This window comes from Shewanella sp. MBTL60-007 (assembly GCF_019654915.1).
Classification (GTDB): domain Bacteria; phylum Pseudomonadota; class Gammaproteobacteria; order Enterobacterales; family Shewanellaceae; genus Shewanella.
Window position 1 is genome coordinate 1 of the sequence record NZ_BPET01000037.1, and the last position, 56,972, is coordinate 56,972.

The following is a 56,972-nucleotide window of genomic DNA, read 5'->3' on the forward strand; positions in this document are numbered from 1 at the left end:
ACCCCCTAATATTGCGGGGAGAGTCACGTTTTGTGTTGAGTTTTGCATGATATTTAATTTATCTATGTTGCTAAATTATTAACAGTTGCTAAGTCTATTTAGCAAAAACAATTTTGAAACAAACTTTGCGATGTTTTTTTTTAGTTTGTATAGTGCCCTGTGAAGAAGGTGTTAGTGTTAAAACAATTAAAAATAAGATTATCTAATTATAAAAACTAACGATAAAAACAGAAGGCTCACTAAATTCGAAGAGTCAATTAATCAGGGATAAAAAATGCGAATTCATTCAATACTAACTAAAAAGCATTTGTTAGCCATTGGCTTAGGCTTAGCTGTGGCGGGTTGCCAGTCACAACCAAAGGTAGAAGAATCTGCGGCTGCCGTTACGAGTAATGCTAGTGGTGTGGTTGAAACGATCCATGGCGTAGAGGTTGCTGATCCATATCGCTATCTAGAGGTTGAGTCCAAACAGACCCATAAATGGGTTAGTGAACAACAAAAAGCGGGCCATGCCTATTTGGCTAATATTGAAAACAAGCAAGCCATTGTTGATCGAATCACTGAGCTTTGGAATTTTGAAAAAATTTCAGCACCGTTCGAGAAGGGGGACAATACCTTCTATTACCGTAACGATGGCTTGCAAGCGCAATCCGTGCTTTACGTTAAGAGTGGCGATGGTGAGGCAAGAGTCGCTCTCGATCCTAATAGTTTTTCTGATGATGGAACCGTGGCTTTGTCAGGCGTGTCGGTCAGTGATGATGGTAAAACCTTGGCTTATGGGATCTCTAAGTCAGGCTCAGACTGGCAAGCATGGCACTTTATCGATGTCGCTACTGGTAAGAAGTTAGCCGATGAGCTTGACTGGATAAAATTCTCTAGCGCGGTTTGGAATCACGATAACACTGGCGTCTACTATGCACGTTATGATGCGCCGGAAGGCGGCAACGCTCTAGCCGATGTTAACTTTAATCAAAAAGTGTATTTTCATAAGATCGGCAGCGCGCAGAGTGACGATACTTTAGTTTATGAAAGACCGCAGAATAAAGATTGGGGTTTTGGTATCGAAGTCTCGGAGAAGGGTGACTACTTGTTGCTGTATATTTCTCAAGGCACTGACAGTCGGAACCGTTTCTTTTATAAGTCATTGACTGATCCACAAGCCCAAGTGGTCGAACTAATCCCTAACCTTGAAGCTGAGTACAATTTTATCGGCAACGATGGCTCCGTTTTTTATTTTAAAACCGACTATAACGCGCCCAACGGTAAGGTGATTGCGGTTGATGTCAATAATAGTGGTAAAGATAATTGGAAGACGATTGTTCCTGAGCTTAAAGATCCAATTAGTAACATCGCTATCGTTAACGATCATATTGTGGTGAGCTATCTGCATGATGTATTAGGTAAACTGACAATTTACAATATGAACGGCGATAAGCGTCAAGATGTGACGTTACCAGGTAAAGGCAAGATTGCAGGTCCTTACGGTAAACGCAGCAAAGACTATTTCTACTATGTTTATAATAGTTATGTGCAGCCACAAACGACCTATAAGTTTGACTTTAAAACCGGTGAGTCGAGTATTTACTCAAAGCCTGAAGTTTCATTTAACCCAAGTGATTACACCTCGGAACAGGTCTTCTATACCAGTAAAGATGGTACAAAAGTGCCTATGATGATCTCTTATAAGAAAGGGATGAAAAAAGATGGTCAAAACCCAACTCTGCTATATGCCTACGGAGGTTTTGCCATTTCTATGACGCCGCGTTTTAGCCCTGCCAACATTGCATGGATGGATATGGGAGGGGTCTATGCTGTGCCAAACCTACGTGGTGGCGCCGAGTACGGTGAAAGCTGGCACCAAGCGGGGATGTTTGATAAGAAGCAAAATGTGTTTGATGACTATTATGCAGCAGCGGAATACTTAATCGATCAAGATTATACCAACTCATCAAAACTTGGAGCTTATGGTCGCAGTAATGGCGGTTTATTAATGGGAGCAACATTAACGCAACGACCTGAGTTGTTTGCCGCTGTTTTGCCTGCTGTTGGCGTTTTAGATATGTTGCGCTTTCAGAAATTTACCATCGGTTGGGCATGGACTAGTGAATATGGCAGCGCTGATAACGCCGAGCAGTTCCCTGCACTCTATGCTTATTCGCCATATCACAATGTAAAAGCTCAGGCCTATCCTGCGACTATGGTGATGACCGCCGATCATGATGACCGTGTTGTGCCACTGCATAGCTTTAAGTTTGGTGCCATGATGCAGGAAAAGCAGCAAGGCGATGCCCCTGTAATTATGCGAATTGAGTCAAAAGCGGGTCATGGTGCGGGTAAGCCAACTTCAATGAAGATTGATGAGTTTGCCGATATCTACAGCTTTCTATGGCATAACTTTGGACTACAGATCCCGGCCAAAATTACTGAGTAAATAAAATATGTCAATTTAAAAAGGGGAGCCTCGGCTTCCCTTTTTTGTTTCTCTAGCTAATTTGAGCTTATGCTTTCCACATGAATTATGGCCTTGGATATATATGCAACTAAGATGAAAGTCGATTAACAAAATTTTATGAAGAAGCGCATTGCTTATCACATATCGCGATTCACAATTGCATACCTACTAGGTATAGTAGGCCTCTATTTTATCTCATCAATTGGCAGTTGCTGTTTATGTTTCGTTGGCCTATTTCGGTTTACTATGAAGACACAGACGCGGGTGGTGTTGTTTATCACTCAAATTACTTAAAGTTTTTTGAGCGCGCACGAACCGAGTGGCTGCGTGCTATGGAGATCAGTCAAACAGCCTTATTAGCCCAAGACACTGCGTTTGTAGTTAAACGTGCAGAATTGGATTTTTGTAAGGCTGCACGCTTTGAACAGAACCTTATTGTAGAAACTAAGGTCATAGAACTTAAGAAGGCCTCATTGGTATTTGAGCAACGTTTAATCGATGAACAAGGTGTGGTGTATTGTGAGGCTGACATTGTTGTTGCCTGTGTTGCACTATCACGTATGAGACCCAAAGCCATTCCCCAACATATTGCGCAGGAGTTTAAAGGTGGAAGCTGATATTTCTTTTATTGGATTATTTTTACAAGCAAGCCTATTAGTTAAGTTAGTCATGCTGACATTATTAGGCTTGTCGATTGCTTCTTGGGCGGTGATTATTCAGCGTCGCCGATTGTTAACAGCTGCAAAGAAAGAAGCGCTCAAGTTTGAAGATAAGTTTTGGTCGGGTGTTGACTTGAACAAGCTTTATCAAGAATTGTCAGCTAGACAAGACAGCAATTCAGGCCTGTCATCTCTATTTGTTACCGGCTTTAAAGAGTATGCGCGTTTAAGTAAGTTAAATGGCCGTGTACCTGAGGCGGTTATGGATGGTAGTTACCGTGCGATGCGTGTTTCTTTGTCGCGTGAGTTAGAAAAACTTGAAACTCATCTACCTTTATTAGCGACTATCGGCTCTACCAGTCCATACATTGGTCTATTTGGTACTGTCTGGGGGATCATGAACTCCTTTATCGCACTAGGTGCGGTGGAAAACGCCACGCTAGCGATGGTTGCACCTGGTATTGCAGAAGCTTTGATCGCAACCGCTATGGGTCTATTTGCTGCTATCCCAGCTGTTATCGCTTATAACCGTTTCTCTACACAAGTTGAAAAGATTGAAATGTCTTATGCCAACTTTATGGAAGAGTTTTCAAGCATTTTGCACCGTCAAGCTTACAGCGAGAAGGAACAGGCATAATGCATCAAGGCTACCAGAGGAAGCGCCGTCGTCCGGTTGCTGAGATTAACGTGGTGCCCTATATCGATGTGATGTTGGTACTACTGATTATTTTTATGGTAACGGCACCGATTGTCACTCAAGGGGTGAAAGTCGATCTACCTCAAGGGGCTGCGGAGACTCTGCCTGCCGATAGTAAGCCACCAGTTGTCGCATCGATTGATGCAATGGGTGAGTATTATTTAGATGTGGGCAGCTCAAGCAGCAAAGAAGCCTTAGAGTTAGATGAAGTGGCTGTACGTGTGGGGGCGATTATTCAATTAGAGCCAGAGCGTCCGGTTGTTGTTAAAGCCGACCGCTCCATTCCCTATGAAAAAGTGATCCAACTGATGGTGACGTTGCAAGGAGCAGGCGTACCTTCGGTTGGATTAATGACAGATTCGCCGGAGGACAACTAAGTGGCGGCTAAATCTGATTTAACGCTTCCAGTTGTTATTTCAGCTGGAATTCATATTGGCGTGATAGTTATTCTTGCCTTAGGTGTGGATTTTTCTGAAAAGCCTAAACCACAGCCTCAAGCCAGTGCGCCAGCGGTTCAAGCGGTCGTGGTCGATCAGAAAAAAGTGGCTGAACATGTCGAGAAGCTAAAAGCTGAAAAACGTGAAGCTGAACGCAAAGAGAAAGCTCGCCAAGATGAGGCCGACAGAAAAGTACGTGAAGCGCGAAAAGAGCGTGAGCGCGAACAGGCTCGAATCAAAAAACTTGAGCAAGAACGCAAGCAAAAAGAGATTGAAACGAAACGTGCGGCTGATGAGGCAAAAGCTGCTCAGTTGAAGCAGAAGCAGGAAAGAGAGAAAGCGGCGAAAGCAGAAGCGGAGCGAAAGCAGAAAGAGAAGGAGCGTAAAGCTTCTGAAGAAGCAGCGAGAAAGGCCGAAGAGAAACGTAAAGCTGAAGAAGCGGCTGCTAAGAAAGCAGAAGAGGAGCGTAAACGCAAAGCGGAAGCAGAACGTAAACGTAAAGCGGAAGAGCAAGCAAGGCGCGAGCAAGAGCAGATGATGCAAGAGGCTCTGGCAGCTGAACAAGCGGCACTGTCTCAAACCCGTAATAAGCAGGTTATGACGGAGGTGCAGCGTTATACCTCTATGATCCGCGCGACAATTCAGCGAAATCTAGTGGTTGACGAGTCGATGCGAGGTAAGAGCTGTAGGGTCTTCATTCGCTTGGCTAATGATGGTTTTGTGACTGCAAGTCAAACACTCGACGGCGATAGTGTTGTTTGTCGAGCCACAAAGGCTGCGATTAATAAGGCGGGAAGGTTACCGGTTTCGAGTGAACCAGATGTCTATAACAAGCTGAAAGAAATTAATTTAACAGTTCAACCTGAGTTTGACTAAAGGAGTCTTATGAAGAATTTGGGGAAGTGGTTGCTGACGGGCCTACTTATTTGCAGTATGCCTGTAAAGGCCGCATTAGATATTATTATCACAGAAGGGGTTGATGCGGCGAGACCCATCGCTGTTATTCCGTTTGTTTGGCAAGGTACAGGCCCTATGCCGTCACAGATCTCAGATGTGGTGATGTCGGACTTAGCGCGAAGCGGGACCTTCAGTCCTGCCGATGAACTGAGTTTGCCACAGCGGGGCATTAGTACTTTGGCTCAGTTTAATGCCTCTGCTTGGATGGCACAGCCTGCTGAAGCCGTGGTAATGGGCTCTGTTAAGCCTTATGGTGGTGATAAGTATTTGGTCAGTTTTGAACTGATCGACTTAGTTAAAGCGCAGCTTCAGTCTGACTTATCTGCGAAAGACTTAGTGATAGATAGTCGTGAAACCGTAATAACTGCCGCACAGTTTCGTCAATATGGTCATCGTATTAGCGATATAGTTTATGAGAAGCTAACCGGTATTCGTGGAGCATTCTTGACTCGTATCGCTTATGTTGTTGTCAATCATGGAGAGAAGTCTCCTTATAAGTTGATGATTGCTGATTATGATGGTTATAACGAGCAGATGTTGTTACGCTCTCCAGAGCCATTGATGTCACCTTCTTGGTCGCCCGACGGGCAGCGTCTTGCGTATGTAAGTTTTGAGAACCGCAAAGCTGAGGTGTTTGTACAAAATATCTACACTCAACAGCGAACCAAAGTGACGAGCTTTAATGGTATTAATGGCGCACCCGTTTTTTCACCTGATGGTAAGAAACTGGCATTAACACTTTCAAAAGATGGCCAGCCTGAAGTATATGTGGTCGACATTGCAACAAAGGCACTTAAGCGAGTGACCAATCATTACGCGATTGATACTGAGCCGTCTTGGTTCCCTGATGGAAAATCACTACTTATTACTTCTGAACGTGGTGGGCGTCCGCAACTGTATCGGGTTTTCTTAGATTCGGGTAAGATTTCTCGTTTAACGTTTGAAGGTGAGTGGAACCTAGGTGGCTCGATTTCACCGGATGGCCGCAGCATTATTTTTGTAAACCGTACTAATGGTAAATTTAATATCGCTCGTATGGATTTAGAAACTCGATTCATGCAAGTGTTAACTAGCACTCGTCTAGATGAATCACCAAGCGTGGCGCCAAATGGCACCATGGTTATTTATGGAACAACTTACCAAGGCAAACAAGTGCTGGCGGCAGTTTCTATGGATGGACGTTTTAAAGCAAGATTGCCAGTCGGTCAGGGTGAAGTTAAATCACCGTCTTGGTCACCATTTCTCTAACTATAAAGATTAAGGATTTAAAAAATGGATCTGAATAAGCTATTTAAAGCCATGTTAGTCGTACTTCCTATTATGGCTATCAGTGCATGTAGCTCTACTTCTGAGTCAGAAACTGATGCAACAAGCTCAACTGAGTCTTCTTCATCGAGTGAATATGCTAACAATGGTGTTGAAACTGGTGGAGTTGCACCTGTATTGACTCCAGAAGAACAGCAGCGCCTTAAGTACCAAGAGTTGAGAAAAGAGCACATAATCTATTTTGACTTTGACCGCAGTTCAGTTTCTCAGCAGTTTGCTGAGGTATTGAATGCACATGGCGATTACTTGGTAGAGCATCCAAATGTACGAGTGATGATTGAAGGCCATGCGGATGAACGCGGCACCCCAGAATATAATATCGCACTAGGTGAGCGTCGTGCTAAAGCTGTTGCTAAATATTTGCAAGGCATGGGTGTTCAGCCAAGCCAAATGAGTATTGTGAGTTATGGTGAAGAGAAGCCGATGGATTTCTCTCGCTCGGATGAAGGTTTTGCGAAAAACCGTCGTGCAGTACTTGTTTATTAATTTTACAGGTAAAAGGTTTACCTTATGAAACATGCCGTATTATCAGCGGCAATCATCCTAGTTGCAGGTTCTGCTTATGCAGCGCCTGCTCCGGTTGAGGATATTGCTGGTGGCTCTACCGATGATAGAGTTGCTCGTTTAGAACGAGTTATTAAAGCTAAACAACAAACTGAGTTTCAAATGCAGCAGCGTTTAGAAACACTTCAACAGGAAGTGTTGGATTTACGCGGCCTAAGTGAGCAGCAGTCTTATCAAATTGAACAGATGTTACAAAGACAACGTCAATTATATGAAGATATCGCTAACCTTTCTTCAAAATCTGCAGCTGCCGTTGTTGTCGATACGACGAGTGCAAGCCCTGCAACGTCATCTAGTCTAGGTGAAACTGCAAGCTATGAGCAAGCGGTCAATTTAGTCTTAAAAGAGAAGAAGTACGAAGCTGCTATTCCAGCGTTTGCGCAATTTATTGAGCGTTACCCCAACTCAAGCTATGCTCCAAATGCAAATTATTGGTTAGGACAGTTACTTTATAATAAGAATGAGTTCGCTGGCGCGACGAAAGCTTTTACTACTGTTGTTGAAAAATACAAGGATTCTGGCAAGCGTGGAGAAAGTTTAGTCAAGCTTGGCATGATTGCAGAAAAGACCGGAGATAAAGCAAAAGCCAAAGCTTATTATCAAAAAGTTACTCAGGAATATGCTAACAGCGCTGCAGCCCGAATTGCATTGCAGCAACTTTCAGCACTTTGATGCTCATTTATTCAGAAAACAAAACCTTAGATTGTTTTTCATGCAAACGAGGAGAAATGGGAAATTTGCGCTTGCATGCGAAGATGAAAAAGGTATTATAGGCGCCCTCGGAGCGAGAGAGTCGCTTGAGGGTATCTTAACCCACAAAGTTAGTATGACTAACTGGTGAGTTAAAGATACAAGTTATACCAGATGGGTCGTTAGCTCAGTCGGTAGAGCAGTTGGCTTTTAACCAATTGGTCGAAGGTTCGAATCCTTCACGACCCACCACTTTTCTGCCAGTGGTTAAACAAGTAGAAAGCAAAACCAGATGGGTCGTTAGCTCAGTCGGTAGAGCAGTTGGCTTTTAACCAATTGGTCGAAGGTTCGAATCCTTCACGACCCACCACTTTTCTGCCAGTGGTTAAACAAGTAGAAAGCAAAACCAGATGGGTCGTTAGCTCAGTCGGTAGAGCAGTTGGCTTTTAACCAATTGGTCGAAGGTTCGAATCCTTCACGACCCACCACTTTTCTGCCAGTGGTTAAACAAGTAGAAAGCAAAACCAGATGGGTCGTTAGCTCAGTCGGTAGAGCAGTTGGCTTTTAACCAATTGGTCGAAGGTTCGAATCCTTCACGACCCACCACTTTTCTGCCAGTGGTTAAACAAGTAGAAAGCAAAACCAGATGGGTCGTTAGCTCAGTCGGTAGAGCAGTTGGCTTTTAACCAATTGGTCGAAGGTTCGAATCCTTCACGACCCACCACTTTTCTGCCAGTGGTTAAACAAGTAGAAAGCAAAACCAGATGGGTCGTTAGCTCAGTCGATTCTTTATCAAAGATAGGGCAGTTGGCTTTAACCAATCATTCGAATGGTTAGGATCTTTAACGAACCACCACTTTTCTGTTAGTGGCTAAACAAGTAGAAGCAAAACCAGATGGGTCGTTAGCTCAGTCGGTAGAGCAGTTGGCTTTTAACCAATTGGTCGAAGGTTCGAATCCTTCACGACCCACCACTTCTTGTTCTATTCTTGAAACACTCCCTCACTTATCTCAAAAATATTCGGTTAACTTACATTCATTAGTCAGTTCAGTCGCGTTTGTTATAGATCATGCAGTTGGCTTTACTCTTAACATCCACATTGGTCGAAGGTTCGAATCCTTCACGACCCACCACTTCTTATTCAATCCTTGAAATACTCCCACTCATCTCTACAGTATCCGGTTAACTTAATACGTTAGTCATTCAGTCGCGTTTGTTATAGGCCATGCAGTTGGCTTTACTCTTAACCCCACATTGGTCGAAGGTTCGAATCCTTCACGACCCACCACTTCTTGTTCTATTCTTGAAACACTCCCTCACTCATCTCAAAAATATTCGGTTAACTTACATTCATTAGTCAGTTCAGGCGCGTTTGTTATAGATCATGCAGTTGGCTTTACTCTTAACATCCACATTGCTCGAAGGTTCGAATCCTTCACGACCCACCACTTCTTGTTCTATTCTTGAAATACTCCCTCACTTATCTCAAAAGTATCCGGTTAACTTAATACGTTAGTCATTCAGTCGCGTTTGTTATAGATCATGCAGTTGGCTTTACTCTTAACATCCACATTGGTCGAAGGTTCGAATCCTTCACGACCCACCACTTCTTATTCAATCCTTGAAATACTCTCACTCATCTCGAAAATATCCGGTTAACTTAATACATTAGTCATTCAGTCGCGTTTGTTATAGGCCATGCAGTTGGCTTTACTCTTAACCCCACATTGGTCGAAGGTTCGAATCCTTCACGACCCACCACTTCTTATTCATTCCTTGAAATACTCTCACTTATCTCAAAAGTATCCGGTTAACTTAATACGTTAGTCATTCAGTCGCGTTTGTTATAGATCATGCAGTTGGCTTTACTCTTAACCCCACATTGGTCGAAGGTTCGAATCCTTCACAATCCATCATTTTTTATACTCAATTTAGTTTCTAACAGACTTTTAGTAAGCCATTTCGGTAACAGGTAATCGATAATAAATTAAATACAGATTCAGTCACGTTAGTTTAAAAAGGTAGTGTGGTTGCATTAGGCTAAATTACCAATTGCTAGAAAGTTTGTGGCCTTCATGAACCGCTAATTCATAGTTAAAACGTTTAATCCCTTATCCTGTTAATCCAGTCGTTACCCTGTTGCTTCGTCCTGCAGCGAGTTTATATATACATAGGTGGATTCTTAGCGGCAAAAATTCTATTGGATAGGCTTCAAGAGATTTTAAATTCTCTCTAATGAACTTCTTTTAACGAGTTAGCTGGGGAGCTTGATTTAGATAACTCAGATATCATTATTGCTATAAGGTGGATGGTTAGCTGCTTGATACGACAACCCTCTCAAAATCACAATATCGTCGTAACTATTTGTTTTTAATATTATAATGTCTTACCGATAACTAGGTGTTAAATGTGGTTATTAGTCTACTGTTACTGCCTCAGCTTCTTTTCTTAACTTATTCCAAACCTCGGATATCTAGCAGTATAAATTTCAACTTAACTAATTGTCTTTTAGAAAATTAACACTTTGCATGATTATTGACTAGTATTTGATTCGTTAAATGCGGATATGGTTAATTAGTATTGGGTGTTCTACCTTGGTCTGATAGACCTATTGCTAATGTTGTAGAGTTGTTAACTCGGTCATATTTTGAAGGGATAATAAAAGTATCTGGGAGAATGGGAATGAAACAAACAAAATTAACAGTATTGGTTGCTGCAACAATTGCAGCGATGAGTTTTAGTGCTCAAGCTGATACGGAGTTTAAGTTTGGTGGATATGTTAAGGCCGACGTGATGTTCAGTGACTACAGCAACGGTGCACCGGGTTCAGGTAGTCTATCTCGCCAATTCTATGTGCCAGGCACGATATACGGTGATGCGAGCAATGGTAAGCAGGTTGTTGACTTTCACGCGAGAGAGTCACGTTTTAATTTTAAAACGTCAACCGATCTTGATGGGCACAAACTTACTGGTTTTATTGAACTTGATTTTATGACCCATACCGATGGTAATGAACGCGTGTCGAATAGTTATTCTCCACGTATTCGTCAGGCATTTGTCAGCTTCGATAATTGGGCTGCGGGTCAAATGTGGACAACATTCCAAAATCCTGGTGCGTTACCTGAGAACTTAGATTTTGTTGGGGCGGCAGATGGTACTCCTTTTGTGCGTCAAACCATGGTGCGTTACACCAATGGTGGCTTCCAGTTCTCAGTTGAGAACCCTGAAACAACGGTCAACGGTTATCGAGATCCAACCGGAAGTCGTATTACGAGTGGCAGTGGTATGGTACCAGACTTTGTTGCTCGCTATAACATGAAGACTGAGGGTGGAATGGCGTTTACGTTTGCAGGTATTGCGCGCCAGTTGAATGTTGAAATGGATAAGGATACAGCGAACCCTATCGATGCTTCTGAGCTTGGCTATGGTGTGAGCTTTACTGGTGTCATTCCTGTAGGGCGGGACGATATTAAAATGTCTGCGACCTACGGTGAAGGCCTAGGACGTTACATGGCACTTAATTATGTGAATGCAGGTGTACTCGATGCTAACGGAGATATTGAGACTATCGAGTCTTATGGTGGCTTTATCTCTTACCGTCATTGGTGGAATGATAAGTGGAGAACGAGTATCACAGGCTCTGGCTTCAAGGCTGAGAACAACATTGACCTGATTGGTAATAATGTCAACAAAGACTCCTATTCAGGTTATATTAACTTACTTTACTCACCAGTTAAGCCATTAACGGTCGGTGTAGAGTATATGTATGCAAAAAACACGAAAGAAAATGGAATGGATGGTGAGTTAAATCGAGTGATATTTTCGATGAAGTACGTTCTTTAACTGAGCAGAGGTCAATAAAGAAGGAGGCATTAGCCTCCTTCTTTATATATGCTTGCAACTTATGATTAGGCTGCAGGCATTAATTCGTTATCTCTTACATACTGCTCAAACTCAGTGCATCCGCCAACATGTTCTTTGTCGACAAAGATTTGTGGGACTGTTTCAACTGGTTTGCCCACGGTTTTTTCAAGATCCGCCTTGCTGATCCCTTCAGCGTGAATGTCCACGTATTTGAATTTAAAGTCATCACGTTTTTCAGTTAGTTGCTCAGCAACTTGTACTGCGCGCACACAATAAGGACAACCTGGACGACCGAAAATAACTACAAACATAATAACTTCCTCAAATTTAGCTTGTGCACTTTATATCATAGCTATTGCAATAGTTCTAATCGATATTAGAGGTCATGTTAATCGTTTAACTGAAAATGAGAGTTTTCGGTTTGGTAACGTCCTTTGTAATCAAAAATGGTTTCCATCAGCTCCCAGCCTTTTTTTCCTTTCTTCAGTAGCAATAAATCTGGTTTCCTGAACAGAGGGGCGTCATCACAGAGTTGTTGTGGTGCTTTATATTTTTTATGTTTTATTCCTGGAATACGGCTATGGGGAAACACAAATAGCGCAAATACTGCGCGGATCTGTGCTGGTGTTTGCATCTTAAAATAGCGGCAGAAGTCGTTGCCATCTAGATCGATATAACGCACGGTTAAGCGAGCCTCTTGCGCTTCTAGGAGCATACTCTGGCACTTAAACAGGTGGTGATGCTTTTGCTGTAGAACTTCTTTTAAACGTTTATCTGGGTCGACTAAAATAGATTGGCAATGGTGACAGACTTTGGCTGCAATATCATTTTCTTCACCGCAATTAGGGCAAGCTTTAGATCGGAAGCGAAAATCACATTGTTCCTTGTGTCCATCTCTTTCTACTAGTGCCTGACATCGGCGGCCAAAGTGCTCAATAATATCGCCATCATTATCGGTGAGTCCCCAGAAGATATTGGCGAAATCGCATACAGGGCAGTGAACTTGCACAGGTTTACACTTGCTATTGGGTTTAGGTTGGCCAACTTCAGGGTAAAACAGATCATAGCCGTTGGCGGCATAATCAATGACAAGACATTCAGCCTTATTTTTATCGATTCTTAGCCCTCGTCCTACCATTTGCTGAAATAAGCTGACAGAGGCTGTAGGGCGCAATATGGCGATAAGATCCACATGGGGGGCATCAAAACCTGTGGTTAATACTGCGACGTTAACTAGGTACTTAATTTGTTTTGCTTTGAAGGCATCGATTAAGGAGTCTCTGTCATCGCGAGACGTTTTTGCTGTAATGAGCGCTACGGCTTCACCCGCAAGTTTAGTGACAATCTCTTCGGCGTGCTTGACCGTGGCCGCGAAAATAATAACACCCTGACGATGTTCTCCAAGTGCGACTAATTGCTTCACAATAGCTGTGGTTGCGCGGCCACAATGATTGAGAATAGAGTTAATCTCTTTTTCATTGTACTCGCCAGTGGTTGACGCGGTTAGCTCACTAAAATCATATTGGGCGCTAAGTCCGTCAAACATCTTGGGTTGACTTAAGAATCCTCGCTTAATTAATGGGCGCATCGGCAGCTCGAATATACACTTCTCAAAAACAGGCCTTTCGGTGTTGCCAATCTTGCCGTGATAGTGGTGGCGATAGATCCAGCCTAAATCTAAGCGGTAAGGGGTCGCTGTTAAGCCTAGCAACCTGAGCTTACTGTTTTTTGATTTAAGGTGGGTGAGCAGTTGTTGATACTGACTATCTTTATCCGGACTAACACGGTGACACTCGTCAATAATCACTAAGCTATAAGGTTCATCGAATTGCCCGGGTTGTTTTGTTGCAGACTGAATGCTGGCAACCACGGTTTTACCGTCTGTGGATTTTTGGTTGAGGCCTGCCGAATAAATCTCTGCCTTTGTGGTAAGTAAACCGACCTTTTCGGCATTTTGCGCAACGAGTTCTTTTACGTGGGTGAGAATGAGTACACGGCCTTTCGCTATTCGTGCAAGCTCGGCGATGACAATACTCTTTCCTGCACCCGTTGGTAGCACGAGAACCGCAGAGTCAGAACTTGCTTTAAAATGGCTAATGGCCGCGTCTACAGACTGCTGTTGGTAATCTCTCAGTTGCACTAAATGAACTCAATTAAAAGCGGTGTTATTGCCGAAATGATCCCATATTTGTTTCAATGCGATAAGTAAAATTTTGGCAGATCTTAATATTGTTGCTTTTAAGGTGAAAAGGGGGCAAAAAAAAGCCCCTCAATGAGGGGCTAGGGAGTCGAACAATAGAAATTGTTAACAGGCAGAGTGTTTATTCACTGCGGTTTAGACGGGTCTCAATCAATGTATCGATAACGGCAGGATCTGCTAGTGTCGATGAGTCGCCTAAATTGGTCACCTCATTAGCCGCAATCTTGCGAAGGAAGCGTCGCATGATCTTGCCTGAACGAGTCTTTGGTAGCCCGCCAGCCCATTGAATAAGATCTGGCGTTGCTAGCGCACCAATCTCTTTTCTAACCCACTGACGCAGCTCTTGACGCAACTCTTCGGTTTCAACGGTGCCTTTGGTTAAGGTTACATAGGCGTAGATCCCTTGTCCCTTAATGTCATGTGGGTAACCTACTACTGCTGCTTCGGCGACAAGCTCATGAGCAACCAATGCACTTTCGACTTCAGCTGTACCTAAGCGGTGACCTGATACGTTAATCACGTCATCGACGCGACCGGTGATCCAGTAATAACCATCGTCATCACGTTTAGCGCCGTCGCCAGTAAAATACATGCCTCTAAAGGTTTTAAAGTAAGTCAATACAAAGCGATCGTGATCGCCAAATACGGTGCGCATCTGTCCCGGCCAAGAATCGAGGATAACTAAGTTTCCTTCGTTAGCGCCTTCGACGATATTACCCATGTTGTCGACAAGGGCGGGTTGGACCCCAAAGAATGGGCGAGTTGCTGAGCCTGGTTTGGTATCAGTGGCACCCGGCAGCGGGCTGATCAAGATGCCGCCAGTTTCTGTTTGCCACCAAGTATCAACAATAGGGCACTTTTCATGGCCGATAACATCGTTGTACCAGCGCCATGCTTCAGGATTAATTGGTTCACCCACCGAGCCCATAATACGCAATGAGCTACCGTCAAAGCCTGCAAACTGGTCTTTACCTTCAGCCATTAAGGCGCGAATAAGCGTAGGTGCCGTATAAAGGATATTGACTTTATGGCGGTCAATCATCTCCCCCAAACGCGCTGGACTTGGATAGTTCGGTACGCCTTCATGGATAAGCACAGTCGCGCCGTTGGCTAAAGGCCCATAAACCATGTAAGAGTGACCAGTGATCCAACCGACATCCGCTGTACACCAATAAACTTCATTTTCTTTATAGTCGAACACATACTCATGGGTCATAGCGGCATAAACCATGTAACCACCTGTGGTGTGTAACACACCCTTAGGGTTACCTGTAGAGCCTGAGGTATAGAGAAGGAACAGTGGATCTTCCGCCCCCATCTCTTCGGCAATACAGTGCTCTGATGCAGTCTCCATTAATGATTCCCACCAGATATCACGACCTTCAACCCAGTTGATATCGCCGCCGGTTCGCTTCATCACAATAACCTTTTCGATGCAGTTAACATCTGGATGCGAAAGGGCTTCGTCGATATTGGCTTTTAATGGAATGATCCGGCCACCGCGTATGCCTTCATCAGCAGTGATAACGACTCGTGAATTACCGTCGATAACACGAGAGGCGATAGAATCAGGTGAAAAGCCACCAAAAACAACTGAATGGATAGCACCGATACGAGCACAGGCAAGCATGGCAATAGCAGCTTCAGGTACCATAGGCATGTAAATAGTGACTACATCGCCACGGCGTACGCCCTGACTGCGCAGCGCATTAGCGAACTTACATACTTCAGTGTGCAATTCGCCGTAGGTCAGTGTGCGTTGATCGTTTGCATCATCGCCTTCCCAGATAATGGCCAGTTTGTCGGCATTGTTTTCAAGGTGCCTATCTAAACAGTTGGCGGATGCGTTGAGCGTGCCGTCATAGAACCACTTGATAAAGAGGTTGTGGTCATCGAAAGAGGTCTTCTTTACCTTAGTAAAAGGTTTAATCCAGTCGATACGGTTACCGTGTTCTCTCCAGAAACCTTCTGGGTTTACAATCGACTCCTGATACATTTTTTTATATTGTTCATCGTTTACAAGTGCGTTTGCAGCGATTTCACTTGGTACTTTATAGAGAGACTGCGTGCTCATTGGGCTTCCCTTATCTAATAATGCGTAAGCTGAGTATGGATTGGGAGAGGGGGCTTTCTCTATTAGACCTTGGTCTAGTAATTAAATATCCTTATTTTTTAGTTGCTTGTAATTTCAATTCGGCTGGATTTCATTCGTTTTTTACCGCAAAATAGGTTAAAAAAAGAGAATTCTATGAACTTAACCGTGTTGGTTGGCTCCATTGCCATCGTTTATGTGTTGCTGTTGTTTCTTCTCGCTTGGGGCGCGGAGCGATGGTTTGGCGGGATCACAAAGCGGATCCAGACTTGGGTCTACGGTCTGAGTCTAGCCGTATACTGCTCTTCATGGAGTTTTCTTGGTACCGTTGGTCAGTCGGCGCAAGACTTATGGTCATTTCTCCCAATCTTTATCGGCCCAATCCTAATTTTTACACTTGGCTTTAGCTTGCTACGCAAGATGGTGATCGTGTCAAAAGCGCAAAATATCACCTCTGTTGCCGACTTTATCGCTGCTCGTTATGGTAAGTCTCAGCTTCTAGCTGCGATTGTGACGCTTATTGCCCTGTTTGGGATCATGCCTTATATCGCACTGCAGTTGAAAGCCATGGTGTTTAGTCTTAACCTTTTCCAACCCGATGGTGCCTTGTTTGATGGTGCGGTTGTCTCTCTGATTATTACAGCTATCTTGGCAGTGTTTGCCATTCTATTTGGTACTCGTAAGCTTGATGCGACCGAGCATAATCCTGGGATGATGCTGGCTATTGCCTTTGAGTCGCTTGTAAAACTTGGGGCATTCTTACTTGTAGGAATCGTGATTAGTTTTGCTGTGTTTGATGGCTTTGCTGATATTTGGCAACAGGCCAACGAGCGAGAGTTAATTAATGCCCCTAATATCCGTATTGAATCGCTGATGCCAGAACTATTAGTGGGAATGGCTGCTTTTTTGTGTATGCCACGTCAGTTTCACGTGATGATGGTGGAGTGTGAGAATGAGAAAACCATCTTAAAGGCGCGTTGGTTATTTCCTCTCTATCTGCTGTTGTTTGGCATATTTGTCGCTCCTTTGGCTCTGGCTGGCAAGTTATTGCTGGGCGATGCTGTGGCCGCTGACACTTATGTGATTAACTTGCCACTCGCGCTTAATCAGCCTTGGCTTGCCGTTGTCGCGCTCTTAGGTACACTTTCGGCGGCAACTGGCATGGTTATAGTCGCGGTGGTGACCATTAGTGTCATGGTGAGTAATGAATGGCTGGTGCCATTGATGTTGCGCACAGGGCAAATTAAAGAGAAAAATTTTAGCCAGTTTTCACAGCTACTATTAAATGCGCGGCGTCTAGCGATTATATTAATTCTGGGCTTTGGTTATTTCAGTTATCTTTCCTTTATGGATAACGATTCCTTGTCATCGTTAGGAATGTTGTCTTTTGGTGCCTTTGCACAGCTTGCTCCAGCGCTGATAGGTGGTATGTATTGGAAGCATGGCAATCGAGGTGGCGTATTTTTGGGTCTTGGTGTTGGCTTTAGTTTGTGGTGTTATATTTTGTTGCAGGGGGCTGTCAATTCTCCTGCAATTGTTACCACAGAATTTGCACTGCTTGATTCAATTACTCCTAATGTGCGCGACATTTTAATTGCGTTGTTGGCAAATTGTGCTTGCTATATGTTGGGCTCAGTTTGGTTTAGAGCAGGAGTTGCCGAGCGTATGCAAGCGAGTGCTTTTGTGACGCCAGGTCAACTAAAAAAAGATACCAATCGTAAAAGTGCGCCTGTTTCACAACAGGATTTACTTATTTTAGCCAGTCGCTTTGTTAGCCCAACACGAGCTTATGAAAGTTTTTCTGCGTTTTCCGAAGAAGCAGTCAAAAGTGATAGTTGGCATAAGGCTGCATCGGCAGAGCTTATCGCTCATACCGAACATATGTTAGCTGGCGTCTTGGGCGCATCTAGCGCCTCTCTCGTTCTAGATTCCGTACTCCAGGGGCGTGATTTGGCCCTAGATGAAGTGTTCAGTCTAGTCGATGAAGCCTCATCGAAGATTATCTTAAGTCAAGATATGTTGCGTGGCGCGATTGAGCATGCCTATGAAGGCATGAGTGTGGTCGATAAAGATCTAAACCTCGTCGCATGGAACTATAAATATGCTGAGCTATATGACTACCCAGAAAACTTCCTTCAGGCTGGAATGCCTATCAGCGATGTGGTGCGTTTTAATGCTAGCCGTGGTTTTTGTGGAGAGGGTAAGGTAGAGGAGCAAGTCGAAAAGCGGGTACAGCATATGCGTAATGGCACGCCTCATGTATCTGAGCGACAACGTAAAGATGGCAAGGTGATCAAAATTCAAGGTAACCCTATGCCTAGCGGTGGTTTTGTAATGACCTTTACCGATATTACTCAGTATCGTCAGCAAGCGAAGGCACTGCAGCAAGCCAATGAGACATTAGAAGCCAGAGTTAAAGAGCGTACTTATGAGCTATCTATGCTCAACAGCCAACTTTTAGAGGCAAAGGCCCAAGAAGAAAACGCTAATGCTTCTAAAAGTCGATTCTTGGCAGCAGTGGGTCATGATCTAATGCAACCTTTAAATGCGGCTAGGCTGTTTACCGCCTCTTTATCTCAGTACCCAAATCTGGATCAGGAGGGAAAAACGACTCTTAACCATGTCAATAGCTCGCTGAAAATCGCGGGAGAGTTACTTACCGACTTACTTGATATCTCTAAGCTTGATTCCGATATGGTGGAAGTTAATCGGCGTGATTTTGCCATTGCCGATTTAATCGATGGCTTAGCCGTTGAGTTTGATGCTATGTCCAAGGATTGTTTGATTAAATTCAGTTTTGTTTCTAGTTCGGTAACCATCAACTCAGATCCGAGTCTACTGCGACGTGTATTACAAAACTTCCTGACCAATGCCTATCGATATGCTAAAGGCAATAGAGTCCTGTTAGGTTGTCGTCGGCGTGGCGAAGATCTTGAAATACAGGTGATAGATACAGGCTGCGGTATCGATGAGAGTGAAACAACGGAAATTTTTAAAGAGTTTAAGAGACTTGATAACCCACAGAGTAAAAGTGTGAGCGGTTTGGGGCTTGGCTTGGCGATTGCCGATAGAATTAGTCGGGTGTTATCCCACGAGATCAATGTGAGTTCAGAGCTTGGAAAAGGTTCGATATTTTCAATACGAGTGCCCATTGGTAAAAAGAATACTGCACCTAAGCCTAAGAAGGCTCCTTCACTATTACAGCCACTGGCAGGAGTAAAGGTTCTGTGTATCGATAATGAAGAGGCCATTTTAGCAGGGCTTGAGAGTTTATTGAGCCGTTGGCAGTGTGAGGTGATTTGTGCAAATGATCTAGCTGATGCGCGTATAAAGCTCGGATTGAAAGGGGTTGCACCAGATATCGTTCTCGCCGATTACCATTTGGATAATGGCCAAAATGGCGTTGATGCGATGGATGGGATCCGCAGCCTATACGGAGAGCACTTGCCTGGTATTTTGATCACCGCCAATACACAGAAAGAGTTGATTGACGATATGCAGCGCCGTGGATATCACTATATGGCTAAGATGGTGAAACCTGCCGCATTAAGGGCATTAATCTCAAGTTTGGTGAGAAAAGGTTAAAGAGTGTGTGATTACGACATAATAAAGAGGCATAGTCTTTATTATGTCGGCTCAATATTATTCAACTTTGACCGGCGTGAGTCCTTGATCACGTGACTCTACAGCGGTTTCGAGATCAAAGCCGCTCATCTTCCAGCTTTTTGCTTCTTCAGGATTGAAGGATTGGTTTTTCCAACTTTGTGCACTGTCTAAGTTGAATCCTTGTTTAGCCCATGCGCTAGATTGCTCTGCATTAAATCCCGCACCTTTCCAAGCCTGAGCTTGCTCAGCATTAAAGCCAATCTCTTTCCATGCTGCAATGTCTCTTTCAGACATGCCTTTCCAAGTTGCAGGGGAAGAGGCGCAAGCACTGAGTACTAAAGCGATGAGTGCGATACCAAGTTTTTTCATATCACTTTCCTTTGTTATTCAATGATTTCTAGTGGCTTTCTAAGCCGGAGTGTCACGATTCGTCGACGGCCTAAATCGCATGATTGAGCATTTGATTATGTAGACATTCACTATTGAAGATAGTCGTTGAATATAGACTCGACAAGTGGCTATTGGCATTAGAGTAAATGGAAATCCCGTTAAAAAAGGAGAGAAGAGTGTTGAGAAAATATGGAGCTTTATCGGCCTTTTTCTCAAGTCTTGACCAATGTTGTTTCTGATGGATATACTGAACAAATAGTCTTTAATGTAAAAAATTTAAAACAAGAAGTAAGCCATTACTCAAAGGGAATGAAGATGTCTGAGCCACGCTGCAAGTCTTATTACAATGCCACCATTAACGAAGAAACCAATTACCCAGAGTTAGAGGGGGAGCTTCGTGTCGATGTTGCAATTGTTGGTGGCGGTTTTACTGGCGTAGCAACGGCGTTAGAACTTTCAGAGAAAGGTTATAAGGTAGCCTTGCTTGAGGCCAATAAAATAGGCTGGGGCGCAACTGGACGTAATGGCGGACAAGTCACGGGAAGCCTTTCAGGTGATGAAGCTATGACTAAGCAGCTTCGCAAGCGTATTGGCAGTGATGCTGAACAGTATGTGTGGAACATGCGTTGGCGTGGCCATGAGATCATTAAAGAACGGGTAAAAAAATATAATATTAGCTGTGACTTAAAGTATGGTCATCTTCATACCGCTTATAAAACAAGCCATTTAAGGGAGCTTGAGAAAACCTATGCTGAAGGCTGTCAGCGTGGTATGGAAAGCGACTTAGCTATGCTCACTAAGCCTGAGTTAGATGAATATATTGGCACCCCCTTATATCACGGTGGACTGCTTAATAAGCGTAATATGCATCTGCACTCGGTTAATCTCTGTATTGGCGAGGCGAGGGCGGCAGAATGTCTAGGAGCATTAATATTTGAGCATTCTGCGGTAATCGACATCGATGATGGTCCATTAGCAACGGTGACGACGGCTAAAGGGAAAGTGCTAGCTAATCGCGTAGTTTTGGCTGGTAACGCCTACCATAAATTAGCCCGTAGAAAATTACGGGGTATGCTGTTTCCTGCATCTTTGGGGAATTGCGCAACAGCTCAATTGCCATCAGAGCTTGCGAAGAGCTTAATTCCAAAGGATGTTGCCGTTTACGATACTCGCTTCGTGTTGGATTATTATCGCTTAACAGCTGATAACCGTTTGATGTTCGGTGGTGGCACTAATTATTCTGGACGTGACTCAAAAGATGTTGCTGCTGAGCTACGACCTGCATTGGAGCGAACCTTTCCACAACTCAAAGGTGTTGAAATTGAATTTGGTTGGACTGGAATGGCGGGGATTGTGCTTAATCGAATTCCTCAACTTGGTAAAGTATCGCCTAATGTGTATTACTGCCAAGGTTATTCAGGCCATGGTGTGGCTACATCTCATATTATGGGCGAAATTATGGCAAACGCCGTAGCTGGCGAGTTGCAAGAGTTTGACTTATTTGCGCAGATGTCTCATTACCGTATTCCACTTAATGAGTGGTTTGGTAATCAAGCATTAGCGCTCGGTATGATGTACTACAAGGTGATGGAAAACTTTCGATAAAGCGACACCGATAGAGTCATATAGATAAAGTTGAGGTATATGTCAGTCATAAAAAAACCGCTGCAATATTTGTCAGCGGATTTTTTACAGTCGAAGCTAGTAAAGTAAGGGGGGAGCCGACTTAGAGGTCGACCTTTTCCATCTCCAGCTGTTGCAAGGCTATTACTGCTTGGGTGCGATTTCTGACCCCAAGCTTTCTAAATATCGCTGTTGCATGGGCTTTAATGGTGGCTTCAGAGACTTCAAGATCATAAGCGATCTGTTTATTAAGCAGGCCTTCGGCAAACATCTGTAGCACTTTATATTGCTGTGGCGTCAGATCCGCAAGTTTACTGGCCATCAGGTTAGTTTCATCTTCATTTATCTCTTGAAGTTCAACGCCTTGAGGTAACCACACATCACCAAATAAAACGGCTTCTAGAGCTTCTGCTAATGTTTCCATCGAAGACGACTTTGGAATGAAGCCGGAGCTACCGTAATGGATTGCGCGACTGATGGTGAGGTTATCTTCATGAGCGGAGATTACAACCACAGGTAAGTCTTGAAAATGAGTTCTTAGGTGAATAAGCGTAGAGTAACCATGGGATCCTGGCATCTGCAGATCTAATAACACCACATCATATTCAATGTCGCTTCTTTCGAGTAGGGCTTGCAGCGCATCGGCGCTATCAGCTTCAAACCATTGGGTATTTTTAAACTCAGACGATAAAGCTTGTCTTAGAGCATTTCTAAATAACGGGTGGTCATCGGCAATAATAATATTTAAATTTTCAGGCTTCATGGCTTTATAAGGTTGTGTTGGTTGCGCGTGAAGATAGTTCAATGTAACAGATAAATGACAGGGGATTCTATGGCTTTAAGCTTGAAAAGTTACTATTTGTTAAAATAAGTTCAGAAGTTAGACTTTAGTCTAAAGTGATAGTGATGAGCTTTTTAGAGATAATGGCAGCGAAATGACAGTAGCAGTTATATAGCAAAGGGCTAAGGTTATAGCCCTCTGTTCTGCTTACGCTTATCGAAAGTGATACTTGTTAATTATGGGGTGGCCAAACAGCGGTTGGCTTTCTTTGTTCATCAACGGCAACAAAGGTAAATACACCACGAATAGCATGCTCTCTCAGATCTTGATACATATCTTCCACGAAAATATTGACTTCAACTTTAATTGAAGTATTACCAACATGGATCACTCGGGCAATGAGCTCGGCTAGAGTACCGGCAGGGATAGGTTTGTTAAAATCGATTCTGTCTGAGCTTACTGTGACTAGGTTTTTGCGGCAAAATCGGGTCGCAGCGATAAAAGCGGTCTCATCCATCCAAGCTAACGCTTCTCCACCAAATAGTGTGTTGTGATGATTAGTAATAGAGGGGAATACTGCTTTAATGACACGGGCTTCAGATTGTTCGATTCGAAGGGCTACATCTTCGGGAAATTGTGAAGGAGTTTGAGTTAAAGGCATACGGCAACCTATGGTTATGCATTTGGAGGCGAGATTATAGTCGATTTTGTAATTTTATAACAGGTTGTCTTGGAGGGGGTCTGAGACGGCTGGAGAGAATGGAGTTCTCTGCTATAAAACACGATAGGTGTAATGTGATATCTCTTGGATTTACGGATCAGCAAGTTTTGTCTACTTGATAAAATAACGGCATAAAAAAACGTACCGACTGATTGAGAGGGTACGTTTTTCTTCTAGTTTTTAAGTACTATTTTTGCTGTAAGCGCTGCATACGAGTACGTGACGCCTTGGCAAGATCACTTAATAGCTTTTCTGAGTCTTCCCAATGAATGCAGGCATCGGTGATGCTTTTGCCGTAGGTTAGCTCTTCACCAGGTATGACTTTCTGGTTGCCTTCTTCGATAAAGCTTTCTGCCATAATACCCGCGATGGCAGTTTCACCATTAACCATCTGCTGAATAATAGACTCGGCTACGTTGAGTTGCTCTTTATGCATCTTGCGGCTGTTACCGTGACTAAAGTCAACAACCATGCGCTGAGTCACACCGACACTATCGAGTTGGGCTGCGGCTTTTCGAATATCTTCAGCGTGGTAGTTTGGCTCTTTACCACCACGTAAGATGATGTGACCAAATGGGTTACCGTGAGTGCGGTACACAGCCATTGCACCATCTTTATCTGGTGAGTAGAAGATATGCGGGGCTTGCGCTGCGCGCACAGCATCAACTGCAATATCGATATTGCCATCGGTACCGTTTTTAAAGCCTACAGGGCAAGAAAGCGCTGACGCCATCTCGCGGTGAATTTGACTTTCAGTAGTACGAGCTCCAATCGCGCCCCAAGTGATCAGATCGGCAATATATTGGCCGTTGACCATATCTAGAAACTCAGTCGCGATAGGCAACTTAAGTTCAGTAATTTGCTGTAATAGGTGACGTGCTTTACGTAAGCCTTTGTTCGGGCTAAAGCTGCCATCTAAGTCTGGATCGGAAATCAATCCTTTCCAGCCAACTGTTGTACGTGGCTTTTCAAAGTAGACACGCATCAAGATACACAAATCATCTTTATATTGCTGGTGGAGCTTAGCTAAGCGCTGTGCGTAGTCTAAAGCTGCTTCAGTGTCATGGATTGAGCAAGGGCCAATAATCACAAGTAAGCGTTGGTCTTCACCATTAATAATGGCTTCAACTTCATGACGTTGCTGAACTAGGTAGTCAGCGGCATCTTGTGTTAAAGGATATTCAGAAGCGAGTTGTGCAGGTGAAATTACCTTACATAAAAGGGAAGTGCGGAGTTCGTCTGTTTTAATGGTCATTCAAAATACCGAGCGTTCGTATGGGCTATCGCCTGATTACCTCGGATTATAACTAATAGTTTGGCTGTGCACAGTGGCAATTGCCTTAAAAGTGAGGCTAATTTTCATAATCGCGAAAATTACTTGGTATGAAATCAAGGCTTTTTAAAAAAAGCCTTGGTTTCTTGACGAGATAAAATGGGTATCGAGATTAGAACATATGGCGCTTTAATCCTGTTTCTTCAAGGATTTTTGTGGCGATCTCTTCTACCGAATGATTAGTAGTGTTCACAAAAGGTATGCGTTCTTTCTTATACATCATTTCGACCTCTTTAACTTCCACACGGCATTGACGTAAAGATGAGTAACGACTATTAGACATACGGCTGTGGCGAATTTCGTGGAGGCGTTCAGGATCGATAGTCAGGCCGAATAGCTTATGTTTATTACGTTTAAGTGCTTCAGGCAGTTTAAGGTTATCCATGTCATCTTCGGTAAATGGATAGTTTGCCGCCTTGATACCAAATTGCATCGAAAGATAGAGACTCGATGGGGTTTTACCGCAACGGGATACCCCCAACAAAATAAGATCGGCTTTATCCATATGCTTCATGGTTTGGCCGTCATCATTTTCCATGGCGTAGTTGATAGCATCGATACGCGCTTCATAACTTTCATTGGCTTTACCATGGGTACGGTGCAGGGCTGGTGCAGCAGCAACACCTAGTTGCTTCTCTAATGGCGCGACAAAAGTGTTCAAAAAGTCATAATCTAAGCCTTCACTGCTATAGATGATGTCTCTGATCTCCGGTTTTACGATGGAGTGGAAAACTAGCGGTCTTTCACCTGTTGTAATAAAACAATCATTTATTTGTGCTTTAACAGCTTCCGCTTTCATTTCTGTTTCTACAAATGGAATTGTAAGTGCATCAAACTCAAGTGGAAATTGAGAAAGAACGGCATGTCCAAATACCTCTGCTGTGATCGCTGTCCCATCTGAGATATAAAATACTTTACGCAACATTTCGGCCTCTTGTAGTAATAAAATTACAAATAAAATTATACATTTACGGTTCTTGCCGTGGAGTGTAAGATGCTGCTGCTCTCGTGTGAAGAGCCACACTAAAATATACTTGCGGAGATAAAAACTGTGCAGCAATACGTACTCTGGTATCAAGAATTAGGCATGGGTGACGTCAACAAGGTAGGCGGTAAGAACGCTTCTCTTGGTGAGATGATTAGCAATCTTTCAAATGCAGGTGTTCAAGTGCCTGGTGGATTTGCGACAACATCTTTTGCGTTCAATGAATTTCTTGAACAAAGTGGACTTAACCAGAAGATATACGAAATTCTAGAAGCTCTAGATGTAGATGACGTGAACGCACTCGCTACAGCAGGTGCACAGATCAGACAGTGGGTTATCGACACCCCATTCCATCCAGAATTTGAGCAAGCGGTTCGCGAAGCGTACGAAAAGCTTAGCTCTGAAACAAATGATGCATCTTTCGCAGTTCGCTCTTCAGCGACAGCAGAAGATATGCCAGACGCATCATTTGCTGGCCAACAAGAAACTTTCCTAAACGTTAAGGGTTATGACGCCGTTTTAGAAGCAACTAAGCATGTATTTGCTTCTTTGTTTAATGACCGTGCGATTTCATACCGTGTTCACCAAGGTTATGACCATAAAGGTGTCGCACTATCTGCTGGTATTCAGCGCATGGTGCGTTCAGACAAAGCTGCTTCTGGTGTTATGTTCACCATGGACACTGAGTCTGGTAACAATGACGTAGTATTCATTACTTCATCATTTGGCCTAGGTGAAATGGTTGTTCAAGGCGCGGTTAACCCTGACGAGTTTTATGTTCATAAACCAACACTAGTTGCAGGCCATAAAGCGGTTGTACGCCGTAATATCGGTAGCAAGCTTATCCAGATGGTTTACTCAGACGATGAGTCTCATGGTAAGCAAGTTAAGATTGAAGATATTGCAGCAGATAAGCGCCGCGAGTTCTCAATTAATGATGCAGAAGTGCAAGAGCTTGCGAAGCAGGCGATGACTATCGAGAAGCACTACGGTCGTCCAATGGACATCGAATGGGCTAAAGATGGTAACGATGGTAAGTTGTACATCGTTCAGGCGCGTCCTGAAACTGTTCGCTCACGTGAAGATGTGCAGTTAATCGAGCGCTATCACCTAAAAACACAAGGTGACGTTGTTTCTGAAGGTCGCGCAATCGGCCACAAGATTGGTAAAGGTGTCGCTAAGGTACTTAAGTCAATCGACGATATGGACCAAATTCAACCAGGTGATGTATTAGTTACTGACATGACTGACCCAGATTGGGAGCCAATCATGAAGCGTGCAAGCGCGATTGTAACTAACCGTGGTGGCCGTACTTGTCACGCTGCGATTATTGCACGTGAGCTAGGTGTTCCAGCAGTTGTTGGTTGTGGCGATGTCACTGAGCGCATTCAAAATGGTCAAGAAGTTACCGTTTCTTGTGCCGAAGGCGATACAGGTTACATCTACAGTGGCCTACAAGATTTTGAAGTGATTTCATCACGTGTAGATTCAATGCCAGAACTGCCAATGAAGATTATGATGAACGTGGGTAACCCTGACCGCGCATTTGACTTCGCTCGTCTTCCTAACGAAGGTGTCGGCCTTGCGCGTCTTGAATTCATCATTAACCGTATGATCGGTATTCACCCTAAAGCACTACTTGAATTCAATGACCAGACTGCTGAACTTCAGCAAGAGATCCACGAGATGATAGCGGGTTATGAGTCTCCAGTTGAATTCTATGTTGAGCGTCTAGTTGAAGGTATCGCGACTATCGCATCGGCATTCCATCCAAAGAAAGTGATTGTTCGTATGTCTGACTTTAAGTCAAACGAATATGCTAACTTGGTAGGTGGTGACCGTTACGAGCCAGAAGAAGAAAACCCAATGTTGGGCTTCCGTGGGGCAAGTCGTTACATCTCTGAATCGTTCCGTGATTGTTTTGCACTAGAGTGTGAAGCGATTAAGCGTGTACGCAATGAGATGGGTCTGAAGAATGTTGAAATTATGATCCCATTCGTTCGCACATTGAGCGAAGCAGAGCAGGTGATTGAGCTTCTTAAAGAGCAAGGTCTTGAGCGTGGTAAAGATGGCTTACGCGTTATCATGATGTGTGAACTACCATCTAACGCACTATTAGCAGACCAGTTCCTAGAGCACTTCGATGGTTTCTCTATCGGTTCAAATGACTTAACTCAGCTGACTCTTGGTCTAGACCGTGATTCAGGGATCATCAGCCACCTATTCGATGAACGTAACGATGCGGTTAAGGCTCTACTTGCCATGGCAATTAAAGCCGCAAAAGCTAAGGGCGCATACGTAGGTATTTGTGGTCAAGGCCCATCAGATCACGCTGATTTTGCGGCTTGGTTAGTTGAGCAGGGCATCGATACTGTATCGCTAAACCCTGATACTGTTATCGATACTTGGTTATACCTAGCTGAAGCTCACGGTTAATATTACCGTGTAGGTTGTTGGCCTAAATGACGTGTTAAATCTGCGCGATTTAACATTTTGTTAAAAACATTAAAAAAGCCGCTATTTAGCGGCTTTTTTTTGTTTATAATGAGCCACAAACTTAAGAATAACAACTGACAGAAGTAATCATGTTACCCAAGTTATCGCATCAGCAGACCCTTGAACCGACCTATCTTTCTTTTTTAACGACCCTTGAAGAGGGGGCTTTTACAGGAGATATCGATACTCGCTACAGTGCTCGTCTTGCACAAGCGACCGATAACTCAGTGTATCAGTTTTTACCTCAGGCAGTGATCTATCCCAAAACGACTCAAGATGTTCAGATAGCACTAAAGCTTGCTAGCCAAGATCAGTTTGCACAGGTAGTCTTTAGCGCAAGAGGTGGTGGTACAGGCACCAATGGCCAGTCGTTAACCCATGGCATTATTGTTGATATGTCACGCTACATGAATCAAGTCCTAGAGGTGAATGCGACAGAAGGCTGGGTAAGGGTGCAAGCGGGAGTCATTAAAGATGCTCTCAATGATGTGCTTCGTCCCCACGGTTTTTTCTTTAGTCCTGACTTATCGACATCAAATCGCGCCACATTGGGCGGCATGATCAATACAGATGCATCAGGAGCGGGGTCATTGGTTTATGGTAAAACTTCTGACCATGTACTTGGCTTAAGCAGCATCCTGTTTGATGGCAGTGAGCTTAAAACTCAGCCATTAAATCATGAACAGCTAGGTAATATTGCTTCAGTTACAGATAACCCCTTGGGTCAGCAGTTAATTTCTAGTATTGCCGAGATCTGTAAAGATAATCGTCAACAGATCGAACAACGCTTCCCTAAATTAAATCGTTTTTTGACTGGATACGACCTGAAAAATGTTTGGGATGACACTTTAGAGCATTTCGACCTATCGCGAATTTTAACCGGTTCAGAAGGCACGCTTGCGGTGATCACTGAGGCAAAGCTTAATATCACGCCTTTGCCCACGTGTCGCATGATGGTTAACATCAAGTATGACTCATTTGAGTCGGCTTTACGTCACGCTCCCGATCTGGTTAAAGCCAATGCCACTGTGGTTGAAACTATCGACTCTAAGGTACTTAACCTTGCTAAAGAAGACATCATTTGGCATTCGGTATCCTCGCTGATCACCGATGTACCGGGTAAAGAAATTGATGGCCTTAATATGGTGGAGTTTGCAGGCTCACAAGCTGATGTTGAGCAGCGAGTCGCTAAACTTGAAGCGATGTTAACGGCTCAAATAGCTCAAAGTGAAGCGGGCTTGCTTGGCTATCAGGTTACATCCGATAAGGCCAGCATCAATACCATCTATGCCATGCGAAAAAAAGCCGTGGGCTTGTTAGGCGCTGCAAAGGGGGCGCGTAAGCCGATCGCGTTTGCCGAAGACACTGCTGTGCCTCCAGAGAAGTTAGCCGACTTTATTTTAGAGTTTAGAGCGCTGCTTGATAGCCACCATTTACAATATGGCATGTTCGGCCATGTGGATGCTGGTGTACTGCACGTGCGGCCAGCGCTGGACATGTGCGATGAGCAAGATGAAAAACTCCTTAAAACGCTTTCCGATCAAGTGGCTGAGCTAACCCTCAAATATGGCGGTTTAATGTGGGGCGAGCATGGTAAAGGCGTGCGCGGCGAATATGGTCCAGCGGTGTTCGGTGAGCAACTATATGCCATATTAGAAGAGGTTAAGGGATTATTTGACCCCAATAATAAGCTCAATCCGGGTAAGCTGGTGGCACCAAAAAATAGTGGTCCTATGCTCTATAACGTTGACAGCGTTAAACGCGGCGCATTTGATAGACAAATTCCAGTTAAAACCCGTGAAGCGTTTCCCGATGTGATGAACTGTAACGGCAATGGTCTGTGTTTTAACTACAGTGCTTATTCGCCTATGTGTCCGTCATTTAAAGTCACTGGCGATCGAGTCCAGTCTCCTAAAGGCCGAGCAGGCTTAATGCGTGAATGGTTAAGGTTGCTTGAGGCAGAAGGTATTGATGTTAATGAGCTTAGTCGCAGTAAGTCTTTAGGCTGGCTACAACGTGCGCAAAACTCCTTAAAAATTGACAAGGAGTATGATTACTCACATGAAGTGATGGAATCTCTAAAGGGATGCTTAGCTTGTAAGGCTTGTTCGAGTCAGTGCCCTGTCAAAGTCGATGTGCCAAAGTTTAGAGCACAGTTCTTTGACCTTTATTATCGCCGTTACTTGCGCCCAGCAAAAGATTACTTAGTTGCAGGGATTGAGGACTCTCTACCATTGATGGCCTCTGCGCCAAGGTTAGTCAATGCGGTTTCTCAAAACAGCCTAAGCAAGTGGGTCATCAAGAAATCCCTTGGCTATGTTGACGCACCAGCGTTGTCGGTACCCACTTTAAAGCAGCGACTCGAAGGACATGCAAGTCGTGGATATGATTTAACAGCGCTACAGCAAATTCCAGAGTCTGAGCGCAGTCAATACGTGTTAGTTGTGCAGGATCCATTTAACACCTTTTATGAGGCTGGAACGGTTTATCACTTTGTGCAGTTAATCGAAAAGCTTGGCTTAAAGCCTGTGTTACTGCCATTTAAACCCAATGGTAAGCCTATCCATATTAAAGGCTTCTTGGATAAGTTCGCGCGCACGGCAAAATCGACCGCCGATTTTCTTAATCAGGTGGCCAAGCTTGATATGCCAATGGTAGGCATTGATCCTGCTCTAGTGCTCTGTTATCGAGATGAATATGCAGAAGTTTTAGGTGGCGCTCGTGGAGATTTTCACGTCAAACTTGCCAATGAGTGGTTATTAGAGGTACTTGAGGGCAAAGCACCTCAAGAGCGCAAATCTGATTCCCCTGGAACGGAGTTTACCTGGTTTAGTCACTGTACAGAATCCACGGCAAAACCCAATACAGCAAACGAGTGGAAAGGGATTTTTGAACACTTTGGTGCAACGCTGCACACGGTGAGTCTAGGCTGCTGCGGTATGGCGGGAACCTATGGTCATGAAGCGGAAAACCTTGAACGCTCTAAAGCGCTTTATGAAATGTCATGGGAGCAAACGCTGACCAAGTTACCTCAATCTCAGGTATTGATCTCGGGTTATTCTTGTCGAAGTCAGGTTAAGCGATTTAGTGGCTTTAAGCCGAAACACCCGCTTGAAGCCTTGTTGTCTTTACTGTAATTGTATGATGTAAAAAACTAGCCACTGGCTAGTTTTTTACTATTTAACACTGCAACATTATGAGTCAAATGCTGAAATAGAAGAGATTCTGATGACATCGAAAAACGCACAGTTAACGCAAGCGACCGATGCAATATCTTCGCTAACCAACGATACGTCTTTATGTAGCGAAGAGGCGATATTTGAAATTAATGCCAATGGCGACTGGCTTTATAAAGATGAGAAGCTGCCAGTTAAATTCTGTAAGTTATTTAGCAGCATTTTAAATCGAATAGATAATCAATATTTCCTCATTACGCCAGTTGAAAAATTACGGGTCATTGTTGCGCAGCAGGCCTTAGTGATAGTGGATTATGAACGCCGCTGCGATGGCCTATTTTCGATTAAATCGAGTATTAATACTGAGCATCTTATTGCAGGCTATGAGCAGTTTATTATCGGCGAAGACAGTATTACCTTGACGCTAGATAGAGGTATTGAGGCCAAATTAAACCGTGCTAGTTTTTACCGTTTTATTGGCGAGTTTGTTGCCTGATTGTAACAAAATCGTACTCGCTAAATAGTTGAGTGTTAAGCCTGTGATTTATAGGCCATTTGGTTGAAACTAAGCAATAAACCTTCTCTAAAACTAGTTTCTTTTGGCGTAAGTGATAAGATTAGATGAAGCCCGAAAGAGCCTTGGAGGTGCTGATTGAATCGTTTGGAGAGCCTAGGTTACTTGGTATCTCATCTTAATGTCGATCTACAAAACTTGTTAGATCAACGTCTTAAAAGATACCAATTAGATATTAAGCTGTGGCCAGTGTTGTTTTCACTCTGGCAAGAGGAGGGCGTGACTCAGACCACCCTGTCTAAGCGTTGTGATGTGGCTAATTACACTATGACTCGTCTTCTCGACCAATTGCAGCAGCAGGGATTAATCACCCGTCATCAGGATGCGGAGAATCGCCGTGCCTTTCAAATATACCTCACCGACAGTGGTAAAGCGCTTGAGCAGGACTTGGTTAGAGAGGCTGAGCGAGTTAATGAAGCCTTTTTAGATAACTTGGCCGTGGATGAGCGAACAACCTTTTTGAAGCTCCTCAACAAGATAAATCGTTTTTAGCCACTTCCCCGAGAATTTATTCGTAACGCTTGCACACTTGCTTTGCCTAGGCTCTAATAATGTGAACCTTTCAAAGGAGTCGTTATGAGAACGCTACTCGTTGCATTATGTGTTATTCCGCTATTAAGCGCCTGCTCAGTTAATATCAATAAATCAAAACCTAATCCTCAACAGACTGCATCTTCTCAAGAGTGTGGTGCCAGTGGTAGCTTCATTCAGTCTATTAAGCTCGCAAGCGGTGCCAGCTTAGTGATCGAAGAGGGGCGCCTAGAGCCGCGTTCCATCGGCAGTGTGACAGTTAAACTCTATCGTGACTTAAATGTTGGAGACTTTGCTGGCGCGGTGAGCTTTGTCCGTGATGGCACGGTTTTAAAAGCACTCTTAATTGAAAACGGCAGTAACAAGCAAAAGTTATCAATTACCACAGTGACAGCGGGTAGCGGAAATTATCAGGCAAGTCAATTAGTTTGCATCGAAGCTGATACTATCAAGCTGTGCTAGCTTACTTTGTCCTGTAAGAGAGCTAGCTGTCATTAACCAAGGGTGAGCAAGAACACAATGACTATGCCAATGGCTAACATGCTTTGTTGGATCTGTTGGCGGCTACGGTAGAGTTCTTGCTTTCCTTGCTTTAGGCTCGTGACCAAGTTGTTTTGTTTGTAAATCCGACAGATGAGTTGTTCCGTCATCGGGTCGAGCAATAGTTGTAATTTAGCTGTTTTTCCATCGTTTAACGTCAGAGAGTATTCACTCTGCTGTCCAAAATTAAGCTTACTCGAAACACGTTTACCGTTGATAAAAATTTGTTCTAATCCGCACCAATCACTGGCTTGCAACTCGATGTCGTCTTGATTGAGGGCATACTTAAAAGTCACCATGGCGCGGCCTCTTTGTTTTTGTTAAGGCCTTAATTCAAGCAGAGGAAAGTGAACTTCGCCAGTGTGGTTGAGTTGATTGTGACAGGCTACTTTTTATCTATTTGTTGAACTTGATAATTGTGGTGACACAATTTTTAAAGATAAAAAAATACCCAGCGATATTAGCTGGGTATTTTTTAGCGTTTCGCTTGTCTATTTTGCCGAATTTATAATGGCTCTTGCCATTTCATCGGCAACGTCACCTGTAGTACGGTTTTGTTCGTCAGATTGAGCAAATATGGTAAGTAAGGTGTTGTAGATCTCTTCAACTTTTGCCGTTGCAGCACTGGCATCGTAGTCTTTTTCAAATGAGACGTTAATGATGCCGCCAGCATTGATTACGTAGTCAGGAGCATACAAAATACCGAGATCTTTTAGCATCTCACCGTGACGCACTTCAGCAAGCTGATTGTTGGCACAACCTGCAACAATCGTTGCCTTGAGTAGCGGGATGGTGATGTCATTGATTGTTGCACCTAAGGCACAAGGAGCATACACATCAACATCTTGGTGGTAGATATCCTGTGGTGCCACTACCGTTGCACCAAACTCGCTAGCCACTCTGTCTAGTGATGACTGATGAATATCGGTGACAATCAACTCTGCGCCTTCAGCGTGTAGATGACGGCATAGGTAATAACCTACATGGCCAACCCCTTGAACGGAGATCTTAAGGCCTTTTAAGCTGTCTAGGCCACGCTGATGCTTAACAGCCGCTTTAATCCCTAAATAGGTACCTAGCGCAGTAAATGGAGATGGATCGCCGCTCTTACCCTCTAAACCTGCCATATAAGGCGTTTCTTGATGGGCAATCATGATGTCAGCGGTTGAAACTCCCACATCTTCGGCTGAGTAGTACTTACCGCCTAAGGTATGAATACAACGACCAAAGGCTCTAAAAAGCGCCTCTCTATCTTGTACTTTTGGATCGGCGATAATCACTGATTTACCACCGCCCATGGCTAACCCAGCTAGGGCGTTCTTGTAAGTCATACCACGTGATAAGCGTAATACATCAGTGATGGCTTCATCGTCAGACTCATAGTTCCACATTCTACAGCCGCCAACGGCAGGGCCAAGGTTGGTGTTGTGGATGGCGATAATGGCTTTTAAGCCGCTTTCTTTATCATGACAAAATACGACCTGTTCATGGTCGTCAAAAGAGATGTGATTAAAAACTGCCACTTGTTGATCTCCGCTGTGAGCATCGAATTACCACGACTATATTAATACAGTGTGGTCTGCTTGTTATATTTATTGCAGAACGATAGCATTTAGGGATACTCTCAACAAAGTAAAGATTCGGAAAATTTGAGACCTATCTGGCAATTTTGCTTTCCACTTTACGTTAACGTAAAGTATTAGCTTGATTTGGACGTGATAGCTGTGCAAGGTTTTTGACTGTCTGATAGACAGAAACAAAAATAACAATAAGAAAGGAAGTTTAAATGGCTGAACAAGCAGTAGACCAAGAACAACTAAGACAAGAATGGATTAGAACTCAGTTCCAAAAGGCAAATAAGTTTTTGGCTGAAAAAGGCATCATGCCCGATAAAGTTCACCCTGAGGAAAGCCGCTATTTAGCGCCTTATGTTGCAATCTGGAAAATCGACTCTAAAAAGCCAAACAAGAAAACATTTTGGGTGATGTCAGGTGATCTACCGTCTGATTACGTTGATATTAGTGTTGCGACTACCGCTCGTGACGCGGTGCGTCATTTCTCTATGATGTGGCAGATGAAGGCTGAAAATATTCAGCGCTCAGGTTTAACCAAAGATCCTGCTCAAGCTAAATTTGCTCAGTTATTAGTGTCACGAGCTGAGAGCTTATATAAGATGCAGGCTGACGACTCTATCTGGGGGCCAAGCGCTTAGCTGGGTATAGCAGTCAACAACGATTGATAAGAGGCATCATTAAGATGCCTTTTTTGATCTCCGAGGTTTTGCCAGCATTACTCACCGAAATAGAAGTAGCCTCGATTAAGCAGAGTTAATATGAGTTCTTTTGTTGCTGAGCATTGAAATAAGAGTGCGGCTTGTTGGTTATCAAAACTCAACCTTTGAGTTAATTGAGTGATATTTTCTTCGATATCTTCTGGATATTCAAATGCCTCTCCATTGATAAATACTCGTGATGTGCAGTCGCCCTCGAGTTGTAATAACTTGAGTCCACCAATTCGGTACAAAAGCGCGCCTTGACAGATGTAATCATCAAGCTCTTCTGCGCTGTATTCTTCTTCAGGTTCACACAGATCGAGTTCAAAGCGGTTTTGGCTTAACATTTTTCCAAGCACAGCCTGATAGCTGTTTGGGCAAGCAGCAAACTCTGCAATTAATGCCATCATATGCTGTTGATGTTGAGTGCTTACCTGACTGGCTTGTGTGGGTTCGCTCTGGGAGGTGAAGCGTTTTAGTCCTGTAGCGTTATCGATTAGATTATCGGCGATTTCACTAAATAGCTCTTGCTGACTCGGGGCGCGAAACCCCATGGAGTAACTCATGGCTGTGGTTAACGTTTGACCTTGATGGGGAAAGCCTGGAGGAATATACAGCAGGTCGCCTTTTTCCAATACCACATCGATAATCGGCTCAAAGCCTTCGATTAGAGGCGTGGTCGGGTCATTATTTTTAGGGGCGTATAGCCCTTTGTCACCGACGGTCCAGTGGCGCTCACCCTCACCTTGAATAATAAATACATCGTAGTTATCGATATGGGCACCGACACCACCACCAGGGGTTGCAAAAGAGACCATTAAGTCATCGAAGCGCCAGTCTGGCAAAAAACGAAAAGCATTGATGAAACCTGCTGAGTCTGGGTGCCAATGATTAAGTGCTTGGACGAGTAATTGCCAATTCTTATCGCCAAATTGGTCGTAGTCCTCGAAGGGGCCTTCGATGATCTGCCAGTCGTTCTCTTTGGTTATGACAACCCGCGATGACACACTGTCTTCACAAGCAAGTCCTGCGAGTTCATCAGGAGTAATAATATCTTCAAAATTTTCAAAGGCGTTTTTAATCAATAGCGGCTTTTTTTGCCAATACTGTTCGATAAAGGTTTTTGGAGCGAAATTGAGATGATACATAGATGCTACGGTGCCAGAAGTTGATGAAACAGATAAAAGAAAGGCGTTAAGCCTAAGCTTAACGCCTTATTCGCCCCATTTATAGTCAATGGGCAAACTAATCGCGCGATAGCGCGTTAGTTTAATTCGTCAACAAAAGCTTCAGCACGGCCAATATAGTTAGCGGGCGTCATCTTCTTCAATTCAACTTTCACTTCTTCTGGTAGCTCAAGACCATCAATGAAGACTGCTAATTGCTCACCATCGATACGCTTACCGCGAGTTAGCTCTTTTAGCTTCTCGTATGGCTTCTCGATGCCATAACGGCGCATTACCGTTTGTACTGGTTCTGCTAGGACTTCCCAGTTGCCATCAAGCTCTTTGCGTAGCTGCTCTTCATTAACTTGTAGCTTGCTGATCCCTTTTAATGTTGATTGATAGGCGATCAGTGAGTGAGCCATACCAACACCGAGATTACGTAGCACTGTCGAGTCAGTAAGGTCACGCTGCCAGCGAGATACTGGCAGTTTAGCCGCTAGGTGCTGCATTAATGCGTTAGCAATACCTAAGTTACCTTCAGAGTTTTCAAAATCGATAGGGTTAACTTTATGAGGCATGGTTGAAGAACCAATTTCACCAGCAATGGTCTTTTGCTTAAAGTGACCCAGTGCGATGTAACCCCAAATATCACGGTCAAAATCGATCAAAATTGTGTTGAAGCGCGCTAGAGCATCAAACAGTTCTGCGATGTAATCGTGTGGCTCGATTTGAGTGGTGTATGGGTTCCAGTTGATGCCTAGGCTTGTTACGAAGCGCTGTGATAGTGCGTGCCAGTCAACTTCAGGATAAGCCGAAAGGTGAGCGTTGTAGTTACCTACTGCACCATTGATTTTACCCATGATTTCAACATTTGAAACCTGAGTTAGCTGGCGCTCTAAACGTACTGCAACGTTAGCCATCTCTTTACCAAGGGTTGAAGGTGAAGCTGGCTGGCCGTGAGTACGAGACATCAGTGGTACTGACTTGTAATCTCTTGCTAGCGTCTTGATAGCATCAACAATTTTCTGGCAATAAGGCACAACCACTTGGTCACGTGCTTCTGTTAACATTAATGCGTGAGAAAGGTTGTTAATATCTTCAGAGGTACAAGCAAAGTGAACAAACTCGTCAATAGCAACTAACTCTGCATTATCGGCGATGCGTTCTTTAATAAAGTATTCAACAGCTTTAACGTCGTGGTTGGTGGTCGCTTCAATTTCTTTAACGCGCAGTGCGTCTGCTTCGCTAAAGTTATCTTTGATTTGATCGAGCAAAGCCAATGCAGCTTCGCTAAAAGGTGGAACTTCTTCAATTTCTGGGCAGCTTGAAAGCAGCTTTAGCCAGTTAATTTCGACTTGAACACGGTATTTGGTCAGGCCGTACTCGCTGAAAATCCCTCTTAATGAGGCGGTTTTACTACCATAACGACCGTCTACCGGAGAGATAGCAGTTAGTGCGGAAAGTTCCATTAGAAGCTCCTTGGATGAACTTAGCTTAAAATTATAGGGTGAGGCTTTTCATAGCTGTATCTACTATTGTTTTTCTTGCGAAGACAAGGTGCCTACGCTTGCCTCCTAATTGGCGCCATAGCACTGCACTGCGCATAGCCGACAGCAATAGGGCACGAATTTTTTGTTGTGTTTGGGTACGTTTTAGAAACTCTGGATTGCCAGAGATCTGCAATTTAGGACCAAGCTCACTAATGATGTCGCTATAAATACCGGCAAAATTGGCAATCACTTGCTCGTCGGTGATCTCAAAGTGACTGAGTTGACGATGGATTTGGTTGATACGCTCGCTAAGCATCCCCATGGCATTAGAAGAGCGCGTCAGTTTGCGCTCCAATGCTAAAATACCTACGAGGTAGCGAGTGACCTCAACATCCTTCTGTTTTTCATCGCCAAGCTGACTAACTATTAGCTCATAGCCTTTGCGCAAAGCAAATTTATCAGGATAAACATCGCTGGTGCTCTCTGGATTGGTGACCAAAATTGATTGCAGGCTGGCTGCTAATGCCTCTTTATCTGAGTCACCATGTCTTGCAATATACTGAACTTGGGCCACAGCTTGTAAAATACCCGCAAAGGCCATCGTACGTTCAAACAGCTGATCACTCATTGATTAATCTCTTATTAGTGCGTCAATAATGCCGCCACCAAGACAAATTTCACCATCATAAAATACAGCCGACTGCCCTGGCGTTACAGCTGCAACTGGGTTATCAAACATGACGCGTAACACATCATCGCTGCCATAGGTTACGCGGCAAGGCACATCTTGCTGGCGATAACGGGTTTTAACGGTAATTTGAGCGCCGTCGGCGGGGCCTTTTCTATCAACCCAATGTAATTGGTTGGCAATTAAACCATCTGACATTAGGCGAGGGTGGTTGCCACCTTGACCTACGATTAGCACATTGCGTACAAGATCTTTCTCGACAACATACCAAGGGTCTTCGCTGCTATTTTTCAAGCCACCAATACCTAAACCTTTGCGCTGCCCAAGGGTGTGATACATCAAACCTTGGTGAGTACCGATCACTTCGCCTTCGCTGGTTTCGATATTACCAGGTTGAGCCGGCAAGAAAGTTTGTAGGAAATCGGTAAATTTACGCTCACCGATAAAACAGATCCCTGTGCTGTCTTTCTTATCGTGGGTGATTAGGCCCATCTCTTTGGCGATCTCACGTACTTCGCTCTTTTCTAATTCACCTACAGGAAATAGCGAACGAGCAACTTGCTCGTGGCTTAAGGTGTAGAGGAAGTAGCTTTGATCTTTATTGCCGTCGATACCACGTAGCATTTGGCTAGTACCATCGATATCGCGTCGGCGAACATAGTGACCCATAGCGATATAGTCGGCATCTAAGATCTCATCTGCAAATTCAAGGAAAGCCTTAAACTTAATCTCTTTGTTGCACATGATATCTGGATTCGGGGTACGGCCAGCTTTGTACTCGGCTAAGAAGTACTCAAACACGTTGTCCCAGTATTCAGAGGCAAAGTTAACCGTATGCAATTTAATACCAAGCTTGTCACAAACAGCTTGTGCATCTTTCAGGTCTTCTGCGGCTGCGCAATATTCATCCGTGTCATCTTCTTCCCAGTTCTTCATGAACAGGCCTTCAACCTGATAGCCCTGTTTCATTAACAGGTAGGCTGAAACTGATGAATCTACACCACCGGACATGCCGACGATGACTTTTTTACCAAGATGAGTGGGTTCGATTGACGTCATAAATCCTAAAAAAACCTTTGTGTTTACTGAATATTGCTACGAATCAACAGATCGCTGAATGGCTTATTCAGGCGAGGTGCTGGTTTCAGACCGCGGCTTTCTGCGGGGGCATATTCTATCATGCATTATGGGGCTGGGCTATCTAGCAGGTCTTTATCTTTTGCCTTTATCAACCTTCGGGGTAAATATTAGCGATTCACGGGGGCTGAAAGCGACATTACGGGCGGCTTTCAGGCAGCAAGAACACTGATAAAGCCTAGGTTAGTCATGTTTTAGGCGCTTGTGGCTGGCGAGGCGGTTAAGCCTAGACATATTCATCATCAATAATCTCCAATGGATAGTGCCTACCAGACAAGTAATCCTTGAGAGATTTAAGCACTAAAGGACTGCGATGAGAGTCGCTTAACTGGTCGATTTCATCAAGGCTCAACCACTTGGTCGCATTGATCGCGGGATCCTCTGGCTTTGAAGCTAACGCTTTGTCTAATTTTACAAAAAAGGTATAGCGTACAAATGAGAGGGTGTCACTTGCACGGTACTGGTAGATCCCGACAAGCCCCTGTGGTTGGATAGTTAAACCTGTCTCTTCTTTAATTTCACGAATACAGGCGTCAGTTATCGATTCATCGGCTTCGATGTGCCCTGCAGGTTGATTGTATTTAAGTTGCCCATCAATCAACTCTTCTACAATAAGGTATTTCCCCTGAGCCTCGATAACGCAAGCTACAGTGGTGTAGGGTCTATAACGCTCAGCCATTACGAGTACTTTTTATATCGATTTGTTTAAACTCACCATTATTAAGATCATCTAGACTCCATTGGCCTATTTTATAGCGGATTAATCTTAAGGTTGGAAAGCCAATGTGGGCCGTCATGCGTCGAACTTGGCGGTTACGACCTTCACAGATCTGAATCTCCAGCCAAGTAGTCGGAATATTGGCTCTTTCTCGGATAGGTGGGGTTCTTGGCCATACTTTTGGGTTGTCCATAATTTGGATTTTAGCTGGGAGAGTCATGCCATCCTTTAGTTCAACGCCTAGGCGTAACTTCTCAAGATCCTCATCTGTTGGCACACCTTCGACTTGGGCCCAATAGGTTTTATAAGTTTTCTTTTTTGGTTCAGTAAGTTGGGATTGTAACTTTCCGTCGTTAGTGAGCAGAAGTAATCCTTCACTGTCCCTATCTAAACGCCCAGCGGCATAAACACCGGGTACAGGGATATAGTCTTTAAGGGTTTGCCTACCTTGTTCATCGGTAAACTGACACAACACGTCAAAAGGTTTGTTAAATAGTACTATGACAGGATTGGAAACCGTTTTAGCTTTCGGTCGGCTTCTGCTGTTGGCTCTACTCTGAGGCTTAGCCGCTGGTTTGTTGCTGGCACTGCTGGGAAAGCCTGAAGAGCGAGTCTTGTTGCTTTTTTTTATCGGTGTTTTTTTTGAAAATGGCTGTGTCACGCTGCAATACTTTTCATCTTTGAATGATATTTACCTATTGTACTGCGCATTGGCTATTAGTGGAATTTGAATATTGCGTGGAATGTTTTATGATGTCGGCACCTAAAAAGTGTGATCCGCAACTAATTATTTTTATTTGTGAGAGTTGCGGCGAATAATCTTGTTGGCTTATTACGCGCAAAGTAGCATAAGTTATCATCAATAAAACAAACCGGTAGGGTTAGTTCACAACCGATTTTTTAATCTAAGAAAAACACAATAATTATAAAAATCATAAATTCAAATCAATGTAGGACACAAAATGAACGATAAGATATCAACGATCATCTATACCGAAACAGATGAAGCACCAGCATTAGCTACACTCTCTTTGTTACCTATTATTCAAAAGTTCACTCAAACCGCAGGCGTCGACGTAGAAACTCGCGATATTTCTCTTTCTGGGCGGGTGATTGCTAACTTCCCTGAGAAACTAACCGCTGAGCAACGCATTGGTGATGCACTTGCTGAACTGGGCGAGTTGGCGAAAAAGCCAGAGGCAAACATCATTAAGCTGCCTAACATTAGTGCATCAATCCCTCAACTTAAGGCATGTATTCTTGAGTTACAGAACAAGGGTTATGACATCCCTAACTACCCTGACGAGCCAGCAAACGAAGCTGAAAAAGAGATCCAGGCGCGTTATGACAAGATTAAAGGCAGTGCGGTAAACCCTGTATTACGTGAAGGCAACTCTGATCGTCGTGCGCCAAGTTCGGTCAAAAAGTTTGCACAGAAAAACCCGCACTCTATGGGCCAATGGCTCCCTGAGTCTAAGTCGCATGTTGCTCACATGAGTGAAGGGGATTTTTTCGGTAGTGAAAAGTCGGTCACGGTTGCTGATGCGGGCAGTGTCTCTATTGTACTAAGCAAAGCAGATGGTTCTGAGCTTGTGCTACGAGACGGTATTGCTCTGCAAGCGGGTGAGGTTGTTGACTCGGCTGTGATGAGCAAAAAAGCATTGGTCGAATTTTATGAGCGTGAAACTAATTTGGCTAAAGAGCAAGATGTATTACTGTCGCTGCACTTAAAAGCCACCATGATGAAAGTATCTGACCCAATCTTATTTGGTCATGCAGTAAAAGTTTACTACAAGGATGTGTTTGCTAAATATTGCGAGCTATTTGAAGAGCTTGGTGTCGATGTTAACAATGGTATTGGCGATGTTTATGCAAAAATAGCCACATTACCAAGTGATCAAAAAGCTGAAATTGAAGTTGACTTGGCCGCGGTTTACGCAAATCGTGCTGAGCTTGCAATGGTGGATTCCGACCGTGGGATCACTAACTTACATGTACCAAGTGATGTCATTATTGATGCTTCTATGCCTGCTGCTATTCGTACCTCTGGTCAAATGTGGGGCCCAGATGGTCAGCTAAAAGATATGAAGGCGATGATTCCTGATCGTTGTTATGCAGGTGTTTACCAAGAGACGATTGATTTTTGCATCAATAACGGTGCATTCGACCCAAGCACCATGGGCAGCGTGCCAAACGTTGGTCTTATGGCACAAAAAGCCGAAGAATACGGTAGCCATGACAAGACGTTTGAAATTGCAGCCGCTGGCACAGTGAACGTTGTTGATCAAACCGGTAAAGTTTTAATGTCTCACCAAGTTGAGCAAGGCGATATCTTTAGAATGTGTCAGGTTAAAGATGCGCCTATCCGCGACTGGGTGAAACTTGCGGTTAACCGTTCACGCTTGTCTGCTACTCCTGCAGTATTCTGGTTAGATGCTGCGCGTGCACATGATGCTGAAATCATTAAGAAAGTAGAACTTTACCTTAAAGATCACGACACATCAGATCTTGAGCTTCATATCATGTCACCAGTTAAAGCAACGCGCTTTACATTGGAGCGCGTTAAAGCCGGTAAGGATACCATTTCGGTAACCGGTAATGTTTTACGCGATTACCTAACGGATCTGTTCCCAATTTTAGAGCTAGGTACCAGTGCTAAGATGTTGTCAATCGTGCCACTAATGAATGGTGGCGGCTTATTTGAAACTGGAGCGGGTGGTAGTGCGCCTAAGCATGTTCAGCAGGTTGAGAAAGAGGGTCACTTGCGTTGGGATTCATTAGGTGAATTCCTTGCACTGGCTGCTTCGTTAGAACACCTAAGCCAAACAACGGGCAACGCAAAGGCTCAAGTTCTAGCCGACACCCTTGATGTTGCCATCGGTCAATTCCTCGACAGCAACAAGTCTCCTTCACGCCGTGTAGGTGAACTTGATAACCGAGGTAGCCATTTCTATTTGGCGATGTACTGGGCACAAGCCGTTGCAGCACAAACGCAAGATCTTCAATTACAAGCAGAGATTGCAGAGTTGGCTGAAGCATTGACAAGTAACGAAGATAAGATTGTTGCTGAGTTAAATGGTGTCCAAGGGCCAGCTGTTGATTTGGGCGGCTATTACCGTTTAGATGCGAGTAAAGCCAAGGCAGCGATGTGCCCGAGTGCCACACTCAATGGATTGATTACTGGTTAGTCTAGTGGAGGCCTGTTGTCACATACAGGCCTTCTTTTCTTGAATGTGAAGCAATAAAAAAGCAGAGTAGGATAACTACTCTGCTTTTTTTATCTCTTATCGCAACTTACACCAAGCTAAACAAGTACTTGCTCAATTTTACTTTGAACACATACTTATTTAGATAAGTATTAGTTTGTTGGCGATATTGCTGATGCGTGCATCCCTTTTGGACCTGCTTCTACTTCAAAATTGACTGGTTGGCCTGCTTTTAGAGTTCGATAGCCTTCCATTTCAATGGTAGAATAGTGCGCAAAAACGTCTTCACCGCCAGCATCAGGGCATATAAACCCGAATCCTTTGGCGTTGTTGAACCATTTAACAGTTCCGCTTGCCATACTTCCACTTCCTTCTGTTGTCTACTTCCCAGTAAGATAGTAAAACTTATCAACGAGGAAACTCCTCGCTTAATGAACAGAATGAAAGCTGAATAAGTGGTTGTCAAGGTAAAATTAACAAAAAAGCAACAAATAGTAACAAGTCGTACCTGAAAGTAATTCGATATGATTTGTTGAACAAACAGACAGAGTTACATTATCAATTGGTACAAGCCAAAACTAGAGGCTAATATTGAAATATGAGCAGAACAGAAAATATTGAGCATGTAGAAGAGAGTGTTGAATCAGAATTTAAACGTCCTTCTATGTATAAAGTGATTTTAAACAATGATGATTACACACCGATGGACTTCGTCATTGAGATTTTACAACTGTTTTTTAAGAAAGATGAGCAGCAAGCGACGGAAATCATGCTGGCAATCCATCATAAAGGAAAAGGGATCTGCGGAATTTACCCTTTTGGTATTGCCGAAACTAAGGTTGCGCAAGTAAATCAATTTGCAAGACAAAACCAACATCCGTTACTGTGTTCATTAGAGGAGGCCTGATTTGGCCGAATCTGTAGTTATTTTTTAGGGGGTGCTTATGTTAAATAAAGATCTTGAAGTCACCTTAAACCTGGCTTTTCAGCAAGCCAGAGATGCACGTCATGAATACATGACGGTTGAGCATCTGTTGTTGGCATTAATCGATAACCCAGCCGCACAAGAGGCGTTAGTTGCTTGCGGAGCAAATCTTGAGAAATTAAGAGATGAAGTCTCAAGCTTCATTGAACAAACTACACCTATTATTTCCGATCCTGAGGACGAAAAAGAGACTCAACCGACACTCGGTTTTCAACGTGTACTGCAGCGCGCCGTATTTCATGTGCAATCATCTGGCCGCAACGAAGTTACTGGTGCCAATGTTTTAGTCGCTATTTTCAGTGAGCAGGAGTCTCAAGCGGTTTACCTGCTCCGCACTGGTGATGTAACGCGTCTAGATGTGGTCAATTATATCTCCCATGGTTTTTCTAAAAACGATATCGATACTGATTCAGAGCCTCACCGTATTGAAGATCAAACCGAGACCGAAGAAGAGCGTAGTATCCTGTCTCAGTTTACCGCTAATTTAAATGAGCTCGCTAAGAGCGGTAATATCGACCCGCTAATTGGGCGTACCGATGAAATTGAGCGTTCTATCCAAATTCTATGCCGTCGTCGCAAGAACAATCCCTTGCTGGTGGGTGAGGCGGGGGTTGGTAAAACCGCGATTGCCGAAGGCTTGGCTTATCGCATAGTGAAGGAAGAAGTGCCCGAGGTGATGAGCGAAGCGACCGTATACTCGCTCGATTTAGGTGCATTGCTTGCGGGTACAAAATATCGCGGTGATTTTGAGAAGCGCTTTAAAGGCCTGCTAAAAGAATTGGCGAACGATGAACACGCTATTTTGTTTATCGATGAGATCCACACTATTATTGGTGCGGGCTCTGCTTCTGGCGGCGTCATGGATGCTTCTAACTTACTTAAGCCGCTCTTATCTAGTGGTAAGTTACGCTGTATGGGCTCAACGACGTTCCAAGAGTATCAGAGTATTTTTGAGAAAGATCGTGCACTTGCCCGTCGTTTTCAAAAGGTCGATATCAACGAGCCGTCTGTCGCCGAGACCACTAAGATATTGCAGGGTCTTAAGGCAAAGTATGAAGAGCACCACAATGTGCGTTATACCTTGGCGGCTTTGAGTGTTGCGGCAAGGCTATCTGATAAACACATTAACGACAGGCATTTGCCAGACAAAGCGATTGATGTGATCGATGAAGCGGGAGCGCGTATGGCGATGCAGCCTGCGAGCAAACGTAAAAAGACCATCGGTCAGTCAGAGATCGAAGCGATTATCGCCAAGATGGCGCGTATTCCTGAGAAGTCGGTATCGAGCTCTGATAAGGATATGCTTAAGAATCTTGAGCGTAACCTTAAGATGGTGGTATTTGGCCAGGATCCAGCGATTGAGGGGCTTAGCTCGGCGATTCGCTTGTCTCGAAGCGGACTCGGCGGGGAAAATAAACCTGTGGGTAGCTTCCTGTTTGCTGGTCCCACTGGTGTGGGTAAAACAGAAGTGACGAGTCAGCTTGCCAAATGTTTAAGTCTGAATCTGGTTAGATTCGATATGTCAGAATATATGGAAAGCCATACTGTGTCACGCTTGATTGGTGCTCCACCAGGCTATGTTGGCTACGATCAGGGCGGCTTGTTAACCGATGCGGTGATTAAGAATCCTCATTGTGTTGTCCTGCTCGATGAGATCGAGAAGGCCCACCCTGATGTGTACAACTTGCTGCTGCAGGTGATGGATCACGGTACATTGACCGATAACAACGGTCGTAAGGCTGACTTTAGGCATGTCACCTTAGTGATGACCACCAATGCGGGTGTTCAAGAAACCATTCGTAAATCGATAGGTTTTAAACAGCAAGATCATACCCAAGATGCGCTATCGGAAATCAATAAGGTGTTCTCACCTGAGTTCCGTAATCGACTCGACTCGATTATCTGGTTCAACCATCTCGATATGACCGTTATCGCTAAAGTGGTCGATAAGTTCTTAGTCGAGTTGCAAGCTCAACTTGATGATAAGTCGGTGACGCTCGAAGTCAGTGATGAAGCCCGAACGCTATTGGCGGAGAAAGGCTATGACAAGTCGATGGGCGCACGCCCAATGGCGCGAGTGGTGACAGAGCTTATTAAGCGACCTTTAGCCGATGAGATCTTATTTGGTGAGCTAGAGAAGGGCGGTGTTGCCCGTGTCGATGCCAAAGGTGATGACATTGTGATCACCACCGAGTCACTTGAGAAAGTCGCTCATTAGGCTGATATGAACTGTTAAGGGTCAATAGGTGGCATTCGCTTGTCGTTTATTGGCTCTGGTTCAAAGTGTGATAACAGTATATTACAGACAACAAAAAGCCGGCATTGCCGGCTTTTTAATATACGTTATATAGGCTAATAACTTAGCGTGAACGGAAGACGATGCGTCCTTTGCTCAAATCGTAAGGTGTCAGCTGAACCGTTACCTTGTCACCCGTTAGAATACGGATGTAGTTTTTACGCATTTTTCCTGAAATGTGTGCCGTAACGACATGCCCATTTTCAAGTTCTACACGAAACATTGTATTTGGCAAGGTTTCAAGGATTGTGCCTTGCATTTCAATGTTGTCTTCTTTCGCCATTAATCAGTTATCCTGTTAGCCTTCAAATAATAAAAACGGGCGTATCATGCCGCAAATTCATGCTGCTGTAAAGCAAAGTTATCTAGAACACCCTCTGCTCAGCCCCGTTGTGCCTTAATTAGTAATGTTTTTTATCTCGATTTCGCTCACCCAGCCTGAATGTGTCAGAATTTGGTGAGGTCGGTAATCGCGTTTGTAGTTCATTTTTCTTGACTCATCAATCTGATAGCCAAGATATAAATATTGCTTCTTCATCATCTTAGCAATCTGGGTTTGCAGCAAAATAAGTAAACTACCTAATGAGCGTTTATGTAACTCTGGTGCAAAATAACTATAGATAGCCGACAGGCTATGAGGAAGCACATCGGTAACTGCCACACCAACAAGTTCACCATCGAGACTTAGTTCGATAAACAGTGGTTGTATCCAGGCGGCGGTGGCAAAGCTGTCGTACTGTTCAGGTGTTGCTGGGTACATAGGACCGTCACCATGTCGAGTATTAACATACCGCTCATACAGCTCATATTGCTGAGGTGTTTTATGATCGACTATCTTCCAGCTTAAATCTTGATTGTTTTTTAATGTTCTCTTCTGTCTCTTAGAGAGTTTAAATTCGTCCATATCTAGCCTAATGGGAAGGCATGCGCTGCACAGAGGACACTGAGGTTTATAGATCATGCTGCCGCTGCGTCGAAAACCGAGAGCAAGCAGTTGCTCGAACAAGCTTGGGTCGATCACATCTTCTTGTAAGACCAGTAACTGCTCTTGCTGGTTGTCTAGGTAACTACAAGGAAAAACTTTGGTTCTACCGACAGTGACGGGTCTAGATTTTGAGTTCAATGAATACCTCGGATTTGCGCCAGCAATTGGCTTTAACAGTACCATCCCTTAGATGGGCCAATAGCTTGAGAAAATCATCACGTTTAATGGATTTAGCTCCGAGGCTGTCTAGATGTGGATTCACCACCTGCGCATCGATGAGCTTAAAACCACTGCGTTGTAAATGTTGCTGTAATACGATCATAGCAGCTTTAGAGGCATTCGTTGTACGATGAAACATGGATTCACCACAAAAAACTTGGCCAATAGCCAACCCATATAGCCCACCAATCAATTCATTGCCTTGCCAAACCTCTAGGGAGTGAGCATGGCCTTGCTGATGTAAAGCCAGATAGGCTTGTTGGATTTCGCTAGAGATCCATGTGCCATCTTGCCCAGCTCTAGGCTCGGCGCAGCCAGCTGTGACCGCGTTAAAGTCATGATTAATCGTGTAGGTCCAATCTTGTTTTTTAAGGTATTTAACTAAGCTGCGGCTGATTTTCATATTACCGGGCACAAACACCGCGCGGGGGTCGGGTGACCACCACAAAATGGGATCATCGAGGTTAAACCACGGAAAAATACCGTTGTAGTAGGCGTTGAGTAAGCGCTCGGGCCTTAAGTCTCCGCCGACGGCGAGCAAACCATTAGGCTCGCTCAAGGCTTGCTCGGGAGGTGGGAAACCTTGCTGCGTATGATTTAAATAGGACAGTGAGTTCACAATTGAGTAAGATTAATAAATATACTTATCCTTAAAGTTAGCGGAAAAAGGCTTATGTTGAAACATCATCTTATTGTTTTCACGGTTATCTGTTTATTTTTTGCTATACCGAGTTCATTCGCTGCGCCCTATGACCGTAATCAGGCGGTGCCAGTGGAAAAAGTGGAGTTCGGACAGGTCATCTCGGTGCGTAATATTACCGAGAAACAGCTGGTAGAAGATCGCAATACTGGCTGGAAAACCTTCGGCGGCGCCTTGATAGGTGGCGTTATCGGTCATCAGTTTGGTGGCGGCTCAGGTCAGGATGTGGCAACGGTTTTAGGCGCACTATTGGGCGCTGGAGTGGCTAATCGATATGGCGATAGCTCCTATTATCAAGAGCTAAGGTTAGTCGAGATGATGATTGCTCTAGATACTGGCGAGCAGGTGATGGTGCTTCAAGATTTAGATCCCGGCATGATATTTAATGTCAACGACGAGGTTAGGGTGGTTTACCTGAGAGGGTATGTCAGGGTCGATCGTCAGATGTAGCTATGACCCATCAAATCGTCTCTCAATCATAGAAAAGCCGCTAACTTAGCGGCTTTTCTATCTCTTAGGACTCATAACCATAGCTATAGCCGTAAACACACTTTAGTTGCCAATTAATCGCAAAGATTTATACGACTGAGTAGGCTGATTGATTGAGCTGGCGTATGGTGGACTCGATAATGTCTAGCTGCTCTTCAAATAGCTGCTCATCGTGGGCGCCGCCAATGCTGAGGCGAATGCAGTTATCATGATTGTTAAAGTCATCACCATTGCGAATGAGTATTCCTTTTTGCGCTAAGGCGGTCACCACATGGTGGGCCTTGAGTGGCGCCTTGAGTTGCAGCCAGCCATTGAGGCCACGCCAATTTTGTTTGAGCCGAAGTCGCTTTCCCATATCGATGCACAGTGCTTGTCGAGCGGCTACCTGTTGCTCTCGTTGTCCCATGAAATTGCTATTTTCGATGATCCTGCAGGCAAGCTCGGTGTTGAGTGATGACACCATCCAGCATTGACTATAAACCGCTTTTTTGATGGAACCAATAAACTTACTGGGAATGAGCATGAAGCCCTGTCGCAATCCGCCACAAAACATTTTCGATAAGCTAGACAGGTAAATTACGCACTGCTCATCCTCATTGCCAGCTTGGTCGAGTGACCACATAGGTGTATGCCATTCATCAGGCAGACAGTAGTTCACATCATCTTCGATTATCACGACTTGATAGTGTCTAGCTAACGCGATAATCGCCTCACGTTGATGGTTACTGTATTGGATACAGGTAGGGTTTTGATTATTTGGCGTCAAATAGAGCACCTTAGGCTTAAACTGAACCATTTTTTGCTCCAGTTCCGTTAAATCTAGCCCTTCATCAGTCAATGATACGGGGTGGGCTCTTAGTCCTAACTGCTCTGCTGCGGTATGGATCCCGGGGTAGCAACTTGCTTCGCAAAGTAATGATTCTCCTGCGTGCATCAAACCGTTTAGAATCGAAAAGATCCCCTGTTGTCCACCATGGGTAAATACAATTTGCTCGCTCATTTGCTGGATATTACGCCTGTGTAACCATTGGCTGAACTTGCGCTGATGCTCCGGCAATGGCTCTGCATGATATTGCATCAATTGAGTCAAACGCAGTGGTGTCTTGGCGAGTTGAGCGAGAGCATCGCTTAAAATGGCTGTCTGGTTAGTGAAAGGCTGTTGGCAGGTGGCAAAGTTTACTCTCTGATCCGCAGCTTGATAATCGCTGGGCTTGACGAAAGTTCCAGCTCCTACTTTCGCTTGTACATATCCTCGTTGCTCGAGCAGTGCATAGGCTCGGGTAACAGTGCCGACTGTGACGCCTAATTTGTCGGCGAGCAACCTTTGAGGAGGCAACTTAGCATTTGCCATGAGAGCCCCGCTTTTTATGGCATCTTCTGCCGCCTGTGCGAGGCGTAAATACTTAGCACCTGTGTAACTTTCTAAGTCCGGACTCCAAATTGTACCCATGACAATAAAACCATTGTGTTCGAATTTGTATTGATTATTATGCAGATCTAGTTTGAATTGTGTCAACTATTGTATGCATACAAATGATTTTGTTGTTAAACGCGAACGTTAGCCGTGTTTGATACGAAATAGATGCAAGAAAGTGGTTTGAGTCAAATAGTAGAGGTGGGTGATGGATAATATGTGGGCTTTAATGATTTCAGCGGCAATATTTTGCGCAACCATGACGATGACCCCTGGGCCAAATAATATACTGCTGGCAACATCGGGTGCCAATTTTGGTGTTAGGCGTACATTGCCCCACCTAATAGGGATCCGAGTTGGCCAGACTCTGCTGCATTTCGCAATACTATTGGGGCTTGGTAGTCTTTTTGATGTTTGGCCCATGATGCATCAAGGGCTGAGAATGGCATCGCTCGCTTATCTGTTATTTCTTTGCTACCGCATAATCTCTATGCCAGTTGATAATGAGCCAATGCAGTTTGAACGCCAACCTATGACAATTAAAGAGGCTGCATTATTTCAATGGATAAACCCCAAATCTTGGCTTGCAACAATTACATTATGCACCGCTTTTACCGTTTCGGGTGATAGTTATTGGCTTAGCGCCATTATGGGAGTATTGGTGTTTAACATTATAGGTTTTCCCGCATCTTTTACTTGGGCGGTTTTAGGGGCGGCAATTCGTAATAAGCTTAATACGTCAAGTAGAAGAAAAGGCTTTAATTGGTGTATGGGGGGATTACTGTTGGTTACGATTCCTATGCTTATTCGCTAATGCTTTGCGATATAGGGGCAAAACATTTGCACGGTCGCCAGGAACTCGCCAAACGCTAGGCAGTATCTATTGCAGGAGGGGAGTGTGGGCTAAATGCCCATTTATGGATTTATTGGCTAATCTTAAGTGAGGTGTTAAGCGGGAATTTTTAATATCGCCTAGTGAGGAAACTTAATGTTATCAAAAGAAAAGCTAAAGCAGATGCATGGCAAGGCATATGTTGCATCCTTTGAAAAAGAACAGTCTCAATTTAGGTTAGCTCGCCTCATCCACTCGCTACCCGTGTCTAAAAATCATAAGGTTGCAGACTTTGGCTGTGGTAGCGGTATGCTCGTTCCCTTGCTTGCAGATAGAGTCGATAGCTATACCGGTATCGATTTTTCGAAGCAGTTTATTGAGGCCGCTAAGTGCAAGAACCAGCACTCAGGCTCTAACATTAATTTTGTATGCGCGGATATTTTAACATTTTGCTCAAACAACCAAGCTGTTTTTGACTTGGCCTTTGCCATGGACTTTTCAGAGCATGTGTATGACAAAGAGTGGCTGGACATTTTAAAGGCGATCAACTCCTCTTTAAAAGAGGGCGGTAAGCTTTACATTCATACCCCTAACGCAGACTTCTTTCTTGAGATGATGAAGAAACATAACTTCATCGTTAAGCAGTTTCCTGAACATATAGCGGTACGGGATCTTCAGAGCAATTGTGATTTATTGAAAAGTGCAGGCTTTTCAATAGGCAAATCTAAGTTGATTGCTCATTATAATGTTTTGCGGGCGCTACATCCCATCTCTTTTGTACCAGTAATAGGGCGATACTTTAAAGCTAGAATATTTATCGAGGCAGTAAAAGACAATGTATCGCTACAGAGCCGCTGAGATGGGTGTCTTGTCGCTGCCTATTGGTATTATTCTGTTAACCAAATTCAAAGCTCTCACCACTCTCAAGCCAAGTGGGGTATTTCTGCATTATTGCCTTAAAATCATTGCTTTCAATATGCGCATTTAGCCAGCGCTGCAGATTCGGATAATTACTCGTATCAAACCAAGCTCTATCTACCGAAGCGAACTGGCGGATAAAGGGGTAGATAGCGTAATCGGCGATAGAGGAGGTACTGCCTAAGAGCTGTGGATGCTTTGACAATAAGCTTTCAAGTTGGTTGATAAATAACTCCCCTTGCTGACGGTAGTATTGCTCACTATGCTCTGGGTGCCTATCGGCATATTTATACTTGTCTAACCAAGGTTTGAATTGATTATCGTTGGCGTGAATAAGTGCTTGAGCGATCTCCTGTTGTTGTGGATTATTGCTAAGCAATAGGTTGTGAGGATCACTTTTCATTAAAGCCCAACACATGATCTCTATACTCTCTTCAATCACACTCCCATCTTGCAAAATCATAATTGGCACAGTGCCTTTAGGTGATGCGACAAGCATGGCTTCAGGCTTATGCTTTAGCACTATCTCTCTAAGATTAACTTTTTGACCAGATAATAAAATACCTAAACGAGCCCGCATTGCGTAGGGACAACGTCTGAAAGAGTAGAGTATAGGCAGAGACATAAGCAGATCTTAATTAACTGTGGCTGTATCACTATTTTCAACGTTTAACTGTTAAATAACAATCATTAATGTTAATGAAAATAGCATGACTTATTTATGATTAATACTTGTTGAAACTTCCCCTGCTAAGTAACCCTACATTTTATCCCTGTTTGTGTTTGTGTGATCCATGTAGACTTTGCGCTTTATTTTGACGGGTTGCGCAGGTTTGCCCGTCAGTATTAACCGCACTGAAGATTAAGCTTCAGCTCGCCGTAATAAGGGAAAAAGATGTCAAAAGTCGTTGTCTGTGCCATGTATAAATTTGTGGCTTTACCAGAGTTTAAAGCGCTGCAAGCACCATTATTTAGGGCAATGGAAAGCTCTGGAATTAAAGGGACGTTATTGTTAGCCAAAGAGGGCATTAACGGAACGATCGCAGGTTCGCAGACTGCTATTGATGCGCTTCTAGCGTGGCTTGGGGAGCAACCGGGCTTAGACAATATTGTTTATAAACTCTCTTTTGATGAGGAGATGCCATTTTATCGTACTAAGGTAAAGCTGAAAAAAGAGATAGTAACTATGGGCATCGAAGGTATTGACCCTAATAAAGTGGTTGGCACTTATGTGAAGCCAAAAGATTGGAATCAGTTGATATCCGATCCTGAGGTCATCTTGGTGGATACTCGTAATGATTATGAGATCCAAATCGGTACTTTTAAAAACGCTGTCGATCCAGAAACTGCAACTTTTAGAGAGTTTCCTGAGTATGTGAAGCAAAACTTGGATCCGGCAAAGCATAAAAAAGTCGCAATGTTTTGTACTGGCGGGATCCGCTGTGAAAAATCAACGGCCTATTTAAAAGAGCAAGGTTTCGATGAGGTTTATCATCTCGAAGGTGGGATCTTAAAATATCTAGAAGAAGTTAAGCAAGAAGAGAGCTTGTGGCAAGGTGAATGCTTCGTGTTTGATAACCGTGTAGCGGTTAACCACAGTTTAGAGAAAGGCCAATACAGTCAATGTAATGCTTGCCGTATGCCGATCACCACAGAAGAGATGGCTCTCGAGAGTTTTGTCCAAGGTGTGAGTTGTTTACATTGCATTGATAAGATCAGTGATAAGCAGAAACAGCGATTTATGGAGCGAGAGCGTCAAGTGCAGTTATCAAAACAGCGGGGAGAAGTCCATATTGGTAGTGATGTCAGTCAAGTGATTGAAGCACGTCGCGCCACTAAAGCGCGCGTTAAGCAAGCGCAAAATCGCTAGGGTACATAAACTATTAGCAAAACTTTGTTATAACGCTTAATAAGAAGTCATCAATATTTGAAGGCAGCCGTATGGCTGCTTTTTTATTTGCAAAATGTACTTTTTCCGGAGGTCTGACTGTGCTATTTTGCACGACTTTTTTACCGTTTGAGGGATAGGGGATGTTTGTAGGTTTTGACTACGGTAGTGCTAACTGCGCTATTGGTGTAATTGAAGGCGGCGAAGTGCGTTTGGTTCCCTTATCCGGTGACGCTAAATACTTAAGCTCAACCTTGTATGCAATGGATCGAGAGTTGATTGCCGAGGCTGTACTTAATCAGTTACCTCAAGCAATGCGTCCTGAATATGCAAGGGCGCGTGCCGCTCAATTAAGCCGTGCGCAAGCAGCACGTCGAGAGCTTGATTTGTTACCTAATGAACAAGCGGTATTTGTTGGCGAACAGGCAGTTGAAGCCTATTTGGATATGCCTGATGAAGGGTTTTATGTTCGCTCACCAAAATCTTTTCTTGGTGCCACGGGCTTAAGAGACAACCAAATAGCCTTGTTTGAAGATATTGTCACGCTAATGATGATGCATATTAAACAACAGGCTGAAAGCAACTTTGCACCCACGCAGAAAATCACCCATGCAGTGATAGGACGTCCGGTTAACTTTCAAGGCATTGGTGGCGAGCAGAGTAATCAGCAGGCCGAGGCGATCTTATCACTTGCTGCCAGCCGTGCGGGTTTCACCGAAGTCGATTTTCTATTTGAACCTTTGGCTGCGGGGATGGACTATGAGGCTTCACTCGATGAAAACCTCACTGTACTGGTAGTTGACGTCGGCGGTGGTACAACGGACTGCTCTATGGTAAAAATGGGGCCAAATCATATTGATAATCGTGATCGAAGCGCCGATTTCTTAGGTCATAGTGGGCAGCGGATAGGTGGTAATGATTTAGATATCGCACTGTCTATGGCATCTTTTATGCCACATCTTGGCTTGGGGAGTTTGATGGTCAACCAACTGCCGGTTCCTAGCAAACCATTTTGGAATGCGGTAGCGGTAAATGACATCAGTGCTCAGCGTGACTTTAGTACTTTGGCTTCGAAGAAGTTAATCGAAGATTTGATAAAAGATGCGCAAAAGCCAGAGCTTATCGAGCGTTTGTTAAAAGTACAAAAACAGCAGCTAGGCTATAAACTGGTGCGTAGTGCTGAGCAAAGTAAGATTGCGCTATCTAGCACGCCAGAGGTGGATACGCCGCTGGAATATATTCAAGGTGATTTAAATGCTAGGGTAAGCGAAAGCGATTTTGAAGCAGCGATTACGATCCCCTTGTCAAAGGTTGAGGCCTTGATGCGAGAAGCTCTTGAGCAAGCGGGTGTGATGCCAGACCGTATTTATGTGACAGGCGGTACGGCGAGAAGCCCTGCTATCTATAAACGCATCTCAGGTTTATTCCCTGAGATCCCAATCGTTGTTGGGGATCACTTCGGTAGTGTGACCGCAGGTTTAACACGTTGGGCGCAACGTGTGTTTGCTTAGCCTGAGTGTTATTACCTGAGTATTGCTTCGCTTTAATTATGTAAAGTAGCTCAGGTAAACTAGGCATCGATTTGTTATGTGTTTAAGTTTAGAGAAAGAGTGAGTCATTACCTTAAGGAATTGACATGAAAGGCTTAAGAAAAGGGCTGTTAATCAGCTTAGGATTGTCACTCACTGCAACGCTTGCGTTAAGTGGTTGTGGCGATGATGTGGGTAAGGTGAGCTTAGGCCTATTTACCACAAAGGATGTGATTATCGATGCTAGGCACGATCCCAAAATTCCTGGGGTCACTTGCCATATTAGTCGTATCGAAGCGGACTTAAGTCTTGCGGATCCATCGGATATGAGTATCTCATGCCGTCAAACTGGACCGATCACCGCAGCTGAAATTGCTAATATCGACAAGAGCAAAAATGGTGAAGTGGTGTTTAAAGAATCTTTAAGCATTTTATTTAAGTCGCTCAAAGTGCGCCGAATCTATGATGCTGAGAATCAAACCTTGTTGTATCTGTCGTATTCGACCAAAGAGACCAATGGCAGCCATAAACATGCGTTGTCGACAGTACCGCTTTATGGGACGCAGGCGTGGATTGCGGGTGGTGCAGTTAATACCCACTGAGTTGATTAACTCACAGCATGGTGAGATTAGTGATGCATTAAAAAGGGCGAATATTATTCGCCCTTTTTATTAATATGCTTATAGAAGCGTTATTTGTTAATCAGCGCCGTGGCACTGCCTGTTACTGAGTCGTACACGATCTTAATATCGGCTTGCTGCCTGTCTTTGATATCGCCAAGAGTGCGCAGTACATAGGTACATTGGGTTTCCCCATCGGGGTTAACCTCTGCCTGATGACGGTAAGCTTGGAAGTCGCTATCGTTATTGACGCTCGACAGAGATACTGATGCGGGATCCTCTTGCAGTGTATTCCAAAGATCGACGCAGCCTTGTTCACCTTTACCGATATTTTTAGGTTTGCTCATCGGGTTGCCTTTATCTATCCCAAGTGGGTAACCATGGCTATTCATATCGAGTTTTCCACCTGCGTAATCAGGCAGATCATTCAACGCACCATTGCCAGCGATAAGCTGCCATTTGGTATGGGAGAAGGTGATGGATTGCTGCAGTGCCGCAGCGGTTGCTTTTACCCGTGCAACTTCGGCTTCCCGCTTAAGGTCGACATATTTTGCGGTTGCGATAACAGCTAAAATACCTAGCACAATAATCACAACGACAAGCTCGATTAGGGTAAAACCTTTGGAAGTGTTAGGGCGACGCATCAAAAATAATCTCTAGAATTAGGGAGTCTACGTTATTTAATAATAAAGTATTTACTCTAATAGCTAAAATAAATAATCTTTT

The 56,972-nt window shown here is 44.0% G+C and carries 49 protein-coding genes and 6 tRNA genes; 32 read left to right on the plus strand and 23 right to left on the minus strand.

Annotation, left to right across the window (positions count from 1 at the left end; genetic code table 11):
- Positions 1-274 precede the first annotated feature (274 nt).
- The 15 genes from K5Q92_RS14550 to K5Q92_RS14620 all read left to right on the plus strand — a co-directional run bounded on the left by K5Q92_RS14550 (position 275) and on the right by K5Q92_RS14620 (position 11,625).
- Positions 275-2,431, plus strand: a complete 2,157-nt coding sequence (locus tag K5Q92_RS14550; protein ID WP_220769716.1) for a prolyl oligopeptidase family protein — start codon at positions 275-277, stop codon at positions 2,429-2,431.
- Positions 2,432-2,670: 239 nt separating this feature from the next.
- On the plus strand, positions 2,671-3,069 hold the full coding sequence (ybgC, locus tag K5Q92_RS14555; protein ID WP_220769717.1) for a tol-pal system-associated acyl-CoA thioesterase: 399 nt from the start codon (positions 2,671-2,673) through the stop codon (positions 3,067-3,069).
- The gene (gene tolQ, locus K5Q92_RS14560) at positions 3,059-3,748 is read left to right on the plus strand and encodes a protein TolQ (RefSeq protein ID WP_220769718.1); all 690 of its coding nucleotides are present in this window, start codon (positions 3,059-3,061) and stop codon (positions 3,746-3,748) included. The genes ybgC and tolQ overlap by 11 nt, the downstream gene beginning before the upstream one ends.
- Positions 3,748-4,185 carry a protein TolR gene (gene tolR, locus K5Q92_RS14565; RefSeq protein ID WP_220769719.1) on the plus strand — a complete coding sequence of 146 codons (438 nt, stop codon included), beginning with the start codon at positions 3,748-3,750 and terminating at the stop codon, positions 4,183-4,185. The genes tolQ and tolR overlap by 1 nt, the downstream gene beginning before the upstream one ends.
- On the plus strand, positions 4,186-5,121 hold the full coding sequence (tolA, locus tag K5Q92_RS14570) for a cell envelope integrity protein TolA (RefSeq protein WP_220769720.1): 936 nt from the start codon (positions 4,186-4,188) through the stop codon (positions 5,119-5,121).
- Between the two features lie 9 nt (positions 5,122-5,130).
- Positions 5,131-6,450 carry a Tol-Pal system beta propeller repeat protein TolB gene (gene tolB, locus K5Q92_RS14575; protein ID WP_220769721.1) on the plus strand — a complete coding sequence of 440 codons (1,320 nt, stop codon included), beginning with the start codon at positions 5,131-5,133 and terminating at the stop codon, positions 6,448-6,450.
- 24 nt (positions 6,451-6,474) lie between these two features.
- Positions 6,475-7,014, plus strand: a complete 540-nt coding sequence (gene pal / locus K5Q92_RS14580; RefSeq protein ID WP_220769722.1) for a peptidoglycan-associated lipoprotein Pal — start codon at positions 6,475-6,477, stop codon at positions 7,012-7,014.
- Positions 7,015-7,038: 24 nt separating this feature from the next.
- A complete protein-coding gene (gene ybgF, locus K5Q92_RS14585) occupies positions 7,039-7,764 on the plus strand; it encodes a tol-pal system protein YbgF (protein ID WP_220769723.1) in 726 nt (241 codons plus the stop codon).
- 194 nt (positions 7,765-7,958) lie between these two features.
- A tRNA-Lys gene (locus K5Q92_RS14590) sits at positions 7,959-8,034 on the plus strand.
- Between the two features lie 42 nt (positions 8,035-8,076).
- A tRNA-Lys gene (locus tag K5Q92_RS14595) sits at positions 8,077-8,152 on the plus strand.
- 42 nt (positions 8,153-8,194) lie between these two features.
- Positions 8,195-8,270, plus strand: a tRNA-Lys gene (locus K5Q92_RS14600).
- Positions 8,271-8,312: 42 nt separating this feature from the next.
- A tRNA-Lys gene (locus tag K5Q92_RS14605) sits at positions 8,313-8,388 on the plus strand.
- Positions 8,389-8,430: 42 nt separating this feature from the next.
- Positions 8,431-8,506: transfer RNA gene (locus K5Q92_RS14610), tRNA-Lys, on the plus strand.
- 173 nt (positions 8,507-8,679) lie between these two features.
- Positions 8,680-8,755 (plus strand) — tRNA-Lys (locus tag K5Q92_RS14615).
- A gap of 1,709 nt (positions 8,756-10,464) precedes the next feature.
- The gene (locus tag K5Q92_RS14620) at positions 10,465-11,625 is read left to right on the plus strand and encodes a DcaP family trimeric outer membrane transporter (RefSeq protein ID WP_220769724.1); all 1,161 of its coding nucleotides are present in this window, start codon (positions 10,465-10,467) and stop codon (positions 11,623-11,625) included.
- A 65-nt stretch (positions 11,626-11,690) separates the two neighbouring features.
- Here the strand turns inward: K5Q92_RS14620 and K5Q92_RS14625 are convergent, their stop codons facing one another.
- From K5Q92_RS14625 to acs, 3 genes are all read right to left on the minus strand, one after another.
- Positions 11,691-11,957 carry a GrxA family glutaredoxin gene (locus K5Q92_RS14625; protein ID WP_220769725.1) on the minus strand — a complete coding sequence of 89 codons (267 nt, stop codon included), beginning with the start codon at positions 11,955-11,957 and terminating at the stop codon, positions 11,691-11,693.
- A 77-nt stretch (positions 11,958-12,034) separates the two neighbouring features.
- A complete protein-coding gene (locus K5Q92_RS14630) occupies positions 12,035-13,786 on the minus strand; it encodes a DEAD/DEAH box helicase (protein ID WP_220769726.1) in 1,752 nt (583 codons plus the stop codon).
- Between the two features lie 181 nt (positions 13,787-13,967).
- Positions 13,968-15,920, minus strand: a complete 1,953-nt coding sequence (gene acs / locus K5Q92_RS14635) for an acetate--CoA ligase (RefSeq protein WP_220769727.1) — start codon at positions 15,918-15,920, stop codon at positions 13,968-13,970.
- Between the two features lie 174 nt (positions 15,921-16,094).
- Here acs and K5Q92_RS14640 point away from each other — a divergent pair, with 174 nt between their 5' ends.
- On the plus strand, positions 16,095-19,523 hold the full coding sequence (locus K5Q92_RS14640) for a PAS domain-containing hybrid sensor histidine kinase/response regulator (RefSeq protein WP_220769728.1): 3,429 nt from the start codon (positions 16,095-16,097) through the stop codon (positions 19,521-19,523).
- Between the two features lie 57 nt (positions 19,524-19,580).
- Here K5Q92_RS14640 and K5Q92_RS14645 read toward each other — a convergent pair whose 3' ends face one another.
- Positions 19,581-19,913 (minus strand): hypothetical protein, encoded by a 333-nt coding sequence (locus tag K5Q92_RS14645; protein WP_220769729.1) that lies wholly within the window; start codon positions 19,911-19,913, stop codon positions 19,581-19,583.
- 336 nt (positions 19,914-20,249) lie between these two features.
- Between K5Q92_RS14645 and K5Q92_RS14650 the strand changes: the two genes are divergently transcribed.
- Complete coding sequence (locus K5Q92_RS14650) at positions 20,250-21,539, plus strand: FAD-binding oxidoreductase (RefSeq protein ID WP_220769730.1); 1,290 nt, start codon at positions 20,250-20,252, stop codon at positions 21,537-21,539.
- A 121-nt stretch (positions 21,540-21,660) separates the two neighbouring features.
- On the opposite strand, the gene K5Q92_RS14655 is transcribed toward K5Q92_RS14650, so the two are convergent.
- The 4 genes from K5Q92_RS14655 to K5Q92_RS14670 form a co-directional block, all read right to left on the minus strand.
- Positions 21,661-22,320 (minus strand): response regulator transcription factor, encoded by a 660-nt coding sequence (locus K5Q92_RS14655; protein ID WP_220769731.1) that lies wholly within the window; start codon positions 22,318-22,320, stop codon positions 21,661-21,663.
- Between the two features lie 250 nt (positions 22,321-22,570).
- Entirely contained in the window at positions 22,571-22,999 is a 429-nt protein-coding gene (locus K5Q92_RS14660; RefSeq protein ID WP_220769732.1) for an acyl-CoA thioesterase, read from the minus strand.
- Positions 23,000-23,246: 247 nt separating this feature from the next.
- Positions 23,247-24,314: a 3-deoxy-7-phosphoheptulonate synthase gene (locus K5Q92_RS14665; RefSeq protein ID WP_220769733.1), complete on the minus strand. Its 1,068-nt coding sequence runs from the start codon at positions 24,312-24,314 to the stop codon at positions 23,247-23,249.
- 190 nt (positions 24,315-24,504) lie between these two features.
- On the minus strand, positions 24,505-25,317 hold the full coding sequence (locus K5Q92_RS14670; RefSeq protein ID WP_220769734.1) for a pyruvate, water dikinase regulatory protein: 813 nt from the start codon (positions 25,315-25,317) through the stop codon (positions 24,505-24,507).
- A gap of 126 nt (positions 25,318-25,443) precedes the next feature.
- On the opposite strand from K5Q92_RS14670, the gene ppsA reads away from it, so the two are divergent.
- The 5 genes from ppsA to K5Q92_RS14695 all read left to right on the plus strand — a co-directional run bounded on the left by ppsA (position 25,444) and on the right by K5Q92_RS14695 (position 32,616).
- Positions 25,444-27,813, plus strand: a complete 2,370-nt coding sequence (gene ppsA, locus K5Q92_RS14675) for a phosphoenolpyruvate synthase (protein WP_220769735.1) — start codon at positions 25,444-25,446, stop codon at positions 27,811-27,813.
- A 149-nt stretch (positions 27,814-27,962) separates the two neighbouring features.
- On the plus strand, positions 27,963-31,010 hold the full coding sequence (locus K5Q92_RS14680; RefSeq protein ID WP_220769736.1) for an FAD-binding and (Fe-S)-binding domain-containing protein: 3,048 nt from the start codon (positions 27,963-27,965) through the stop codon (positions 31,008-31,010).
- Between the two features lie 91 nt (positions 31,011-31,101).
- Positions 31,102-31,545: a DUF1285 domain-containing protein gene (locus K5Q92_RS14685; RefSeq protein ID WP_220769737.1), complete on the plus strand. Its 444-nt coding sequence runs from the start codon at positions 31,102-31,104 to the stop codon at positions 31,543-31,545.
- A 156-nt stretch (positions 31,546-31,701) separates the two neighbouring features.
- Positions 31,702-32,115, plus strand: coding sequence for a MarR family winged helix-turn-helix transcriptional regulator (locus K5Q92_RS14690; protein ID WP_220769738.1), 414 nt, complete (start codon positions 31,702-31,704; stop codon positions 32,113-32,115).
- An 84-nt stretch (positions 32,116-32,199) separates the two neighbouring features.
- A complete protein-coding gene (locus tag K5Q92_RS14695; RefSeq protein WP_220769739.1) occupies positions 32,200-32,616 on the plus strand; it encodes a PliI family lysozyme inhibitor of I-type lysozyme in 417 nt (138 codons plus the stop codon).
- 32 nt (positions 32,617-32,648) lie between these two features.
- Here the strand turns inward: K5Q92_RS14695 and K5Q92_RS14700 are convergent, their stop codons facing one another.
- Both K5Q92_RS14700 and K5Q92_RS14705 read right to left on the minus strand, forming a co-directional pair.
- Positions 32,649-32,993 carry a hypothetical protein gene (locus K5Q92_RS14700; RefSeq protein WP_220769740.1) on the minus strand — a complete coding sequence of 115 codons (345 nt, stop codon included), beginning with the start codon at positions 32,991-32,993 and terminating at the stop codon, positions 32,649-32,651.
- Positions 32,994-33,185: 192 nt separating this feature from the next.
- The gene (locus tag K5Q92_RS14705) at positions 33,186-34,217 is read right to left on the minus strand and encodes a Glu/Leu/Phe/Val dehydrogenase dimerization domain-containing protein (protein ID WP_220769741.1); all 1,032 of its coding nucleotides are present in this window, start codon (positions 34,215-34,217) and stop codon (positions 33,186-33,188) included.
- Between the two features lie 263 nt (positions 34,218-34,480).
- On the opposite strand from K5Q92_RS14705, the gene K5Q92_RS14710 reads away from it, so the two are divergent.
- Positions 34,481-34,906 carry a DUF4826 family protein gene (locus tag K5Q92_RS14710; protein ID WP_220769742.1) on the plus strand — a complete coding sequence of 142 codons (426 nt, stop codon included), beginning with the start codon at positions 34,481-34,483 and terminating at the stop codon, positions 34,904-34,906.
- A 77-nt stretch (positions 34,907-34,983) separates the two neighbouring features.
- On the opposite strand, the gene K5Q92_RS14715 is transcribed toward K5Q92_RS14710, so the two are convergent.
- The 6 genes from K5Q92_RS14715 to K5Q92_RS14740 all read right to left on the minus strand — a co-directional run bounded on the left by K5Q92_RS14715 (position 34,984) and on the right by K5Q92_RS14740 (position 40,826).
- Positions 34,984-36,114, minus strand: coding sequence for a cupin domain-containing protein (locus K5Q92_RS14715; protein WP_220769743.1), 1,131 nt, complete (start codon positions 36,112-36,114; stop codon positions 34,984-34,986).
- A 116-nt stretch (positions 36,115-36,230) separates the two neighbouring features.
- Entirely contained in the window at positions 36,231-37,601 is a 1,371-nt protein-coding gene (gene purB / locus K5Q92_RS14720) for an adenylosuccinate lyase (RefSeq protein ID WP_220769744.1), read from the minus strand.
- Positions 37,602-37,632: 31 nt separating this feature from the next.
- A complete protein-coding gene (gene hflD / locus K5Q92_RS14725; RefSeq protein ID WP_220769745.1) occupies positions 37,633-38,250 on the minus strand; it encodes a high frequency lysogenization protein HflD in 618 nt (205 codons plus the stop codon).
- Between the two features lie 3 nt (positions 38,251-38,253).
- Positions 38,254-39,369: a tRNA 2-thiouridine(34) synthase MnmA gene (mnmA, locus tag K5Q92_RS14730; protein ID WP_220769746.1), complete on the minus strand. Its 1,116-nt coding sequence runs from the start codon at positions 39,367-39,369 to the stop codon at positions 38,254-38,256.
- 304 nt (positions 39,370-39,673) lie between these two features.
- Entirely contained in the window at positions 39,674-40,126 is a 453-nt protein-coding gene (locus tag K5Q92_RS14735; RefSeq protein ID WP_220769747.1) for an NUDIX hydrolase, read from the minus strand.
- Positions 40,119-40,826: an rRNA large subunit pseudouridine synthase E gene (locus tag K5Q92_RS14740; RefSeq protein ID WP_220769748.1), complete on the minus strand. Its 708-nt coding sequence runs from the start codon at positions 40,824-40,826 to the stop codon at positions 40,119-40,121. The genes K5Q92_RS14735 and K5Q92_RS14740 overlap by 8 nt, the downstream gene beginning before the upstream one ends.
- Before the next feature lie 301 nt (positions 40,827-41,127).
- Here K5Q92_RS14740 and K5Q92_RS14745 point away from each other — a divergent pair, with 301 nt between their 5' ends.
- A complete protein-coding gene (locus tag K5Q92_RS14745; RefSeq protein WP_220769749.1) occupies positions 41,128-43,353 on the plus strand; it encodes an NADP-dependent isocitrate dehydrogenase in 2,226 nt (741 codons plus the stop codon).
- Between the two features lie 170 nt (positions 43,354-43,523).
- Here the strand turns inward: K5Q92_RS14745 and cspD are convergent, their stop codons facing one another.
- Positions 43,524-43,730 (minus strand): cold shock domain-containing protein CspD, encoded by a 207-nt coding sequence (cspD, locus tag K5Q92_RS14750; RefSeq protein WP_202720094.1) that lies wholly within the window; start codon positions 43,728-43,730, stop codon positions 43,524-43,526.
- A gap of 239 nt (positions 43,731-43,969) precedes the next feature.
- On the opposite strand from cspD, the gene clpS reads away from it, so the two are divergent.
- Both clpS and clpA read left to right on the plus strand, forming a co-directional pair.
- A complete protein-coding gene (gene clpS, locus K5Q92_RS14755; protein WP_220769750.1) occupies positions 43,970-44,278 on the plus strand; it encodes an ATP-dependent Clp protease adapter ClpS in 309 nt (102 codons plus the stop codon).
- Positions 44,279-44,315: 37 nt separating this feature from the next.
- Positions 44,316-46,574 (plus strand): ATP-dependent Clp protease ATP-binding subunit ClpA, encoded by a 2,259-nt coding sequence (clpA, locus tag K5Q92_RS14760; RefSeq protein WP_220769751.1) that lies wholly within the window; start codon positions 44,316-44,318, stop codon positions 46,572-46,574.
- A 142-nt stretch (positions 46,575-46,716) separates the two neighbouring features.
- Here the strand turns inward: clpA and infA are convergent, their stop codons facing one another.
- The 3 genes from infA to aat form a co-directional block, all read right to left on the minus strand.
- On the minus strand, positions 46,717-46,935 hold the full coding sequence (gene infA / locus K5Q92_RS14765; RefSeq protein WP_005500725.1) for a translation initiation factor IF-1: 219 nt from the start codon (positions 46,933-46,935) through the stop codon (positions 46,717-46,719).
- A 114-nt stretch (positions 46,936-47,049) separates the two neighbouring features.
- Positions 47,050-47,775, minus strand: a complete 726-nt coding sequence (locus tag K5Q92_RS14770) for an arginyltransferase (RefSeq protein WP_259649586.1) — start codon at positions 47,773-47,775, stop codon at positions 47,050-47,052.
- Positions 47,759-48,475 (minus strand): leucyl/phenylalanyl-tRNA--protein transferase, encoded by a 717-nt coding sequence (aat, locus tag K5Q92_RS14775; protein WP_220769753.1) that lies wholly within the window; start codon positions 48,473-48,475, stop codon positions 47,759-47,761. Before aat ends, K5Q92_RS14770 begins: the two co-directional genes overlap by 17 nt.
- A gap of 54 nt (positions 48,476-48,529) precedes the next feature.
- Between aat and K5Q92_RS14780 the strand changes: the two genes are divergently transcribed.
- Positions 48,530-49,006: a glycine zipper 2TM domain-containing protein gene (locus K5Q92_RS14780; protein WP_220769754.1), complete on the plus strand. Its 477-nt coding sequence runs from the start codon at positions 48,530-48,532 to the stop codon at positions 49,004-49,006.
- A 127-nt stretch (positions 49,007-49,133) separates the two neighbouring features.
- Here the strand turns inward: K5Q92_RS14780 and K5Q92_RS14785 are convergent, their stop codons facing one another.
- The gene (locus K5Q92_RS14785; RefSeq protein WP_220769755.1) at positions 49,134-50,495 is read right to left on the minus strand and encodes a PLP-dependent aminotransferase family protein; all 1,362 of its coding nucleotides are present in this window, start codon (positions 50,493-50,495) and stop codon (positions 49,134-49,136) included.
- Between the two features lie 172 nt (positions 50,496-50,667).
- On the opposite strand from K5Q92_RS14785, the gene K5Q92_RS14790 reads away from it, so the two are divergent.
- Together K5Q92_RS14790 and K5Q92_RS14795 are read left to right on the plus strand one after the other, a co-directional pair.
- Positions 50,668-51,273 carry a LysE family translocator gene (locus K5Q92_RS14790; RefSeq protein WP_220769756.1) on the plus strand — a complete coding sequence of 202 codons (606 nt, stop codon included), beginning with the start codon at positions 50,668-50,670 and terminating at the stop codon, positions 51,271-51,273.
- A 174-nt stretch (positions 51,274-51,447) separates the two neighbouring features.
- A complete protein-coding gene (locus K5Q92_RS14795) occupies positions 51,448-52,149 on the plus strand; it encodes a bifunctional 2-polyprenyl-6-hydroxyphenol methylase/3-demethylubiquinol 3-O-methyltransferase UbiG (protein ID WP_220769757.1) in 702 nt (233 codons plus the stop codon).
- 37 nt (positions 52,150-52,186) lie between these two features.
- Here the strand turns inward: K5Q92_RS14795 and K5Q92_RS14800 are convergent, their stop codons facing one another.
- Positions 52,187-52,834: a glutathione S-transferase gene (locus K5Q92_RS14800; protein WP_220769758.1), complete on the minus strand. Its 648-nt coding sequence runs from the start codon at positions 52,832-52,834 to the stop codon at positions 52,187-52,189.
- Between the two features lie 270 nt (positions 52,835-53,104).
- On the opposite strand from K5Q92_RS14800, the gene K5Q92_RS14805 reads away from it, so the two are divergent.
- From K5Q92_RS14805 to K5Q92_RS14815, 3 genes are all read left to right on the plus strand, one after another.
- Positions 53,105-54,079 carry a rhodanese-related sulfurtransferase gene (locus K5Q92_RS14805; RefSeq protein WP_220769759.1) on the plus strand — a complete coding sequence of 325 codons (975 nt, stop codon included), beginning with the start codon at positions 53,105-53,107 and terminating at the stop codon, positions 54,077-54,079.
- Positions 54,080-54,240: 161 nt separating this feature from the next.
- Positions 54,241-55,608, plus strand: coding sequence for a molecular chaperone (gene yegD / locus K5Q92_RS14810; RefSeq protein WP_220769760.1), 1,368 nt, complete (start codon positions 54,241-54,243; stop codon positions 55,606-55,608).
- 125 nt (positions 55,609-55,733) lie between these two features.
- Entirely contained in the window at positions 55,734-56,228 is a 495-nt protein-coding gene (locus K5Q92_RS14815) for a CreA family protein (protein ID WP_259649587.1), read from the plus strand.
- Positions 56,229-56,317: 89 nt separating this feature from the next.
- Here the strand turns inward: K5Q92_RS14815 and K5Q92_RS14820 are convergent, their stop codons facing one another.
- Entirely contained in the window at positions 56,318-56,890 is a 573-nt protein-coding gene (locus tag K5Q92_RS14820) for a prepilin-type N-terminal cleavage/methylation domain-containing protein (RefSeq protein ID WP_220769761.1), read from the minus strand.
- Positions 56,891-56,972 lie beyond the last annotated feature (82 nt).

Excerpts from the sequence above, each read along its gene's own strand:
- purB (WP_220769744.1), bottom strand. The coding sequence starts at position 37,601 with ATGGAACTTTCCGCACTAACTGCTATCTCTCCGGTAGACGGTCGTTAT.
- K5Q92_RS14780 (WP_220769754.1), top strand. The coding sequence starts at position 48,530 with ATGTTGAAACATCATCTTATTGTTTTCACGGTTATCTGTTTATTTTTT.
- K5Q92_RS14695 (WP_220769739.1), top strand. The coding sequence starts at position 32,200 with ATGAGAACGCTACTCGTTGCATTATGTGTTATTCCGCTATTAAGCGCC.
- yegD (WP_220769760.1), top strand. The coding sequence starts at position 54,241 with ATGTTTGTAGGTTTTGACTACGGTAGTGCTAACTGCGCTATTGGTGTA.
- tolR (WP_220769719.1), top strand. The coding sequence starts at position 3,748 with ATGCATCAAGGCTACCAGAGGAAGCGCCGTCGTCCGGTTGCTGAGATT.
- hflD (WP_220769745.1), bottom strand. The coding sequence starts at position 38,250 with ATGAGTGATCAGCTGTTTGAACGTACGATGGCCTTTGCGGGTATTTTA.
- K5Q92_RS14670 (WP_220769734.1), bottom strand. The coding sequence starts at position 25,317 with ATGTTGCGTAAAGTATTTTATATCTCAGATGGGACAGCGATCACAGCA.
- K5Q92_RS14650 (WP_220769730.1), top strand. The coding sequence starts at position 20,250 with ATGTCTGAGCCACGCTGCAAGTCTTATTACAATGCCACCATTAACGAA.
- K5Q92_RS14655 (WP_220769731.1), bottom strand. The coding sequence starts at position 22,320 with ATGAAGCCTGAAAATTTAAATATTATTATTGCCGATGACCACCCGTTA.
- ybgC (WP_220769717.1), top strand. The coding sequence starts at position 2,671 with ATGTTTCGTTGGCCTATTTCGGTTTACTATGAAGACACAGACGCGGGT.
- K5Q92_RS14710 (WP_220769742.1), top strand. The coding sequence starts at position 34,481 with ATGGCTGAACAAGCAGTAGACCAAGAACAACTAAGACAAGAATGGATT.
- K5Q92_RS14660 (WP_220769732.1), bottom strand. The coding sequence starts at position 22,999 with ATGCCTTTAACTCAAACTCCTTCACAATTTCCCGAAGATGTAGCCCTT.
- clpA (WP_220769751.1), top strand. The coding sequence starts at position 44,316 with ATGTTAAATAAAGATCTTGAAGTCACCTTAAACCTGGCTTTTCAGCAA.
- K5Q92_RS14640 (WP_220769728.1), top strand. The coding sequence starts at position 16,095 with ATGAACTTAACCGTGTTGGTTGGCTCCATTGCCATCGTTTATGTGTTG.
- K5Q92_RS14680 (WP_220769736.1), top strand. The coding sequence starts at position 27,963 with ATGTTACCCAAGTTATCGCATCAGCAGACCCTTGAACCGACCTATCTT.
- K5Q92_RS14815 (WP_259649587.1), top strand. The coding sequence starts at position 55,734 with ATGAAAGGCTTAAGAAAAGGGCTGTTAATCAGCTTAGGATTGTCACTC.
- K5Q92_RS14805 (WP_220769759.1), top strand. The coding sequence starts at position 53,105 with ATGTCAAAAGTCGTTGTCTGTGCCATGTATAAATTTGTGGCTTTACCA.
- K5Q92_RS14715 (WP_220769743.1), bottom strand. The coding sequence starts at position 36,114 with ATGTATCATCTCAATTTCGCTCCAAAAACCTTTATCGAACAGTATTGG.
- K5Q92_RS14645 (WP_220769729.1), bottom strand. The coding sequence starts at position 19,913 with ATGAAAAAACTTGGTATCGCACTCATCGCTTTAGTACTCAGTGCTTGC.
- K5Q92_RS14800 (WP_220769758.1), bottom strand. The coding sequence starts at position 52,834 with ATGTCTCTGCCTATACTCTACTCTTTCAGACGTTGTCCCTACGCAATG.
- pal (WP_220769722.1), top strand. The coding sequence starts at position 6,475 with ATGGATCTGAATAAGCTATTTAAAGCCATGTTAGTCGTACTTCCTATT.
- acs (WP_220769727.1), bottom strand. The coding sequence starts at position 15,920 with ATGAGCACGCAGTCTCTCTATAAAGTACCAAGTGAAATCGCTGCAAAC.
- K5Q92_RS14665 (WP_220769733.1), bottom strand. The coding sequence starts at position 24,314 with ATGACCATTAAAACAGACGAACTCCGCACTTCCCTTTTATGTAAGGTA.
- K5Q92_RS14735 (WP_220769747.1), bottom strand. The coding sequence starts at position 40,126 with ATGGCTGAGCGTTATAGACCCTACACCACTGTAGCTTGCGTTATCGAG.
- K5Q92_RS14795 (WP_220769757.1), top strand. The coding sequence starts at position 51,448 with ATGTTATCAAAAGAAAAGCTAAAGCAGATGCATGGCAAGGCATATGTT.
- K5Q92_RS14550 (WP_220769716.1), top strand. The coding sequence starts at position 275 with ATGCGAATTCATTCAATACTAACTAAAAAGCATTTGTTAGCCATTGGC.
- K5Q92_RS14745 (WP_220769749.1), top strand. The coding sequence starts at position 41,128 with ATGAACGATAAGATATCAACGATCATCTATACCGAAACAGATGAAGCA.
- K5Q92_RS14685 (WP_220769737.1), top strand. The coding sequence starts at position 31,102 with ATGACATCGAAAAACGCACAGTTAACGCAAGCGACCGATGCAATATCT.
- K5Q92_RS14700 (WP_220769740.1), bottom strand. The coding sequence starts at position 32,993 with ATGGTGACTTTTAAGTATGCCCTCAATCAAGACGACATCGAGTTGCAA.
- clpS (WP_220769750.1), top strand. The coding sequence starts at position 43,970 with ATGAGCAGAACAGAAAATATTGAGCATGTAGAAGAGAGTGTTGAATCA.
- K5Q92_RS14785 (WP_220769755.1), bottom strand. The coding sequence starts at position 50,495 with ATGGGTACAATTTGGAGTCCGGACTTAGAAAGTTACACAGGTGCTAAG.
- tolB (WP_220769721.1), top strand. The coding sequence starts at position 5,131 with ATGAAGAATTTGGGGAAGTGGTTGCTGACGGGCCTACTTATTTGCAGT.
- mnmA (WP_220769746.1), bottom strand. The coding sequence starts at position 39,369 with ATGACGTCAATCGAACCCACTCATCTTGGTAAAAAAGTCATCGTCGGC.
- K5Q92_RS14820 (WP_220769761.1), bottom strand. The coding sequence starts at position 56,890 with ATGCGTCGCCCTAACACTTCCAAAGGTTTTACCCTAATCGAGCTTGTC.
- K5Q92_RS14625 (WP_220769725.1), bottom strand. The coding sequence starts at position 11,957 with ATGTTTGTAGTTATTTTCGGTCGTCCAGGTTGTCCTTATTGTGTGCGC.
- K5Q92_RS14790 (WP_220769756.1), top strand. The coding sequence starts at position 50,668 with ATGGATAATATGTGGGCTTTAATGATTTCAGCGGCAATATTTTGCGCA.
- infA (WP_005500725.1), bottom strand. The coding sequence starts at position 46,935 with ATGGCGAAAGAAGACAACATTGAAATGCAAGGCACAATCCTTGAAACC.
- ybgF (WP_220769723.1), top strand. The coding sequence starts at position 7,039 with ATGAAACATGCCGTATTATCAGCGGCAATCATCCTAGTTGCAGGTTCT.
- K5Q92_RS14620 (WP_220769724.1), top strand. The coding sequence starts at position 10,465 with ATGAAACAAACAAAATTAACAGTATTGGTTGCTGCAACAATTGCAGCG.
- cspD (WP_202720094.1), bottom strand. The coding sequence starts at position 43,730 with ATGGCAAGCGGAACTGTTAAATGGTTCAACAACGCCAAAGGATTCGGG.